62 protein-coding genes, 6 pseudogenes and 1 other annotated feature (2 of these 69 cut by a window edge) are annotated in these 56,575 nt (G+C 51.0%); of the genes and pseudogenes, 45 read left to right on the plus strand and 23 right to left on the minus strand.

Annotated elements, in window-relative coordinates:
- From C1P89_RS07615 to C1P89_RS07675, 14 genes and pseudogenes are all read left to right on the plus strand, one after another.
- The gene (locus C1P89_RS07615) for an IS3-like element IS600 family transposase (protein ID WP_087879964.1) occupies positions 1–406 on the plus strand (it extends 751 nt beyond the left edge of the window). Within the gene, positions 1–406 belong to an annotated coding region that runs on past the window's edge; the region does not span the whole gene.
- 42 nt (positions 407–448) lie between these two features.
- Positions 449–523, plus strand: a pseudogene (locus C1P89_RS07620) (DUF4761 family protein); the annotation flags it as partial.
- A gap of 10 nt (positions 524–533) precedes the next feature.
- Positions 534–821: a hypothetical protein gene (locus C1P89_RS07625; protein WP_000159130.1), complete on the plus strand. Its 288-nt coding sequence runs from the start codon at positions 534–536 to the stop codon at positions 819–821.
- Positions 822–832: 11 nt separating this feature from the next.
- Positions 833–1,075: a DUF4754 family protein gene (locus C1P89_RS07630; protein ID WP_000514277.1), complete on the plus strand. Its 243-nt coding sequence runs from the start codon at positions 833–835 to the stop codon at positions 1,073–1,075.
- Positions 1,072–1,185 (plus strand): hypothetical protein, encoded by a 114-nt coding sequence (locus C1P89_RS07635; protein WP_000021668.1) that lies wholly within the window; start codon positions 1,072–1,074, stop codon positions 1,183–1,185. Before C1P89_RS07630 ends, C1P89_RS07635 begins: the two co-directional genes overlap by 4 nt.
- A gap of 86 nt (positions 1,186–1,271) precedes the next feature.
- Entirely contained in the window at positions 1,272–1,475 is a 204-nt protein-coding gene (locus C1P89_RS07640) for a hypothetical protein (protein ID WP_000985159.1), read from the plus strand.
- Positions 1,472–1,717: a MarR family transcriptional regulator gene (locus tag C1P89_RS07645; protein ID WP_000153690.1), complete on the plus strand. Its 246-nt coding sequence runs from the start codon at positions 1,472–1,474 to the stop codon at positions 1,715–1,717. Before C1P89_RS07640 ends, C1P89_RS07645 begins: the two co-directional genes overlap by 4 nt.
- A 25-nt stretch (positions 1,718–1,742) precedes the next feature.
- Positions 1,743–1,862: pseudogene (locus tag C1P89_RS25880) on the plus strand (ash family protein); the annotation flags it as partial.
- Positions 1,859–2,224, plus strand: a complete 366-nt coding sequence (locus C1P89_RS07650; protein ID WP_000599382.1) for a hypothetical protein — start codon at positions 1,859–1,861, stop codon at positions 2,222–2,224. The pseudogene C1P89_RS25880 and the gene C1P89_RS07650, both read left to right, overlap by 4 nt.
- A 6-nt stretch (positions 2,225–2,230) precedes the next feature.
- The gene (locus C1P89_RS07655; RefSeq protein WP_000123418.1) at positions 2,231–5,053 is read left to right on the plus strand and encodes a replication endonuclease; all 2,823 of its coding nucleotides are present in this window, start codon (positions 2,231–2,233) and stop codon (positions 5,051–5,053) included.
- 76 nt (positions 5,054–5,129) lie between these two features.
- Positions 5,130–6,089 carry a plasmid segregation protein ParM gene (locus C1P89_RS07660; protein WP_000686484.1) on the plus strand — a complete coding sequence of 320 codons (960 nt, stop codon included), beginning with the start codon at positions 5,130–5,132 and terminating at the stop codon, positions 6,087–6,089.
- Between the two features lie 4 nt (positions 6,090–6,093).
- A complete protein-coding gene (locus C1P89_RS07665; RefSeq protein WP_000211278.1) occupies positions 6,094–6,405 on the plus strand; it encodes a plasmid partitioning/stability family protein in 312 nt (103 codons plus the stop codon).
- A gap of 60 nt (positions 6,406–6,465) precedes the next feature.
- On the plus strand, positions 6,466–6,990 hold the full coding sequence (locus C1P89_RS07670; RefSeq protein WP_000759756.1) for a hypothetical protein: 525 nt from the start codon (positions 6,466–6,468) through the stop codon (positions 6,988–6,990).
- Entirely contained in the window at positions 6,987–7,226 is a 240-nt protein-coding gene (locus tag C1P89_RS07675) for a DUF7446 family protein (RefSeq protein WP_000071295.1), read from the plus strand. Before C1P89_RS07670 ends, C1P89_RS07675 begins: the two co-directional genes overlap by 4 nt.
- Before the next feature lie 690 nt (positions 7,227–7,916).
- Here C1P89_RS07675 and C1P89_RS07685 read toward each other — a convergent pair.
- Together C1P89_RS07685 and C1P89_RS07690 are read right to left on the minus strand one after the other, a co-directional pair.
- Positions 7,917–8,963: a phage portal protein gene (locus tag C1P89_RS07685; protein ID WP_000087812.1), complete on the minus strand. Its 1,047-nt coding sequence runs from the start codon at positions 8,961–8,963 to the stop codon at positions 7,917–7,919.
- Positions 8,963–10,714, minus strand: a complete 1,752-nt coding sequence (locus C1P89_RS07690) for a terminase large subunit domain-containing protein (protein WP_000613763.1) — start codon at positions 10,712–10,714, stop codon at positions 8,963–8,965. The genes C1P89_RS07685 and C1P89_RS07690 overlap by 1 nt, the downstream gene beginning before the upstream one ends.
- A gap of 154 nt (positions 10,715–10,868) precedes the next feature.
- On the opposite strand from C1P89_RS07690, the gene C1P89_RS07695 reads away from it, so the two are divergent.
- The 16 genes and pseudogenes from C1P89_RS07695 (at position 10,869) to C1P89_RS07765 (ending at position 21,738) form a co-directional block, all read left to right on the plus strand.
- On the plus strand, positions 10,869–11,705 hold the full coding sequence (locus tag C1P89_RS07695; protein WP_001262659.1) for a GPO family capsid scaffolding protein: 837 nt from the start codon (positions 10,869–10,871) through the stop codon (positions 11,703–11,705).
- A gap of 23 nt (positions 11,706–11,728) precedes the next feature.
- Positions 11,729–12,781 (plus strand): phage major capsid protein, P2 family, encoded by a 1,053-nt coding sequence (locus C1P89_RS07700; protein WP_001055080.1) that lies wholly within the window; start codon positions 11,729–11,731, stop codon positions 12,779–12,781.
- Between the two features lie 45 nt (positions 12,782–12,826).
- Positions 12,827–13,627, plus strand: coding sequence for a phage terminase small subunit (gene gpM / locus C1P89_RS07705; RefSeq protein WP_000632369.1), 801 nt, complete (start codon positions 12,827–12,829; stop codon positions 13,625–13,627).
- A 101-nt stretch (positions 13,628–13,728) separates the two neighbouring features.
- Positions 13,729–14,223: a head completion/stabilization protein gene (locus C1P89_RS07710; RefSeq protein ID WP_000063076.1), complete on the plus strand. Its 495-nt coding sequence runs from the start codon at positions 13,729–13,731 to the stop codon at positions 14,221–14,223.
- A complete protein-coding gene (locus C1P89_RS07715; RefSeq protein ID WP_000865486.1) occupies positions 14,223–14,420 on the plus strand; it encodes a tail protein X in 198 nt (65 codons plus the stop codon). Before C1P89_RS07710 ends, C1P89_RS07715 begins: the two co-directional genes overlap by 1 nt.
- Entirely contained in the window at positions 14,414–14,716 is a 303-nt protein-coding gene (locus tag C1P89_RS07720; RefSeq protein ID WP_000256050.1) for a hypothetical protein, read from the plus strand. The genes C1P89_RS07715 and C1P89_RS07720 overlap by 7 nt, the downstream gene beginning before the upstream one ends.
- Entirely contained in the window at positions 14,697–15,245 is a 549-nt protein-coding gene (locus C1P89_RS07725) for a lysozyme (protein ID WP_000593843.1), read from the plus strand. Before C1P89_RS07720 ends, C1P89_RS07725 begins: the two co-directional genes overlap by 20 nt.
- 264 nt (positions 15,246–15,509) lie before the next feature.
- Positions 15,510–15,677: pseudogene (locus C1P89_RS26440) on the plus strand (Rz1-like lysis system protein LysC); the annotation flags it as partial.
- Positions 15,678–15,786: 109 nt separating this feature from the next.
- Positions 15,787–16,245: pseudogene (locus tag C1P89_RS25885) on the plus strand (phage tail protein); the annotation flags it as partial.
- Positions 16,246–16,881: a phage virion morphogenesis protein gene (locus C1P89_RS25890; RefSeq protein WP_000356353.1), complete on the plus strand. Its 636-nt coding sequence runs from the start codon at positions 16,246–16,248 to the stop codon at positions 16,879–16,881. It abuts the pseudogene before it with no gap.
- A complete protein-coding gene (locus C1P89_RS07740; RefSeq protein WP_001271902.1) occupies positions 16,878–17,459 on the plus strand; it encodes a phage baseplate assembly protein V in 582 nt (193 codons plus the stop codon). Before C1P89_RS25890 ends, C1P89_RS07740 begins: the two co-directional genes overlap by 4 nt.
- Positions 17,456–17,806 (plus strand): GPW/gp25 family protein, encoded by a 351-nt coding sequence (locus C1P89_RS07745; RefSeq protein ID WP_000213442.1) that lies wholly within the window; start codon positions 17,456–17,458, stop codon positions 17,804–17,806. The genes C1P89_RS07740 and C1P89_RS07745 overlap by 4 nt, the downstream gene beginning before the upstream one ends.
- A gap of 3 nt (positions 17,807–17,809) precedes the next feature.
- Complete coding sequence (locus C1P89_RS07750) at positions 17,810–18,706, plus strand: baseplate assembly protein (RefSeq protein WP_001111947.1); 897 nt, start codon at positions 17,810–17,812, stop codon at positions 18,704–18,706.
- A complete protein-coding gene (locus C1P89_RS07755) occupies positions 18,699–19,229 on the plus strand; it encodes a phage tail protein I (RefSeq protein WP_000071707.1) in 531 nt (176 codons plus the stop codon). The genes C1P89_RS07750 and C1P89_RS07755 overlap by 8 nt, the downstream gene beginning before the upstream one ends.
- 2 nt (positions 19,230–19,231) lie before the next feature.
- Positions 19,232–21,202 (plus strand): phage tail protein, encoded by a 1,971-nt coding sequence (locus C1P89_RS07760; protein ID WP_134799513.1) that lies wholly within the window; start codon positions 19,232–19,234, stop codon positions 21,200–21,202.
- A 2-nt stretch (positions 21,203–21,204) separates the two neighbouring features.
- Positions 21,205–21,738 carry a tail fiber assembly protein gene (locus tag C1P89_RS07765; RefSeq protein WP_000972127.1) on the plus strand — a complete coding sequence of 178 codons (534 nt, stop codon included), beginning with the start codon at positions 21,205–21,207 and terminating at the stop codon, positions 21,736–21,738.
- Positions 21,739–21,766: 28 nt separating this feature from the next.
- Here the strand turns inward: C1P89_RS07765 and C1P89_RS07770 are convergent, their stop codons facing one another.
- Both C1P89_RS07770 and C1P89_RS07775 read right to left on the minus strand, forming a co-directional pair.
- The gene (locus tag C1P89_RS07770; RefSeq protein ID WP_005136499.1) at positions 21,767–22,294 is read right to left on the minus strand and encodes a tail fiber assembly protein; all 528 of its coding nucleotides are present in this window, start codon (positions 22,292–22,294) and stop codon (positions 21,767–21,769) included.
- Between the two features lies 1 nt (position 22,295).
- Entirely contained in the window at positions 22,296–23,282 is a 987-nt protein-coding gene (locus C1P89_RS07775; protein ID WP_001171283.1) for a phage tail fiber protein, read from the minus strand.
- Between the two features lie 104 nt (positions 23,283–23,386).
- Between C1P89_RS07775 and C1P89_RS07780 the strand changes: the two genes are divergently transcribed.
- Positions 23,387–23,974, plus strand: a complete 588-nt coding sequence (locus C1P89_RS07780) for a recombinase family protein (RefSeq protein ID WP_000905057.1) — start codon at positions 23,387–23,389, stop codon at positions 23,972–23,974.
- 35 nt (positions 23,975–24,009) lie between these two features.
- Here the strand turns inward: C1P89_RS07780 and C1P89_RS07785 are convergent, their stop codons facing one another.
- The 6 genes from C1P89_RS07785 to C1P89_RS07815 are packed head-to-tail and all read right to left on the minus strand — an operon-like array spanning position 24,010 to position 29,585.
- The gene (locus C1P89_RS07785; RefSeq protein WP_000979959.1) at positions 24,010–24,498 is read right to left on the minus strand and encodes a phage tail protein; all 489 of its coding nucleotides are present in this window, start codon (positions 24,496–24,498) and stop codon (positions 24,010–24,012) included.
- Positions 24,499–24,510: 12 nt separating this feature from the next.
- Positions 24,511–27,318 carry a phage tail tape measure protein gene (locus C1P89_RS07790; protein WP_005136501.1) on the minus strand — a complete coding sequence of 936 codons (2,808 nt, stop codon included), beginning with the start codon at positions 27,316–27,318 and terminating at the stop codon, positions 24,511–24,513.
- A complete protein-coding gene (locus C1P89_RS07795; protein WP_000333494.1) occupies positions 27,305–27,460 on the minus strand; it encodes a GpE family phage tail protein in 156 nt (51 codons plus the stop codon). Before C1P89_RS07795 ends, C1P89_RS07790 begins: the two co-directional genes overlap by 14 nt.
- 8 nt (positions 27,461–27,468) lie before the next feature.
- Positions 27,469–27,834, minus strand: coding sequence for a tail protein (locus tag C1P89_RS07805; RefSeq protein WP_000665306.1), 366 nt, complete (start codon positions 27,832–27,834; stop codon positions 27,469–27,471).
- Between the two features lie 54 nt (positions 27,835–27,888).
- Positions 27,889–28,401 carry a phage major tail tube protein gene (locus C1P89_RS07810; protein WP_000290452.1) on the minus strand — a complete coding sequence of 171 codons (513 nt, stop codon included), beginning with the start codon at positions 28,399–28,401 and terminating at the stop codon, positions 27,889–27,891.
- Positions 28,401–29,585 (minus strand): phage tail sheath subtilisin-like domain-containing protein, encoded by a 1,185-nt coding sequence (locus C1P89_RS07815; protein WP_000005357.1) that lies wholly within the window; start codon positions 29,583–29,585, stop codon positions 28,401–28,403. The genes C1P89_RS07810 and C1P89_RS07815 overlap by 1 nt, the downstream gene beginning before the upstream one ends.
- Positions 29,586–29,742: 157 nt before the next feature.
- Here C1P89_RS07815 and C1P89_RS07820 point away from each other — a divergent pair, with 157 nt between their 5' ends.
- The 5 genes from C1P89_RS07820 to C1P89_RS07840 all read left to right on the plus strand — a co-directional run bounded on the left by C1P89_RS07820 (position 29,743) and on the right by C1P89_RS07840 (position 34,751).
- Entirely contained in the window at positions 29,743–30,852 is a 1,110-nt protein-coding gene (locus C1P89_RS07820) for a phage late control D family protein (RefSeq protein ID WP_000132794.1), read from the plus strand.
- Between the two features lie 240 nt (positions 30,853–31,092).
- Positions 31,093–32,321 (plus strand): IS3-like element IS2 family transposase gene (locus C1P89_RS07825; protein WP_088895425.1). Its coding sequence is split into 2 segments (ribosomal slippage): positions 31,093–31,408 and positions 31,408–32,321, totalling 1,230 coding nucleotides; the frame shifts between segments, so codons are not numbered across the junction.
- Between the two features lie 92 nt (positions 32,322–32,413).
- Complete coding sequence (locus C1P89_RS07830; RefSeq protein WP_001035744.1) at positions 32,414–33,916, plus strand: PIN domain-containing protein; 1,503 nt, start codon at positions 32,414–32,416, stop codon at positions 33,914–33,916.
- Between the two features lie 243 nt (positions 33,917–34,159).
- Positions 34,160–34,420: an Ogr/Delta-like zinc finger protein gene (locus tag C1P89_RS07835; RefSeq protein ID WP_000488103.1), complete on the plus strand. Its 261-nt coding sequence runs from the start codon at positions 34,160–34,162 to the stop codon at positions 34,418–34,420.
- A 190-nt stretch (positions 34,421–34,610) separates the two neighbouring features.
- Positions 34,611–34,751, plus strand: coding sequence for a Hok/Gef family protein (locus tag C1P89_RS07840; RefSeq protein ID WP_000078923.1), 141 nt, complete (start codon positions 34,611–34,613; stop codon positions 34,749–34,751).
- A gap of 306 nt (positions 34,752–35,057) precedes the next feature.
- Here the strand turns inward: C1P89_RS07840 and ihfA are convergent, their stop codons facing one another.
- From ihfA to thrS, 8 genes are all read right to left on the minus strand, one after another.
- On the minus strand, positions 35,058–35,357 hold the full coding sequence (ihfA, locus tag C1P89_RS07845; protein WP_001229265.1) for an integration host factor subunit alpha: 300 nt from the start codon (positions 35,355–35,357) through the stop codon (positions 35,058–35,060).
- A gap of 4 nt (positions 35,358–35,361) precedes the next feature.
- On the minus strand, positions 35,362–37,749 hold the full coding sequence (gene pheT, locus C1P89_RS07850) for a phenylalanine--tRNA ligase subunit beta (protein ID WP_000672359.1): 2,388 nt from the start codon (positions 37,747–37,749) through the stop codon (positions 35,362–35,364).
- Positions 37,750–37,763: 14 nt separating this feature from the next.
- Positions 37,764–38,747 carry a phenylalanine--tRNA ligase subunit alpha gene (pheS, locus tag C1P89_RS07855; RefSeq protein WP_000018582.1) on the minus strand — a complete coding sequence of 328 codons (984 nt, stop codon included), beginning with the start codon at positions 38,745–38,747 and terminating at the stop codon, positions 37,764–37,766.
- Between the two features lie 208 nt (positions 38,748–38,955).
- Positions 38,956–39,080: a sequence feature (Phe leader region), on the minus strand.
- Positions 39,030–39,074 (minus strand): pheST operon leader peptide PheM, encoded by a 45-nt coding sequence (pheM, locus tag C1P89_RS07860; RefSeq protein WP_001386830.1) that lies wholly within the window; start codon positions 39,072–39,074, stop codon positions 39,030–39,032. (Overlaps the previous feature by 45 nt.)
- Positions 39,081–39,196: 116 nt before the next feature.
- Positions 39,197–39,553, minus strand: coding sequence for a 50S ribosomal protein L20 (gene rplT / locus C1P89_RS07865; RefSeq protein ID WP_000124850.1), 357 nt, complete (start codon positions 39,551–39,553; stop codon positions 39,197–39,199).
- 52 nt (positions 39,554–39,605) lie between these two features.
- On the minus strand, positions 39,606–39,803 hold the full coding sequence (rpmI, locus tag C1P89_RS07870) for a 50S ribosomal protein L35 (RefSeq protein ID WP_001124225.1): 198 nt from the start codon (positions 39,801–39,803) through the stop codon (positions 39,606–39,608).
- 96 nt (positions 39,804–39,899) lie between these two features.
- Positions 39,900–40,442: a translation initiation factor IF-3 gene (gene infC / locus C1P89_RS07875; RefSeq protein ID WP_001700733.1), complete on the minus strand. Its 543-nt coding sequence runs from the start codon at positions 40,440–40,442 to the stop codon at positions 39,900–39,902.
- Between the two features lie 3 nt (positions 40,443–40,445).
- Positions 40,446–42,374 (minus strand): threonine--tRNA ligase, encoded by a 1,929-nt coding sequence (gene thrS, locus C1P89_RS07880; RefSeq protein WP_001144202.1) that lies wholly within the window; start codon positions 42,372–42,374, stop codon positions 40,446–40,448.
- Between the two features lie 524 nt (positions 42,375–42,898).
- Between thrS and espL1 the strand changes: the two are divergent.
- Positions 42,899–44,797 (plus strand): annotated as a pseudogene (gene espL1, locus C1P89_RS07885) (type III secretion system effector EspL1).
- Positions 44,798–44,968: 171 nt separating this feature from the next.
- Positions 44,969–45,076 carry a small membrane protein YniD gene (gene yniD / locus C1P89_RS07890; RefSeq protein ID WP_001142445.1) on the plus strand — a complete coding sequence of 36 codons (108 nt, stop codon included), beginning with the start codon at positions 44,969–44,971 and terminating at the stop codon, positions 45,074–45,076.
- Positions 45,077–45,128: 52 nt separating this feature from the next.
- Here the strand turns inward: yniD and C1P89_RS07895 are convergent, their stop codons facing one another.
- The gene (locus C1P89_RS07895) at positions 45,129–45,887 is read right to left on the minus strand and encodes a DUF481 domain-containing protein (protein ID WP_000771396.1); all 759 of its coding nucleotides are present in this window, start codon (positions 45,885–45,887) and stop codon (positions 45,129–45,131) included.
- A gap of 286 nt (positions 45,888–46,173) precedes the next feature.
- Between C1P89_RS07895 and pfkB the strand changes: the two genes are divergently transcribed.
- The 3 genes from pfkB (at position 46,174) to C1P89_RS07910 (ending at position 48,460) form a co-directional block, all read left to right on the plus strand.
- Positions 46,174–47,103, plus strand: coding sequence for a 6-phosphofructokinase II (pfkB, locus tag C1P89_RS07900; protein ID WP_000251738.1), 930 nt, complete (start codon positions 46,174–46,176; stop codon positions 47,101–47,103).
- Positions 47,104–47,203: 100 nt separating this feature from the next.
- A complete protein-coding gene (gene ghoS, locus C1P89_RS07905) occupies positions 47,204–47,494 on the plus strand; it encodes a type V toxin-antitoxin system endoribonuclease antitoxin GhoS (protein ID WP_000146159.1) in 291 nt (96 codons plus the stop codon).
- A 105-nt stretch (positions 47,495–47,599) separates the two neighbouring features.
- Positions 47,600–48,460, plus strand: a complete 861-nt coding sequence (locus C1P89_RS07910; protein WP_000267651.1) for a fructosamine kinase family protein — start codon at positions 47,600–47,602, stop codon at positions 48,458–48,460.
- Positions 48,461–48,500: 40 nt separating this feature from the next.
- Here C1P89_RS07910 and C1P89_RS07915 read toward each other — a convergent pair whose 3' ends face one another.
- Complete coding sequence (locus C1P89_RS07915) at positions 48,501–49,037, minus strand: YniB family protein (RefSeq protein WP_000222172.1); 537 nt, start codon at positions 49,035–49,037, stop codon at positions 48,501–48,503.
- A gap of 146 nt (positions 49,038–49,183) precedes the next feature.
- Here C1P89_RS07915 and hxpB point away from each other — a divergent pair, with 146 nt between their 5' ends.
- The 3 genes from hxpB (at position 49,184) to tcyP (ending at position 52,129) form a co-directional block, all read left to right on the plus strand.
- Positions 49,184–49,852: a hexitol phosphatase HxpB gene (hxpB, locus tag C1P89_RS07920; protein ID WP_000106834.1), complete on the plus strand. Its 669-nt coding sequence runs from the start codon at positions 49,184–49,186 to the stop codon at positions 49,850–49,852.
- A 162-nt stretch (positions 49,853–50,014) separates the two neighbouring features.
- Complete coding sequence (locus tag C1P89_RS07925) at positions 50,015–50,605, plus strand: metal-dependent hydrolase (RefSeq protein ID WP_001297653.1); 591 nt, start codon at positions 50,015–50,017, stop codon at positions 50,603–50,605.
- A 132-nt stretch (positions 50,606–50,737) separates the two neighbouring features.
- The gene (gene tcyP, locus C1P89_RS07930; RefSeq protein ID WP_001010697.1) at positions 50,738–52,129 is read left to right on the plus strand and encodes a cystine/sulfocysteine:cation symporter; all 1,392 of its coding nucleotides are present in this window, start codon (positions 50,738–50,740) and stop codon (positions 52,127–52,129) included.
- A 3-nt stretch (positions 52,130–52,132) separates the two neighbouring features.
- Here tcyP and C1P89_RS07935 read toward each other — a convergent pair.
- Together C1P89_RS07935 and cedA are read right to left on the minus strand one after the other, a co-directional pair.
- Positions 52,133–52,937 (minus strand): annotated as a pseudogene (locus tag C1P89_RS07935) (protein YdjO).
- A gap of 288 nt (positions 52,938–53,225) precedes the next feature.
- Positions 53,226–53,489: a cell division activator CedA gene (cedA, locus tag C1P89_RS07940; RefSeq protein ID WP_001241561.1), complete on the minus strand. Its 264-nt coding sequence runs from the start codon at positions 53,487–53,489 to the stop codon at positions 53,226–53,228.
- Between the two features lie 182 nt (positions 53,490–53,671).
- On the opposite strand from cedA, the gene katE reads away from it, so the two are divergent.
- The gene (gene katE / locus C1P89_RS07945; RefSeq protein WP_000077820.1) at positions 53,672–55,933 is read left to right on the plus strand and encodes a catalase HPII; all 2,262 of its coding nucleotides are present in this window, start codon (positions 53,672–53,674) and stop codon (positions 55,931–55,933) included.
- Positions 55,934–56,190: 257 nt separating this feature from the next.
- Here katE and chbG read toward each other — a convergent pair whose 3' ends face one another.
- Positions 56,191–56,575 carry the 3' portion of a chitin disaccharide deacetylase gene (chbG, locus tag C1P89_RS07950; RefSeq protein ID WP_000440481.1) on the minus strand. It continues 374 nt past the right edge of the window, so 385 of the gene's 759 nt are visible here — the last part of the coding sequence; the start codon falls outside the window, past its right edge; it ends in the stop codon at positions 56,191–56,193.

Genomic DNA, 56,575 nt, shown 5'->3' on the forward strand with positions numbered 1-56,575 from the left:
CGAAATTGTCGGCTACGCCATGGGAGAGCGCATGACAAAAGAGCTGACAGGTAAAGCCCTGTTTATGGCGCTCAGGAGCCAGCGCCCACCTGCCGGGCTAATCCACCACTCTGATCGAGGTTCACAGTACTGCGCATACGATTACCGGGTCATACAGGAGCAGTCTGGTCTGAAAACATCAATGTCGCGTAAAGGTAACTGTTACGACAACGCTCCGATGGAAAGCTTCTGGGGAACGCTGAAAAATGAGAGCCTGAGCCACTATCGTTTTAATAACCGGGATGAAGCCATCTCAGTAATACGGGAATACATTGAGATTTTCTACAATCGTCAGCGTCGTCACTCTCGTCTGGGGAATATCTCCCCGGCAGCCTTCAGGGAAAAATATCATCAGATGGCTGCTTAAAAAAAGAACAAATGGTAGTGTCCGCTATTGCCAGTACACCTCACATTATACGAAGCACTTCGCACGGTTGATCGTCTGCTTCGCGGGCAAAGTTTTATTAAACAGGCTGATTTATAACAGGTGCTTTATGACCAAAGACAATGCACAAGGTGTATTTATCCGTTTTATTGATTTTCGCGGTGAACTGTTATTACGTGCATCCGCTATTGACGGAGTGACTCCGGCGGGTAAAAACGGAGCCGACGAAGCCACTTACGTTTATCTGAACGGCACGCGACTGCTTGTGGAACTTCCGTACCAGACCGTACGAGAAATCATCAGCGAAGATGAAAAGGCACGCCAGGTTAATGGCGATGAACCCTATATCGAAATTATTTGTATGGATTCAGAAGCTGAAATACAGAAAGCAGATTAAAGGGCGTTGTGATGGGCAAAGAATATAAAACTCTCATTAACAAAGCACTTGAGCGTTTTTATTTTCGCTTAAGTGCATCAGGCGCTCATGCTGAACGTGCGGCCCGTGACTCATTGACCAGAGCAATCCGAAGTCTGTATGACGTGGCTTTTTACGCTGATGATCTGGATGCACTTAACGAACTTTCCGAGCTGATCTGTGCCGCAGAATGCGGGGAACATATTGAACCGTATAAGCTGGGAAATATCGCATGAGTATATTTATTTCATGGCTTGTTCTGATTATTTCGGTGGTCTGCGCCATTGGGATTATGCGAATTATTAATTCAGTAAAAAAGATTGAACGCTTTTTCACTGAAGAATAACCGCGCAAATAAGACCCCAGGTTAAATAAGAAAATGTGAAAACAATCCGCATTCGCGGAGGTATTCGCACACGCCAAGGAGGCGTAATGGCAATTAAGCATTTTCCTGTCGTTCGTTTCACCTCCAGAGGACGTGAATACGAAGTTGACGAACGCCTGATTACCACAATCGACAAACACCGTTCAGAAAAGGATGCACATCATATCTATCTCACTGACGGCACTTACTTCTGCGCCACCAACGTGGTGCAGGTGAATCTTATCAGACAGGTACAGGAGTCACGCAGATGACCATTCTGGACTACATCGCTGCCAATCCGGGTTGTAGCAGTGGAGAAATCGCCGCAGCACTGAATACACCAACCACAACCATTAATGCGGAGCTACGCCGTCTCTGGCGCAGCGGTTTAGTCACAAGAAAAGAGCGCAAAACAGGCGGTCGCTTTTCTTATCAGGTAAACCTGATGCCGTTTGGGTGTAGCAACCCACTAACCCAGATGTTCAACCAGCTACTGAGGGAAATCAGAGCATGAGCACCTCCAACTGCCGGAAACCACGTCGGGCTTCAGCAGCTCATCCGGCAGCAAAACAAACTCCATTAATTCCTGTTCCGGGCCTTTCCTGCACCTTGCGGCGGGAGGCCTTCGCACATCTGTAACAAGAGGATTGCCGCAATGATTCTCGCCAACGACTTTCTTGAATACCTGCTCAACACAGAGCGTGATCTTGCCGCTCGCGTGCGTGATCGTTATGACATGTACCTGAAATCCCTGCCTGTACCGCAGCTCGCTGACGGAAAGATTGTTATTGATGGTCGCTACATGATTGACAGCCACGAGGGAAATTACAGGCTTTACCGCATTGAAGGTGGCACCCCGTCCGTTATTGGCATTTACCAGCGCCCATCCTCTGCAATCGTCGATGTGATTGCCGACAGCATCCGCATCACACATCGCCATGCCGACACAGAAGACACCGTGCTGGAAATTCAGCGGCTGGCTACAGTCTGCCGCGACACCCTGAATGGCATGACGAAGTAAATCACTATGACGGCAGAGTACATCAGGGACTGGCAACAACCGCGCCACGCAGTGGGGCGTGAAGGAACGGGGATCCCCGCTCCTGAATCCGCGCTTTCCTCCTGGCTGGATGCCCACCGGGCAGAGAACGAGCGCCGCCAGGAAATGGCTGATGCGGCGTTCTCCGCCACGCCACTGGGCAACCTGATTAATAAAAGCCTGGACGCACAGGAAAAACAGGACAAAACCATCACACTGGCAGGAGACGCCAGAAAACAGGCACGCGGCGCGGTGGATGAAGCCATGGCCTCGCTGCGCCTGCTGCCGTCCTATCTGCGCGATCCGCTTATTCGCCACCTCTCCTTCCTGCGCAAAAAACAGGAAGCCGATCGCCGGAAAGGCAAAAAGAGCTGGCAGGCGGAACGCTATGCACGCGGAACCCTGCGCAAAATATTCGAACGTCTGGATCGCACTGACGGACACTGGCTGACACCGGGTTATCGCTCCCTTGCCGGACGTGAACGCCTGGACGATTTGCTTTACCTGCCGCAACTCAACAAACACCAGATACAGACGCTGGCCACCATGACGGCGGCGATGTTCAGCAGCACCTTCGAAAAACTCTGCGATGGTTTTGGCGCGACTGATGGCGAGCTGACCATGGATGTAACGCTGAAGGCGTATCAGATGCTGGCCCGCATGGCGTTACACTTACACGCCATGCCTCCGCATTATGACGCACTGACAACAGACAAAGACCGGAGGCACGAACCGGACACAGAACTGCTGCCGGGCGCAATCCTTCGCCTGACCTGTGCGGAATGGTGGAAACGCAAACTGTGGCTGTTACGTTGCGAGTGGAGAGAAGAACAACTTCGCGCCGCCTGTCTGGTTTCCAGAAAAACATCGCCCTATCTGAGCCAGGACGCGTTAAGCGAGTTTCGCGCACAGCGCGAGAAAACACGCGATTTCCTGAAAAGTTTCATGCTGGAAAATGAAGACGGGTTCACGATTGATCTCGAGACGGTGTATTACGCGGGAGTAAGTAACCCGGTTCACCGTAAGGCAGAAATGATGGCCACCATGAAGGGGCTGGAACTTCTGGCCGAAGCCCGTGGCGACAAAGCGGTGTTTCTGACTGTCACCTGCCCGTCAAAATACCACGCCACAACGGAGAACGGTCATCCGAATCCCAAATGGAACGGGGCCACAATGCGCGACTCCAGCGATTACCTGGTTAACACGTTTTTTGCGACGGTCCGCAAAAAACTGAACCGCGACGGCCTGCGCTGGTATGGCATCCGCACGGCGGAGCCTCACCATGACGGCACCGTGCACTGGCATATGATGGTCTTTGCTCATCCGGAAGAAATCGACACCATTGTGTCCCACACCCGCGATATTGCCATTCAGGAAGATCGTCACGAGCTGGGCGATGACATAACTCCGCGCTTTAAGGCGGAGTATGTAGACGGCTCAAAAGGCACGCCAACCAGCTACATCGCCACCTACATCGGGAAAAACCTGGACAGCCGCGCCGTGGATGGCATCGACCCGAAAACGGGCAAGCCACGCGTTGACCACGAAACCGGAAAATCAATGGCCGAGAGCGTGGAACGCGCCATCGGCTGGGCGCGCCTTCACCGGGTCCGCCAGTTCCAGTTCTTTGGCATCCCCTCCCGCCAGGTATGGCGTGAACTGCGCCGCCTTGCCAGCCAGATGGCACGCAACCCGGAAGGCCCGCAACGGCTGAAGGATGACGCAATGGATGCGGTTCTTGCCGCCGCTGATGCCGGATGTTTTGCCACCTACATAGAGAAACAGGGCGGCGTACTTGTTCCACGCAAAGACTACCTGATTCGCACCGCCTACGACCTCGCCGATGAGCTGAACGATTACGGCGAACAGAGCGTACAGATTTACGGGATCTGGTCACCACTCATCGGGGAATCCTCCCGTGTGTGCACGCATCCGGATAACTGGAAGCTGGTAAGACGCAAACCGGAAGCGGAAGACAGCGCCCGCGAAAATGGTTTTGACCTTCAGGGCGGCCCTGCCGCCCCTTGGACTCGTGGCAATAACTGTCCCCGTGTACAGGAAACGGACAACAACGGGACAGAACAGCCGGAAGAACGGCCAGCACCGTGGCCGCAGCTCCCTGACGGCGTTGATGTGGATGAATGGATGCGCTCACTGAAACGGCACGAACGCCGGGCGCTGATGCGTTCGCTTCGTGACAAACAGGCAAAAAACAGCAGTGATGAAATGCAGAGCTGGACACAGAGCCGCAAACAGCAGCGGCCTTTGCCTGATAACCACGAATTACTCGCTAAAGAATGGCGGGAGTCTGCTGAATCTCTCGGCCTGCATATCGGTGAACAACAGATGCAGCACCTGTTACGGGGCGGCAGTCTGTACGTTGACGACAGCATCATTGCACCGCAGGGATTTGAAATTGTACGCAAACCGGATACCCGCCCGGACAGCCGAATCACGCAGCTCTGGCAGCGCCTGAGCCGTAATCATGGCGTAAGCAGCACGGAGATCCGCCATAACCCGGTCGCCAGCTATCTGACACAGCTGGGGGCATCAGACCCTGAAGCCGCCGCACGCCTGGCATCCACACTTCAGCAGGACCAGAACACCATGAAAACACCCGTTACCGTGCTTTCTGACATGCTGCGCGCCATCCGCGACGCAGAGCACGCACAGAGAATCAGTGAAACCACTGAACGCGCCCGCCGCAAAGCAGACCTGCTGCGGGGTGGCCTGACCAGTGGAAACAAAAAACAGACAGAAACGGGACTCACGAATCCCGTAAATGAGCAAAAAACGCGCAGCGATATATGAAGCGCGCACAAAACAGGCAAAAACGGGATTTCAGAATCCCGTAAACGATTAATTAATCAACATAAGGAAAAGCGACATGAAAATTTGTATCGACGACGGCTCCACCAACATCAAGCTGGCATGGACTGAGAACGGCGAACGCCGCAACGCCATCAGCCCGAACAGCTTCAAGTCGGAATGGTCTGCGCCGTTCGGTGGCATGCAGCCCGCGAACTACATGCTTGATGGCGTGCGCTATGGTTTTGATCCGGTCAGCGATCGCTTTGTCCAGACAACCGACACGCAATACCAGTACAGCGATGTAAATGTCATTGCCATTCATCACGCGCTGGTCAAATCAGGCATCACGCCACAGGAGGTGGATGTGGTTGTCACCCTGCCACTGAGCGAGTATTTCGACACAAACGCACAGCCGGACATGGCCAACATCAACCGCAAAAAAGCGAACGTTATGCGCCCGGTGGAGTACCAGAACGGCGAAGCATTCACTATCCGTAACGTGCGGGTTATGCCTGAATCCATTCCGGCTGGCTTTAAGGCACTGGCTGACATGAGTCCGTTTGAATCCCTGCTGATTGTGGATTTGGGCGGAACCACGCTGGATGTGGCAAAGGTTCAGGGGCAACTGGCAGGTATCAGCCAGGTGTTTTGCGATCCACACGTAGGCGTTTCTCTGATGGCCGATGCCGTACTGTCGGTGATGGCCACTAACGGTATGCGCACCAGTCACCACATCGCCAATACCATTATCGAACATCGCCATGATGAAGCCTGGCTGCGCCAGCACATCCACAATGACGCGCATTACGCCAGCCTGATGGCGGTTATTCGTGAAAAGGAAGAAACACTGAAACAACGCGTGATCCGCGCGCTGGCGGGTTTTTCGGGTTACGGGCGGGTGATGGTTGTCGGTGGAGGGGCGGAGATTGTGGCACCCGCTATCCGCGAAGCCTGCGGAGTTAATGCGACTTTCATCGCGGACGGGGTGCCACAGTTTGCTCTGGTTAATGGGCTGTACGCAATGGACAAGGAGTAAACCAATGACGACACCAACCAGACGGATAAGTTTCTATCTGAAGCCTGCGGCCGTCAAGAACGAAAGCGAAGCATGCGCCTGGCTGGGCAGCCTTACACCAGAAGCCCGCAAAAGCGGCCAACGCGTGGCTTTTCTGGCCGGGCTGGCACTTCTGAAAATGAATCCAGCAGAGGCTTACCGACTGGCTGCATGGGCTGACGATGAGGCGTTATCGGTGACACAAACCAGGACAGAACGCCCCGTGCCACAGCCAGTACCAACCGCACAGATAACCAGTCAGATAGCAGGGAATATCCGGGCATTATTTCCTGAATGACGAATTTGACGGCTTTTAATTTTATCGGGGTGCACTGTCGCCCCGCACGAGGAAAACACGATGAAAAAATACGAATACATGCTAATGAAAGAAGCACTGCGGGCTGGTCTGGCTCCCTGTCCTGTATCCGTAGAAGCTGTTGTTGGGAACACGATTTTCCGAACGCTGCGAAATCGCGTATCCGTGAAGATGGTTCACCAACCACCCAAATCTACCAGCATGATCTATCTGCCGCTGCCCGAGGCTATCAAACTTATGCGTTCGCTGAAATTTGCGATTTGGATGCAGACACAAATCAACAAAGCGGTGCAAAACACCTTCGTTAAGAGACTAATACCGGAGCTTGCTGCCAGATGTGCAAAATGTACCAGACCCGCACTTCAATTTGATCTGTCATTGATTCAACAAGCTACGGAGGCAGAACTGTACCGCCTGTCACCTATCCGTGATGCTCACACGGAAGCATCAGAAATGTTCCGGCTCATGTTTCAATTTAATTTTGCCGTTCGACGCACACGCGTTCAGGTCAATCGCATGATGCAGGAGCAGGAAGAGTTAACACAGTACAAAGGGGGCAGCCAGTGAGTAATTCAGCACGACTACAGCTTGGTTTTTCACCGCTATCAAAAACCATCGTATTGGCAAAAATGCGTGACTTAGGAGACGGAACAAAACGCCGCGTAGGAAATGATCGCGGTCGCGATGTAACCAACGAGGCCGCTCAACTCGTTTGGCATCTAGTCATGGCAGAAGGCGGTGAAATTAATTGGGAGCTGGATGATGGTTCTCGTATGATTTTGAGGGCCGAGAAGAGTAAATAGCTCAAGGGGGATTAATGCTAAATGATGATGAAGAAGAGCTGCTTATGCAGGAATGGTCGCTCGGTGATTATGATAATGGTGAAAATGGGTGCCCGCATTGTGGCCGTTATCGTTTATGTATCTGCCAGAATGGAAAACACAGATGTGAAAAGTGCAATTGGTCTCCGGAACTTAATGACTACGTGCCGATCGAGTGGTAGAGGTAAGTCACACTAGGTGTTTTTTAGTTGATTTTATAAATGCACAATAGTGCACAAATTTGCACAATTTTTTTGAACGACTTTTTGCCCTTCCGGCCCGCGTGGCGGCTGGATCCGTCAAGGATCCGTGCATGCACAAAAAAACGCGTTTTTTCTGCGCGCAGGTGACGGGGAACAGCCCGCGTTTCAGGGGGTAAATAGCATTCCCTGAACGATGTCGCAGAGATACAACAGAATGGCTGTATTTCTCACGCTGAGCGTGAAAAAGACGTGAGGGCTTTTGATTTGATGGGGTGAAAGGTAAGGCCGTCAAAATCGCACTGAGACGGCGAGAATATGCAGTCAACGAGGTGGGATTGCGTAAGAGTCTGACTGTCGATGATGGCAATCAGCAGGAAAGCGTCGTGAAATTATCTGACTGATACAGGAGCTGGAGAGTCGGGGCATAAATTTTTTATGCCCCGGCGAAGCAGCAGACAAGCGAAGCGCGTCAGGATGTGGGCTGGGTGTCTAACAGTGCGTAAGGGTTAAAGCGGATCACCTCTTCGCCAAGCCAGTCATTGATGTGCTTCATGGCCTCCATGACGGGCATCAGCTCGTTAATTGCGTAAACCCGCGCGGCCTTCTCCACATCACCAAACGCACTTTTTTCGCCCGGCATCGCCCCCATCAGTTGCGGCGGAACGCGGTGCGCAGCCAGCACATCATCACGGGATGCCGCCTTAACATTCATGAACTCATCCTTTGCGGTGATCTGCTGGAACGGCAAAATTTGCACCCCCTCTTTGCCCCCGTTGGGCGCATGAATGAGCACGTTTTTAAACGCACCACCACCACGTGCCCCCTGTAGCGTTTCTTTCAGGGAGTCCATGCTTTCGCGGTTTACCTGCGCTGCACCGATGTAGATGATGCACCCGGCGTGGGATCCGTTGTCGTAGTACAGTTTTCTGAACATGTCCGCCGAATGAGAAAGGCTGGCCGAGAGTAATGCGCCAAGATATTCCGGCATGCCGTAGATTTCCTGGTTAATATCCGGATTCATCAGGTGGCACACTTTGCCAGGACGAAACTGAAACGCATCCTTGCCATCCTGCACATACCACCATGATTCAAGATCGCTTCCGCGTCGCATGTATTTCGCCAGGGCGTGCCGTAATTTAAGCGGTTCGCCGAGCATATTGCTCCGAAGCTCAAGGAATGCGTTACCGAACACAAACCAGTCCAGCGCCAGCGCCGAGAAATCCTGCCGGGAAAGCAGCGGGTGCGGAATATAGCAGCCGAGCAATACATTGCGCTTAAAGTAAAGCGCAGACTGATGCCAGGACGTTTGCCGGGCAGCTCTTGCCAGACCGTACCAGTCCACCGGGGTTTCATACCACCGCCCGTTATCAGCACAGTACATATTGTCCAGCAGGTCATGCCCGGTCAGGCGGTAAGGACCATCAAATGTGAATGCACTGAGCGACGATTCTTTCCTGAGCGCATCAGCGAGATCAATGCGTGAACTCATGCGCACTTTTTTATTTTTTCTGCTCATCAGAACTCCATAACCGTGAAACGCTCGTTTTCTCCTTCGCCGCCAATCGGTTCGTTAATGACAGCAAGCATGGTTGCCCACGCAAGGTCGCCGTGGCTGATCCCCCTCGCGCGGTCCGTTTCGTAAGTGATAAAACCGCCCGGTGTTTTCACCTTACGCACGGCGTTAAAGGCCGCAACCAGCTCGCGTTCGGCGCGATCGTATTCCCACCGCCCGGCACGCATTATTTGCAGCATTTTCAGTACCAGCGACCGTTTTGATGACAGCGTGAAGGTGTAAGGGATGGCGGCGGGAAAAAACCGTTTCACTATCTGATAGACGGCATCCCCGTGCCCGCCCGTCGCATCAATGCCGATGTGTTCCACGTTGTAGCGATACGTGAACTCTTCAATAACTCTGGCCTGCTCTTCAAATTCCAGCCCCTGAACGCGTCGCGTCTCCACCGTTCTGAAACGACCACCAGGAACAGCCGGAGGAACCACCACGGACACAGCGCCGCTGTCGCCGTTACCACTGCTGCCGTTTGCGTCATACCCAATCCATACCGGACGATTCCCCATCGGGCGGGGGGCAAAGGGTTTCCAGTCTTTCCAGTCGTCGTATCCGTCAACACCGCAGCCAATCAGGATATTCAGGTTAAATGCCGATTCCCCTTCGCGGACAAACTCACACATATAGAGATTGCGGAACTCGTCTTCGGTGTTTTCATCACGAATTTCATCAATATCGGTGTGTTTCCAGCCGTGATTAACCACATCTTCCAGCGTGACAATTTGCCGCCACGTCCGGTCAGGGCAGATAAGCCCGTTATGCAGCGTTTTCCAGTCCACAGAAAAACGCTGGCGTTTATGCGCGGCCTTTTTCTCGTTCCAGCGGTCGCCGTTCCAGTAGGCGTATGCCTCGTGCGTTTCGGTGGATGGCGTGGAGAAGCAGGTGCGCCGCAGTCCGCTGAGGGTTGCCATAGCGCCAGCCACCTTGCGCAGTTCAGCAAAGCGACTGACCCAGAAAAATTCATCAAAATAAAAATTGCCCGTGTAAGATTGCGCCGTCGCAGCAGAAGTGCCGAGAAAATGCATCTCTGCGCCGTTGGAGAGGATGATTTTATCGCCCCCTTTCAGCTCCACATCGACTTCAGCCGCGGCCTTCTGAATAATGCTTTTAAACTGGAACGCCTGACGACGCGACGCAGACAAAAAAATCTGGTTACGCTGGTAAGGTTGTGCCACATCGTCACGCAGCGCCATCAGCAGTGCTTCCTGTGCAAAATACCAGGTCGCCCCAATCTGTCGGGATTTCAGGATCATCCTGTTACGTATCCCGGCTTCCCTGCAAAGCGTCAGGGAGTCAAACCAGCCCCGCTGATGCCACTCCAGCCTGCTGATGATTTTTTCCCGCAGTGCGGCAATCTGTTCCGGCGTGAAATGATTTTTGAGTTTTTTCGCCCGGCCTTTCTTTCCTGTGGCCGTCGCATCCGGCTGGCCATCATGCAGTTTTTTAAGCTGCCGGGTCAGCAGGTCTATTTCCTTAAAGTCACCACCTGTTTTATTCTGTTTTTCAGTAAGCTGGATGAGGCGCGCATCGATGGACTGCGTGACACGCTGCACGGGTGGCGTTTCATCCCACTGGTCGCGTTTTTTCCACGCATAAATCGTGTTCGGGTTTATTCCCATCAGACGTGATATTTCTGCGGGCGGATAACCCTGCCAGTAAAGTTGCCGCGCACGCTGGCGCACAAAAGCGTCCTGAATCATTGCTCCCCCTGAGTAATTACAGGAAGATTACCCGCGCGCGAAACCGTTCTCCTTAACCCCCTGTTCTGGCCGTTTTCTTACAACAAAAGCCCTTTGTATCAGCCTGTTACGCTTTGCCATCATGACTGAAGAACCAGTCAGAGGGGCAAAAACTATGGCTAATGAAAAAAAGACATCCCGCAAAAAGTTTCGCGTGGCTGTCTCCGGATCAACTGTTGATGGCCGTGAAATCAGTCCGGTGCATCTGCGTGAAGCCGCCGAGAACTTCAACCCGGATGTTTACGCTGCCCGCGTGAACGTTGAGCACTATCTCTCGCCATGCCCGTCAAGCGAATTTTCCGCAATGGGCGATGTCACCGCACTGAGTACGGAAGACATTACGGAAGGTCCGCTGGCCGGACGTACTGCGCTGTATGCAGAAATCGAACCGACCGAGCGCATGAAGCAGCTTGTCGCGGACGGCAAGAAAATCTATTCCAGTATCGAACTGCACCCGCAGTTCTCCGTTAACGGGCGCGCCTATCTGGTCGGGCTGGCGATGACCGACACCCCGGCAAGCCTGGGCACTGAGCGCCTGAAATTCACGGCACAGCAACGTCAGGCGGTGATGACGTTCAACAGTATCCAGGGTGAAGCACCGCTTATCTCCGAAGCCATCGAGTCTGAAATCATCGAAATGGCAGAACAACGCCAGGAAGAAGGCACCCAGTGGTTTAACCGCGTAATGGGGATTATTGGTCGTGGCCGCAAAGCGGATGACGCCAGTTTCTCCCGTATTCAGGAAGCGGTGGAAAGCGTCGCAACGTCACAGGCCGACATTATCGACCGTTTTAATGCGCTGGAAACACGCCATCAGCAGGACAGCCAGAAAATCACTTTACTGACCACGGAGCTGACAGCACTGAAGGAAAAACTGCGCACGCAGGACGGCGATCCGCAGAACCGGTTCACCGCAACGGGCGCAGCCTCCGACCAGCTGGCTGACTTCTGATAAGACAAAGGAGCAAATTTTTTATGAATCTGGTGATGTCAGATATTACCCGCAACAAGCTGGGTTGCTATATGGCGCAGCAGGCGTCGCTTAACAATATCCCGGTTTCTGCACTGGTATCGCGATTTACCGTGGAACCTGCGGTGCAGCAACGTTTTGAAAACGCCTCAAAGGATAGCACCGAACTTACAAAAAAAATTAACGTGATCGGCGTGACCGACCAGAAAGGCGAAAAAATCCTCCTGGACACCACAGGACCGATTGCACGCACAAATACCAGTTATGACGGAACAAAACGCCGTAACCCGAATAACGTGGTTGATCTGAAAAACCGCAAATACCAGTGCGAACAGGTGAACTACGACACGTTTATTTCGTATCCGCAGCTTGATGCCTGGTCGGCACACAGCGATTTTCAGTCCCGCATCAGCGCACAGATTGCCCGACAGGTGGCACTTGACCGCATCATGATCGGTTTCAACGGCACATCTCACGCGGATGAGTCCAACTTCAGCACCAACAAGCTGCTTCAGGACGTTAACGTGGGGTGGCTGGAGCACATCAGAACCAATGCCAGCGAGCGCGTAATGAATGACGTGACGCTGACTTCCCGCAACATGGACAACACCGTGGCGCACGCGGGTAAATACGCGAACCCTGATGCACTGGTACAGGACGCGCGCTCATCTCTGCTGGATGAATGGCACAAGGAAGCTGACGACCTCGTGGTGATTATGGGGCGCAACCTGTTTAACTCGCTGCGTCTGCCAGTGCTGAACAGCATCAGCGGCCAGAATCCCAATGCGGAATTACTTGCCGGGCAGCTCATCCTGTCATCGCGCACCATTGGCGGGCTGGGTGTGTTCCTTGCACCGTTCTTCCCGGATGCAACGATGCTGATCACCTCATTCAACAACCTGTCGATTTACTGGCAGAAAGGTTCAATGCGTCGTCTGATGAAAGACGAACCGGAATACAACCGCATCGCCACCTACCAGTCCATCAATGACGCTTATGTCGTTGAAGACTATGGCAAGTGCGCGATGGTCACTGGCCTGAAGTTCGCCGACAGCTAATCAACTCACGGCGGGCATCATGCCCGCCTGTAACGGAGAGAAAAAATGATTACTCCTGCACAGCAACACTGGCAGAACGTGATGGCACAGCGCGCAGGCCGGGCGAATGAAGGTGTGGACCACGCCGCGCGTACCGCGCATGAAGAGGTGCTGTATCGTCTGCGTCTGGCACAGGCCCGGCTTAAGGGCGTACAGGCCAGAAGCGCGAAAGCCGACATCAAAAAAGCGTTGTTGCCGGACTTTTCCGGCTGGATTGAGGGAACGCTGGAGGCTGACGGCGGGCAACAGGACGAAGTGATTGCCACGCTGATGGTGTGGGCGATTGACTGCGGCGATCTTCCGCTTGCGCTGCGTATTGGTGCGTATGCGGTCCGTCACAACCTCATCATGCCGGATAACTTTGGCCGTACTGCTGCCACAGTGCTGACCGAAGAAATCTGCAATCCGGTACTGACGCAGGCCGGGACGGATGCCGACGCGGATTTGTCCGTCTTTATCGAACCACTGGACACACTTTGGGAAATTGTCGCCAACCAGGATATGCCGGACGAAGTGCGCGCCAAATTATGCAAGGCGTGCGCCTTTGCCCGCCGTGGCCTGAGCGATGCGGACAGCATGGCCTCATCACTGAAGCTGCTGCGCGAAGCGATGCATCTGAACCAGAACGCAGGTGTGAAACGCGAGATTGCAACCCTTTCCCGCGCCCTGAAAAAAGCCGATTCCGCAGCCGCACCAGAAGACGCCAGCGCACAGCAGGCGCAGGACGAAAGCAGCGAAAGTAAAAAGACAACGCGGAAGCCTGCAACACGAAAAACCACCGCGACGCAGAAGGCGAAGCGCGGTTAACGACTGACCCCGTCAGCGGGCGGCGTGCGCGGTGTTCCGGTTTGGCTCCGTGACCGTTTACACCGCGCACCCACCGCCCGATTTTTTCAGGAGTGAACCCCATGAGTATGGTTGCCAGAACTGAACCCGGACCCGCAGAGGACGACATCACCGACACCGAAGATGGCGATACCCGTATTTCAGCGGGTGCATTCTGGCCGGATATTGTGCTGCGCGAGCTGCGTCTGGCGGTACGACTGCCGGGCCGCGTGACCACCTCCCGCCTGCTGCATACCGCCACCGGGGCCGTGGCACACGTTACCCGCGAGCTGGAAGCATGGCAGCAGGAACAGCAGGCGGCTGGCCATCAGACGCTGGCCGATGTTCCGGCACCTGTAATTAACGGAGAAAGCGTCAATCTCTGGCACTGGCGCAATGCTGTTTATACCGCCACACGCGCCCTGATTCTGGAGCGTTACCGCGATGCGGACACAACGGACAAGGGCGACCGCCGGGCGGACGCACTGGATATACAGACATCGGATTTGTGGCGCGATGTGAGCTGGGCCATCTCTGACATTCTGTGCCGCCCGCGAATCTTTGCGGAGTTGTGCTGATGAAAGTGAAGACACTGGAAGGCGACACCGTGGATTCGCTCTGTTTCCGGTACTACGGCACGACGCAGGGCGTCACCGAAAAGGTGCTGGATGCCAACCCCGGACTCTGCCGACAGGTATTTCTGGAAGCCGGACAGGAGGTGGAAATGCCGGAGCCGGAGAAGAAAAAACAACGAGAGATGATACAGCTATGGTAACAGGTTTTTTTCAGCGGGTGAGTGACTGGATCACCTTCTGGGCATCAGTCACAGCCACCACAATAGGCGTGATGACCATCAGTGAAAAAATCGCCCTTGCCGGGTTGTTACTCGGTTCTCTGTCTGCATTACATGCCTGGCGACATCGCCGCCTGATGGAAACCGCCATGCAGCGTCGCAATGAACTCATCGCCAGTATCCTGGCGCAGTCAGACGCACGGCCACTTCACGACAGTGAGCGTCAGGCTCTGAACATTCTGCGGGATAACGATACACATGATAAAGCTGCCCGTTAAACGTTACGCCGTAGCCGCCATTGTGGCGCTGGGGTTCTCCATTGCCCCTCACAAACTCCGGACCAGCCCGGAAGCGCAAATCCGCATTGCCACATGGGAGGACTGTCGCGCAACGCCTTACCGGGATATTGCCGGGGTAATGACCGTGGGGTGCGGCTCGACCGGGCATGTGGAAAATCGTCTGTACACCGAAACGGAAGTCGCCGGGCGCTGGGTTAATGATATGCAACATGCAGAAAACTGCATAAATCAGAACTTCAGCGGCAACGCCATGCCACAGTCCGCGTTTGAGGCAATGACAGATGCCGCCTTTAATCTTGGATGCAGAAATCTTATGTGGTTCAGGGATAAGAACCGTAACTACCACCGCACCACTATCTGGAAACATGCACAGGCGCACAACTGGCCTGACATGTGCAACAGACTGACTGACTTCGTGAACAGCGGCGGCGAACGCTCACAGGGACTGGTTAACCGTCGTACTGATTTTCGTGCATGGTGCTTACGTGACACCGGAGGCCAGTCATGAAAGTGCGTTACATCCTGATGATGGCACTGACCGTCCTCACGCTGCTGACCATAACACTCTGGCAGACATTCAGACTGGGGCAGGAAGACGGACACAACCGTTATACACAGGCGCAACTGGACGATTACAGCCGGACCCTGAAAGAGGCCGGCACCATCATCAGCACCGCATCCGGTGTACTGCGTGACGTCATGACAGCGCGCCAGAACCGACAACAGGAAGGGGAAATCCGACGTGAACAGCTACGCAACGATATCACGACAGATGCATGTGCCCGCGCTGTTCCTGACGCTCGCTTTACTGAGCGGTTGCACCAGCACGCAGAACGCGTCCGCGCCGCCGCCGTCGTTCCGTTTCATCCCGGAAGGGCTGACCGCCCCCGTACTTCCCCCGCCGTTTCCGGTGACGCCATCATGGGGAAACATCGGGATATGGAGCGACAGCCTCATGGACGCACTGGAAACCTGTAACGCCGATAAGCGGGCCATTGAATTACTGGAACAGCGCAGGCTGCAACGACTGAACAACGAGGACAACAACCATGCTGAAAACTGATTCCCTGCGTGAAGCCATGACCCGTTCATGCCGGTGGTGTCATGCCAACCCGGAAAAATTCACCATTTTCGTGGAGAGCGGCAACATTGAAACGACCGGAGAAACCCCATCGTTTGTTTACCGCTATCAGATAGTGATGTTTGTCATGGATTACGCCGGAGAGCTGGACGACCTCACGCTGCCGCTGCTGGCGTGGTTATCCGAAAATCAGCCACAGTTGTTGCTCAATCCGGAGCGTAATCAGGACATCAAATTTTCCGCCGTTATCAATGACGATGACAGCGCCGATCTCCTGTTTACGCTCCCCCTGCGGGAACGCGTTCGCATCACGCGCAGCAGTCAGGGCACACCGCAGGCAGAACACCTGCCGGAGCCAAAACCCCGCCTGCCCTCTTCCGAAGGCGACTGGTCGCATGTATTCCAGGATGTGACGTGGGGGAAAGCGATGGATAAGGCATTCACCCGCGTGGATGAAACCTTTGAGGCTATCCGCGACAGCCTGAATCAGCAGGCCATTAATAACATCGCCAGAAAGCTGGCACAGGATTTACGCCGCGCCCAGCAGGCGCGTATCCGGTCACAGAAAGCGCCGGACGGGACCGCATGGACACCACGCAGACGCCGCGTAACCCGGATACAGGAGCGCATTCGCTTTATCTGGAATAACGAAGCACGCACGCTGAAAAACTGGCATCACGACACGGGGAAATACGGGCGAACCATCACCGGGTGGGATGAGGATAAAAACAATATCCGCACGTTTTACCGGGATGACATCGACCGTTTTCTGGAAATACGCACCCGGCGCATCAACCAGGACAGCACCAGGCGCGTCTCCATGTTCGTAAAACTGCGCACCGCCCGCTACCTGAAAGCCCGTGCAGATGCTTCCGGTGTGACGGTGGGTTACAGCGGCGTGGCCGCACGTATTGCACGCGTTCATCAGTTCGGTGAGCGCGATCAGGTTGCGCCGGGCATTTTCACCGATTACCCGGTACGTGAGCTGCTGGGTATCAGCCAGGCAGATGAGCGCCTGATTTATAACACGGTGCTGGGCCGGATTGCGGAGGCTGTACGATGAGCGCAGAACTCATGCGACTGCTGAGCAATATCATCCGCACCGGGATCATCTCTGAAGTTGATGAGGAATCCTGGTGCGTGCGCGTTCGCAGCGGCGAACTGGAAACAGGCTGGCTGCGCTGGAACACCACGCGCGCGGGAGACTTCAACGTGTGGTTTCCGCCATCACCAGGCGAACAGGTGGCAATTGCCTGCATCGGCGGCAACCCGGAAACCGCCATGATAATCGGCAGCCTGTGGAGTGATGCCATTCCGGCACCCGGCAAAAGCCTGAAAGAAATCGTGGTCAGCGCGCCGGACGGCGCGGTGTTCCGCTACGACGCGGACGCAGGCGCACTGAGCGCAAGCGGCATGAAAACGGCCACTTTGCAGGCATCCATCAGCGTGACACTGAACACGCCTGTCGTGGAATGCACAGACCTTCTGAGAACAGCGACGCTTGACGTCACAAAAGGGGGAACGATGAGCGGCAATATCACGCACAGCGGCGGCGATTTCACCTCAAACGGCATCACAGTGCATACGCATAAGCACGGTGGCGTTAAAGGTGGCAGCGATTCGACAGGAGGCCCGCAGTGACAACCCGCTACACAGGAATGAACCCGGACGGGACGGGAAACCTGAACGATATGGCGCACCTGAAACAGTCAGTCAGGGACATCCTGACCACCCCGCTGGCAAGCCGGGTTATGCGACGGGAATATGGCAGCCTTGTGCCTGATTTGATTGACGAACCCATGAATAACACCACGCGTCTGCAATGCATGAGTGCTACCGTGATTGCACTGACACGATGGGAACCACGCATTGCCCTGAACGCCATCGACGTTGTCTGGAAGGCAGGAGGCCACGCCGGGGTGACGCTGTCGGGCACTGTCATGCAGACCATGCAGAATGTTGAATTAACCATCACGCTGAGGGAGTAAATCATGCCTGCCGTTGACCTTTCCCAGTTACCGGAACCCGCCATCATCGCGGAGCCTGACTTTGAGGCAATTCTGGCTGACACAAAGGCCATGATGATTGCAGCTTATCCCGCCGAACAGCGTGAAGTCGTCTCCGCCGCACTGGAACTGGAATCGGAACCCCTGAACGTTATCGCTCAAACCATGTCGTTTCGTGAAATGCTGTTACGCCAGCGGGTCAATGAGGCCGCACGCGCCTGCATGTTGAGCCACAGCGCCGGAACAGACCTGGACAACCTCGCGGGCAATATGAACACAAAGCGCCTGGTTATCACTCCGGCAACGGATACCACCGACGTGGTGATGGAGAACGACACCTCGCTGAGACTGCGGGCGCAGCGGGCGTATGACGGCCTGAGTGTTGCAGGCCCGTCAGGCGCATACGAGTATTTTGCCCGCAGCGCCAGCGGTCTGGTGCGCGATGCGCGGGCCATCAGTCCGTCTCCGGCAAATGTGACGGTTTCCATCCTGTCCACTGAGGGCGACGGCACAGCAACGGAGGCGTTGCTTAATACCGTTCGCGCCGTTCTGAATGCAGAGGATACCCGCCCGGTGGCCGACCGCCTGACCGTACAGAGTGCCAGAATCGTGACATGGCGGCTGAATGCAAAACTGTACTTTTACCCCGGTCCGGAATCCGAACCTATTCTGGCTGCGGCTGAATCGTCGTTCAGGAAGTGGCTGGCTGAGCAGGGGCTTATCGGTCAGGACGTGGCGTTGTCCGCCATTGCTGCCGCACTGCATGTGCACGGTGTGCAACGCGTGGAGATAATCGAACCCACACAGAATATGGCCATCAGCGACATACAGGCGGCGCGCTGTGAGTCATTCACCATCAGCGAAGGTGGGCGTAATGAGTAATTCACTGTTACCACCATCAGCCAGCAATTTCATGCGTTGTGCCGAAGCCGTCGGAACACGCATTACAGACATTCCGGCAGACCTCAACACGCTGTGGTCGCCGGACACCTGCCCGGTGCATCTGCTGCCTTATCTCGCCTGGGCGTTTTCCGTTGACCGCTGGGATCGCAACTGGCCGGAAGAGACAAAGCGACAGGTGATTCGTGATGCATGGCTGATACACCGACACAAAGGAACCATCAGCGCCCTGCGACGGGCCATTGAGCCGCTGGGATACCTCATTCGCGTGTCTGAGTGGTGGGAGTTCAACGGCGAACCCGGAACATTCAAGATTGATGTTGGCACGCTGGACAGTGGCGTGACGGAGGAAATGTATCTGGAAATGGAGCGGTTGATTGCTGATGCCCGCCCGGTCAGCCGCCACATGACAGGGCTGAATATCATTCAGGAGATTCAGGGAGATATTTTCGCGGCAGCAGCAACTTACGACGGTGAAGTCATTACCATTTATCCGGACGATTAAGCATGAGTACCACAACACGAAAATTTAAAACCATTATCACCGATACGGGTGCAAAAAAATTAGCGCAGGCAACCGCGCCAGATGGGAAACCTGTCCGCCTGACACATATGGCCGTGGGTGACGGCGGCGGTACTTTACCCACGCCAGACAGTAAGCAGACCCGTCTTGTGCATGAGGTGTGGCGACATACCGTTAATCGCGTCACCCTGGACGCAACACATCAGAACCACATTATTGCGGAGCTGGTTATTCCTCCTGAAACGGGCGGATTCTGGATCCGGGAAATTGGTGTGTTTGATGAGCACGGCGATTTGATCGCGGTAGGCAATACTGCCGAAAGTTACAAGCCAACCGTTGCCGAAGGATCCGGACGTGCACAAACATTTCGCACCATTCTGACCGTATCCAGCACTGCCACTGTGGCGCTTACCGTGGATAACACCATGGTGATGGCCACAGTGAATTACGTGGATGACAAACTGAAAGAGCATGAACAGTCACGACGTCACCCGGACGCCTCGCTGACCGCAAAAGGCCTTGTCCAGCTCAGCAACACCACCAACAGCACGTCTGAAACGCTGGCAGCGACACCAAAAGCCGTTAAGGCAGTAATGGATGAAACGAACAAGAAAGCCCCATTAAACAGCCCGGCACTGACCGGAACGCCAACAACACCAACTGCGCGACAGGGAACGAATAATACCCAAATCGCAAGCACGGCTTTCGTTATGGCTGCGATTGCCGCACTTGTAGACTCTTCGCCTGATGCACTGAACACACTGAACGAGCTGGCGGCGGCGCTGGGCAACGACCCGAATTTTGCGACCACCATGACTAACGCGCTTGCGGGTAAGCAACCGAAAGATGCCACTCTGACGGCGCTGGCGGGGCTTGCTACTGCGGCAGACAGGTTTCCGTATTTTACGGGGAATGATGTCGCCAGCCTGGCAACCCTGACAAAAGTCGGGCGGGATATTCTTGCGAAATCGACCGTTGCCGCCGTTATCGAATACCTCGGTTTACAGGAAACGGTAAATCAGGCTTCTGGCGCATTACAGAAAAACCAGAACGGCGCAGATATTCCGGGGAAAGATACCTTCACCAAAAATATTGGTGCCTGCCGCGCATATAGCTCATGGCTGAATATTGGTGGCGATAGTCAGGTCTGGACAACCGCGCAATTTATTTCGTGGCTGGAGAGTCAGGGAGCATTTAACCATCCTTACTGGATGTGCAAAGGCTCATGGGCTTATGCAAATAATAAGGTCATTACAGATACAGGTTGCGGAAATATTTGTCTTGCAGGTGCTGTGGTGGAAGTTATTGGCACTCGCGGCGCAATGACCATACGCGTTACCACGCCGAGCACGTCCAGCGGTGGCGGAATTACTAACGCTCAATTCACTTATATTAATCATGGTGATGCTTACGCTCCTGGCTGGCGACGAGACTACAACACGAAAAATCAACAACCTGCATTTGCTTTAGGGCAAACAGGAAGCACTGTCGGAAATGATAAAGCTGTTGGCTGGAACTGGAATAGCGGGGTCTATAACGCAAACATTGGTGGCGCATCGACATTAATCCTCCACTTCAATATGAATACGGGGAGCTGCCCTGCTGTACAGTTCCGCGTGAATTACAGGAACGGCGGTATTTTTTATCGTTCAGCGCGTGATGGTTATGGCTTTGAAGCTGACTGGTCAGAGTTTTACACCACAACCCGCAAACCCTCTGCGGGAGATGTTGGTGCATATACGCAGGCAGAATGTAACTCAAGGTTTATTACAGGTATTCGCCTTGGTGGTCTGTTATCTGTTCAGACATGGAATGGTCCCGGATGGTCTGACAGGTCAGGTTATGTTGTTACCGGTTCCGTTAACTCAAACAGAGATGAACTAATTGATACAACTCAGGCAAGGCCAATTCAGTATTGCATTAATGGGACGTGGTATAACGCGGGGAGTATTTAACGATGATGCACTTAAAAAACATTTCTGCTGGTAATCCTGAAACAAAAGAGCAATACCAGCTAACGAAACAATTTAACATCAAATGGCTTTATACAGAGGATGGGAAAAACTGGTATGAGGAACAAAAGAACTTTCAGCCTGATACGTTGAAAATGGTCTATGACCACAACGGCGTTATTATTTGTATTGAAAAGGATGTTTCAGCAATTAATCCGGAAGGCGCAAGCGTCGTTGAGGTTCCTGATATTACAGCAAATCGCCGGGCTGATATTTCAGGTAAATGGATGTTCAAAGATGGCGTAGTGATAAAGCGAACTTATACCGGGGAAGAGCAGAGGCAACAAGCGGAAAATGAAAAGCAAAGCCTGCTACAGCTCGTCAGGGATAAAACCCAGCTATGGGACTCACAGCTACGGCTGGGCATTATTTCCGACGAGAATAAACAAAAATTAACCGAGTGGATGCTCTATGCGCAGAAGGTCGAATCCACAGACACCTCCAGCCTGCCAGTAACGTTTCCCGAACAACCAGAATGAAACAAGGCCCGATATCGGGCCTTAATTTTTACTCAGGCTTTTGTGGCCATTCTGGCTTTGCCGTATCCACACGGCTGACCAGAACACTGTAGCGTTCCCATGCTTCCAGTCGTGTGCGTTCCTCGTCCGTCGCCATATTCAGCCTGACAGCGCGTTCCAGCGGCTGGATGACTGATTCAGCTTCGGAAAGCAATGCGGCCTTTTGTGATTCGGCCTGTTGTTGCTGTTCGTCAGCCGTATAAATCCGTTTAACCACAGCTCCGTCCTTAAACATCCACTTACCGGAATCATCAGCACGACGATTAGCTGTAATATCAGGAACCTCAACGACGCTATAACCTTCAGGGTTAAGCGTGGAGGCATCTTTGGTGATGGCGACAATAATATTATTTGCATCGTAAACAATCTTTATTGTGTCTGGCTGAAAGTTCTTCACTTCCTCATACCAGTTTTTTCCGTCCTCAGAGTAAAGCCAGATGACTCCGTGCTTCTTTGTTAACTCATACTGCTCCACTGTTTTAGCATTACCTGCTTTTATGTTCTTTAAGTGCATCATATTAAATACTCGCCACATTATACCAAGTGCCATTTATATACTTTTGCACTGGCCTGTAATGAACGCCTGCAATATTATCGGCAGAGTTTTTTCCGGTATCCTGTACGTTAATCCCCGTCAGTACATAGCCTGACGGGCACTGAAAATTCCATGTTTGCCAGTTGTTCACTCCATAATATTGCTGTGAACCAAGTCGAACATCTTTCACATATCTGGAATCAAAATTGCCATAGTTGCCGGGAATAACTTGCGAGCCGCAAAGCCAGTTCCCGTTATTATCCATGTACGCCTGACCATCGGTGCCATTGGCTGTCCTTGAGTTATTAATCATGTAGATGCCAAATTGCTTATTTCCCAGACCGCCAATCATAAATTTGCGGTCGGCATGGTCCTGACGGAGCAAAGCCTGAGCACCATCAGTGGATACCGCATTACGTCCCAAAATAACATTCTGGTCACGCATATGAATCCACATGCCGGTACTACTGTTAATTGCAAAACGGTTTGCAAATATATCCCCTGTAACATCAAGACCATGCCCCATGCTTATCCGGCCAGTTCTGAGATTAAGCGTAAAGGGGCGTAGTGGCCCTATATTACCATTTTCCCCTTCATTCTCTCGTGTAGGGATGATATGCAGGCATTCTTCAGAACGACGAAAAATGGCACCAAAAGATGAATTAAATATCCTCAGTGCATTGACTGTCGATATTTTCACTTCACTGCTGAAAAGGGCTTCAACAAGAACAGACAAAGCATTCCATTTAAGATTCATCAGGTCTTTAGGCCGGGTGCCAATGATGCGGTGTCTCCATTTGAAATATTCATTGCCGTTGTTGCCTGTTTCAAACCACATGTAGGAATCGGTGTCTGCATCCGAATTATTTTTAAACCCAATCTTTGCCCAGTCAGTATTTCGAATCCAGGCAAGGATTGAGTCGTTTTCAAAAGTAAGTCCACCGGACAACGTATCGCCATTTTTTTGCACGGCGTTACCAGCCTTGTTTACCGTTTCCTGTAAACCGAGGTTTTAGATAATGGCCGTTTCCGGCCTGCATGGCATGATTTGCGCTTTTGGACGGGAGATTCAGCGTGCTGATTGGCTATGTAAGGGTATCAACAAATGACCAGAATACAGACCTGCAACGAAACGCTCTTGTTTGTGCAGGATGTGAACAAATATTTGAAGATAAATTAAGCGGGACAAAGACAGACCGACCGGGATTAAAACGCGCTTTAAAGCGCCTTCAAAAAGGTGACACGCTGGTTGTCTGGAAACTGGATCGCCTCGGGCGAAGCATGAAACATCTGATTTCTCTCGTCGGGGAACTACGGGAGCGAGGAATTAATTTTCGCAGTCTGACCGACAGCATAGATACATCTTCTCCAATGGGGCGTTTTTTCTTCCACGTGATGGGTGCCCTGGCTGAAATGGAACGTGAATTAATTGTTGAACGTACACTGGCCGGACTGGCGGCAGCACGCGCACGGGGGCGCACAGGCGGACGTCGACCGAAGCTGACAAAAGAACAGCATGAGCAAATAGCAAGGCTGATCAAAAACGGGCACGACAGAAAACAACTGGCAATAATTTACGGCATTGGTATATCGACGATTTATCGTTACCACCCCGCAGGAGAATCAATCGGAACAATAGAGAAGAGTCAGGAAACAAAATAACCGCTAATCTGACCATTAGCGGTTTTTGTGTTAAATCAGAACAACCCTTTAACTGAACTGGCCGCGCTGTTAAGGGATGATGTTACCTTATCTTTGAAGCCGGACAGCATATCGCTGAACGATGAGGATTGCAGGCGCTCCCGCAAATCCTCATCACAGCGTTCAAGAGTCAGTGAAAATTCTATCTTTTTCGCCTTACCGTAGCGATCAAACTCGGAGCGGGTCGTATTCGTTTCGGTCAGGACATACATGCCGTAAATCTGCCCGACGCCATCAATCAGAGGCCAGGGTCGTCCTGTATACGCCTGCGTGGTCAGCAGCGACAGCGACACTTCGCCACCTGTAATTTCAGGATAAAGCACACCAGAAAGAACGATGCGCTCATCACCTGCACCGATATACTGCCAGCTTGCCGAACGGTTAACGCGTTCATTTTTCACATGCCGCCAGCTTTTGTTTTGCTGTAACTGCTGATGCGGCAATGTACGCAGCTCAAAAACAAACATGCCGTAGATCATCATCATGGCCATGACTCCTCAATCTTTATCGTAAAAACTGCCACGCCCGGCACGGGCGCGCCGTTCCATTTCTGCCCTGACCATTTCACCGACCAGTTTCGCCAGTTCGCGGGGATTCTGCGTAACAACGTTATGCAGATGAACATGAATTTCACCACCAAATCCGGAGGCAACAGGCTCCCGGTTACGGGAAGTTACAGGAACTGATGCCACTGGAGAGCGTATGGCCTCCGCCACCGGGCGGGAGCTGGCCGCAACAACAGGGACCAGCGCCGGAGGCAGCGGAGCCGGGACCACGGGTGTGATATTAATTGCGGGGGCAGGCTTACTGACCTGCGCAATCTTCCGCTCCTGCCACTCCCCACGAACAGCAAGTGCGCGGGGCAGGTTCTTAAAGACAATATCGCCGGGGCCAATGCGTTTTTTCGTCTCATCAACCAGCTTACCTGTGTTATCAGCAATTTTGCTGAGTCTGCGTAGCGTCCCGGTATTGCTGTCTGTGAGCGGTTTGTTGTCTTTGGGTTTATCACCTCCGGTGCCATTGCCATTTTCCACAGGCTTCGGCGGATTGATTTTCGCCAGGTCCCCCTGAAGCAAGGCAACCTTGTCCTGAAGAATGGCCGCACGCTGTGCGTCTTCGATTTTCTTGCGCGCCCTTTCCGCTTCATCCGGAAGGACGCCAAGTTTTTCAAGTATCCACGCCAGCGTATCCAGTAGCATTTTTGCAGGTGTCAGAACAAGTTGTAACGCACCGCCAAGAACGTTACCGAATATCTCGCCAGCACTGGCACATTTATCCAGCGTTTCCTTGCTGGACTCCATCGGTGACAGCAGCGATTTAAACCAGTTAAAGACCTGAATAATCCCATCGCGCACGACATCAAAAACAGGGCCAAACCGTTCAAAGGTTTCGCGCAACGGGGTCAGCCTTTCCATAATCCCGCTGAACACCCCGGCAAAAAATGCCCTGATGGGATCCCAGTATTTCCAGATAAGAACGGCAGCTCCGGCAAGCGCAGCCACGATAAGACTAACCGGACTGAACAGCGCCCCGATAGCGCCACCAAGTAAAGAAACGGAACCCGTCACCATTCCCCATAATGCAGGCAGAACCCTGACAACATTCATTGATTCGGTCAGGAGAGAAAAACCGAGACGCAACGTAGCCAGCTTCCCGTGAAGCACCCCAATAACCAGAGACAACGAACCAACCGTTGCTGTTGTCGCCAGCAGTGCGCCTCCCGCTATCAGTAACTGGCGCGTCAGTGCCGGGTGGGCCTGCGCCAGCGCCGTCACCTTTGAGACAACCCGCGTGAGCCACTGCGTGACAGAACGCAGCGGACCGTCAACCAGATCACTGATGCGAATACGCAGACCTTCCCATGCACTGCCGAGTGATTTCAGGTTGCCATCAAGGTTATTGGCCATAACCTTTGCCGTGCGTTCTGCCTCACCGCGCGCGCCTTCAAGTTCTTTTCTCAGTTTGGCTAAGAAGCCGTCACCTGCCGCATCAACGAGGCCCATAAATGATGTGAAAGCCTCTTCTCCGGCAATGTCCTTAAAGAACGATACCCGGTCAACCTCCCCGTATTTGCGGGTGGCTTTATAGAGATCGGCCAGCACATTCTCCATCGGGCGCATTTTGCCTTTGGCGTCAGCAACTGACACCCCCAGCTCTTTCAGTGCTTCTGCCGCTGCCTTTGGCGGTGATGACAGATTGGCCAGGCTTTTACGCAACGCTGTACCTGCATCACTCCCCCTGATACCCATCTTCGCCAGCACGCCCGCCATCGCTGCGGCCTGCTCCAGCGATATTCCCAGCTTACCCGCCACCGGACCTGCATATTTCATGGTTTCGCCCAGTGCGCGAAGGTCAGTGTTGGTACGGGTAAACGCTGCGGTAAGTGTGTCACCGACCCGGTCCATCTGGTCAGCAGAGAGGCCGAACTGCGTCAGGATATTGGAACCAATATCCGCCGTCTCGCCGAGGTCCATACCGCCAGCCGTTGCCATGCTCAGCACGCCGGGAAGCGCAGCCTGAATGGCCTGCGGTGTGAAACCAGCCATTGCAAGAAATGCCTGTCCACTGGCGGCATCGCCTGCGGTGAACTGCGTTTCAGAGCCAAGTTTTAACGCCTGCTCACGCAGCGCCTTAAACTGCGGGCTGTTTTTATCGATTCGCGTCAGTGCCTGAACACGGGACATCTCTTTCCCGAACCCGATAGCGGGCTGCAAAAAACGCCCGGCAGCATAGCCGCCCGCTGCCGCCGCACCTGTTGCCAGCGCACCACCTGTTTTCAGTTTTCCCGCTGTTTCCTGCGCGCGTGAATACCGCTCACGCGCCTGCGTTACACGCGCAAGCGCCCGCCGTTCGCGTTCAAGCTGGTTGTTGTATTGTCCGGTGCGTCTGATGGCCTGCTGGATGGTGTTATCGCTGCCTGTCAGGGAAATGCCGTGGCGTTTCAGCTCTCCGCCAAGTTCCCGCATTTTCTGAATTTCCCGTGTGCGCGATTCATTCAGGCGTTCAAGCCGGGTGCTTAACTGCTGCATCAGCTTTTGTTGTTTTTCGCTGAGCACTGTACCCGTGCGTTGTAACTGATTAAGGGCGTTAAGCTGGCGTCGTGCTTTCACGATGCCCGCATCCGCTTTACTGACAGCGTCACGGGCGCGCTCAAATGAACGCGCCTGACGCTCGAGATTTTTGATCGCCCCCTGCGTTCGCTGGATGGAGTCACCAAACTGCCCCATCAGGCGGCGGGCGTTTTCGGCAGGCCGGGTCAGCCTGTCAACGGCGCTGAAAGCGACCCGGATATCAAGAGTCTTCATTGTCTGCATTCCCGCTGCGAAGTGCCGCCCGCTCACGCCAGCTAACCACTTCGCCGGGCGTCATCATGAAGATTTCGGCGGGCGACCAGTTAAAAATGGCGGCAATATCCGCCACAAAGTCTTCTATGTGCTCAAAGCACACAACCGTGATCAGGCTTCCGTCGCCTGTTCGTTCTTCTCGCCAGAGTCCGCACCGCTCAAAAAATTTACGGCAACCACACATAACTGAATAAAGTCACGGGATGCCATTTTTTTGATCGTCACTTCATCCAGTCGCGGTGATGTCACGCGTGACAGCAGCGTAAACATGGATTCCGCTTTCAAATTCAGCACATCAGACAGCGACAAATCTCGCAGAGATCCAGCCTGCTCAATAGCCCCGGTGATCTCCACATACGTGATTTTTTCGCCGCCTCGCTCAATTGGTTGGGTAAGTTTTACGCCACGCTCACTGGTTTCTTTCACAGTGTCAGCAACGACCGTGTTTTCGGTATCGATGTTTTTCGTCTCTTTCATCAGGAAACTCCTTTCAGTCAGAGGCGACGCACTGCGCCGCCTGCATATTACTTATCAGCCAAGCCCGAGCGCGGAACGGATGCGATCGGGCACAATGTCCCTGCCGTCCTTCCGGTAAATGAAGTTCAGCAGGTCAATCTCCCACAACGGGCGATCGTTAACACTCAGCTTGTAGTAGGTGTTTTTAATGGCGTAAGTGTGTGATGTGGCTTCGCCCTGTTTGGCTTCCCCCATATCAATTTCCGTCACACGTCCGCGCATTTCGACTTCATACAGGTCGCTTTCAGCGTCGGTGTAGTATTCACCCGCAAAACGCAGCAGCGTACCGTCAATCGTGCCGCCATACTTAAGGAACAGCTCACGAACTGCGCCCCCCATGACAAAGCTCGCATCAAGCGCGGAGTCATCCAGGCCGAGATCAATACTTACCGCTCCCATCATGCCACCACCCCGGTAGCTGTCGGTTTTGCGCGTCAGCTTAGGCAGAGTGACGGACGTCACCTTACCCACTTCGTTTTCACCATCCACAAACAGCGTAAAAAAGCGAAGATGTTTTGGTACAGCCATCAGGCACCTCCCAGCACCGCAAATGCGGGACCAAAGAATTCATCAGTAAACGACTGGTAAAGCTCCATGTCTTCCAGCGGGGGAACAGGCGTATATTTGTAGCGAATACGCACGCGCCCCTGACGTAAATTCGTGGTGCCGTTATCCACCACGTCATACCAGCACGACGCCCCAATCAGTTTCCCGGCAGTAACCAGTGAATCCAGTTTTGCCCTGATGGCACCGATAACATCCTTCACGTTCGCAGGCGTCAGTGGACTGTCGATGGTTTCAAACTGCGCTTCCGCAATTGAATCAGCCAGCACCTGTGCGGTTCGGGTATACACCTCAAAGATGTAGGCGTTCGTTTCCGGTGTGCGGTTGCCCCAGAAGCGGAACCCGTTGCGACGAATAATGGTCGTGATTTCTTTGTTGTTGAGGCTGTTGGCATCACTGTCTTCGGCCTGCAACGACCAGAACACATGCCTGGACATCCCCAGCACATTTTTAACCGGAACGTTGGACAGCGATTTGTGCCAGCCCTGCTCATGGTCAATGTACGCACGAAGGCCGCACGCATAGGCAGGCGCGGGGAACGTTTCGTTTTTGCCACTTTTCGGGTTGTAGGCGATGAAGTCCGGCCATAAGAGCATCACCTCACGTTCGTTGAATTTCTGGCGGTAGGTAATTGCCTCAGCCATCGTGTTACAGTCATGACATGAGGCATACACAAACGCGCGCAGTTTACCCGCAATCACGCACAGGGATTTTGTCACCGCCTCCGTGTCCAGCTCCGGCGCGGCCAGAATACGCGGACGGTATCCGATGCTTTCATCCTGCTCTGCAACAAGCAGCGCATACATCCCCGTATAGCTGCCGTCAGATTCAGAACCACCGATAACCAGTTGATCCTGCGTTTTTCCGTCTTCTTCTTTGTGTTCAGCCACGCGAACGACGATCACCTTTGTGCTCACCTGGTCTGCGATGGCCTTAAGCGCACGATAAAGCGTCCCCGTTGTTCCGCATTTTCCCAGCACGTCATTGACGCGGGGCAGCAGTGTGGGCTTGTTCAGCGGGAACAGCTCCGCGTCCGCATCATCCGCCGTTGCCACGATACCGATAACGCTGGAATCAACATCGTTAATCGCTGTTACCAGGTCGGTATTTTCCGTAACACGGGCACCATGAAAACGAGTTTCACTCATAGCTTCAACCCCTTGTATCCGTTAAATGATTCGGCAACAATCATCACCCACCACGCGCGTAATCTCACCCCTGCGCCATTCTCCCGCCACGGCGACAACAAAAAGCAGTAACCCCCTCCGCACGCACATGCGACCATGCCACACAGGGAGGGAGCAGATGACCGACACCACCATGCAATTGCTCAGTCAGGGCACAGACCCCGTGAAAATGCCGGATTTTGATATTCTCGCGGAGGGTAAAACGCTGTCAGGCGTGGCAGAGCGCCTGATGAGCCTGTCACTGACCGACAACCGGGGATTTGAGGCGGACCAGCTCACCATCACGCTGGATGATGCGGATGGTCAGTTGCAGCTACCGCCACGGGGCGCGCGCCTGACGGTTCTCATTGGCTGGAAGGGAGAACCGCTGACAGAAAAAGGCACTTACATTGTTGATGAAATCGCTCACGAAGGACCGCCGGACAGGCTGACTGTTTCAGCCAGAAGCGCAGATTTTCGGGCTGAATTTAACGTTAAACGTGAGGTGTCCTGGCATGATGTGACCGTTGAGCGTGTGGTATCCGCCATCGCTCATCGGTATGGTCTGAAACCGCAAATCAGCGAAATGCTGATGGATATCGAAATCGACCACGCCGACCAGACCGAAGAAAGCGACATGTCCTTCCTTACGCGCATGGCGGAAATGCTGGGCGCAATCACCACGGTAAAAAGCGGTAATCTGTTATTCATCATGCCCGGTGGTGGCGTGAACGCACAGGGCCAGCCGTTGCCCTCGTTCGCCATCACACGCAGCAGCGGCGATCGCCATCAGTTCCGCATTGCTGACCGCGAAGCGTATACGGGGGTACGCGCTTACTGGCTTGATCTTAATTACGGGAAAAAGAAAAAAGTCAGCGTGAAACGCCGCAAACCGTCAAAACCAAAAAAGGAGAAAAGCAGCAGCCGGGAAGGCGACTATATGGAAGGTGCGGAAGGCAACGTGTTTGTGTTACGCAAAACTTATCAGAACGAGCAGGCAGCAAGACGTGCAGCGGCGGCAAAGTGGCAGCAGCTACAACGCGGAGCCGCATCATTCTCCATCACACTGGCGCATGGACGTGCAGAACTCTACCCCGAAATGCATGGCACGGTAACAGGATTTAAAAGCGAGATTGATAATCAGGACTGGATTATTGCAAAAGCCGAGCACACCATTGATAACAGCGGCTTTACCACGCAGCTTGAGCTTGAGGCAAAAATCCCGGAATGGATAGCAGAAACAGAGTGAGCAACTTAAATGTATTAACTCAGAACGGATCAACACACTCACAACATAGAGTCAATATAGCTGCTCGCTTTGTTCCAGCAAGGATGCCTATTTCTAAGGAAAAACAGAGCAGAAACATATGGTGTTTTCCTACCTGACATCAGGGGTGGTAGACTGGCCCCCTGAATCTCCAGACAACCAGTATCACTTAAATAAGTGATAGTCTTAATACTAGTTTTTAGACTAGTCATTGGAGTACAGATGATTGATGTCTTAGGGCCGGAGAAACGCAGACGGCGTACCACACAGGAAAAGATCGCAATTGTTCAGCAGAGCTTTGAACCGGGGATGACGGTCTCCCTCGTTGCCCGGCAACATGGTGTAGCAGCCAGCCAGTTATTTCTCTGGCGTAAGCAATACCAGGAAGGAAGTCTTACTGCTGTGGCCGCCGGAGAACAGGTTGTTCCTGCCTCTGAACTTGCTGCCGCCATGAAGCAGATTAAAGAACTCCAGCGCCTGCTCGGCAAGAAAACGATGGAAAATGAACTCCTCAAAGAAGCCGTTGAATATGGACGGGCAAAAAAGTGGATAGCGCACGCGCCCTTATTGCCCGGGGATGGGGAGTAAGCTTAGTCAGCCGTTGTCTCCGGGTGTCGCGTGCGCAGTTGCACGTCATTCTCAGACGAACCGATGACTGGATGGATGGCCGCCGCAGTCGTCACACTGATGATACGGATGTGCTTCTCCGTATACACCATGTTATCGGAGAGCTGCCCACGTATGGTTATCGTCGGGTATGGGCGTTGCTTCGCAGACAGGCAGAACTTGATGGTATGCCTGCGATCAATGCCAAACGTGTTTACCGGATCATGCGCCAGAATGCGCTGTTGCTTGAGCGAAAACCTGCTGTACCGCCATCGAAACGGGCACATACAGGCAGAGTGGCCGTGAAAGAAAGCAATCAGCGATGGTGCTCTGACGGGTTCGAGTTCTGCTGTGATAACGGAGAGAGACTGCGTGTCACGTTCGCGCTGGACTGCTGTGATCGTGAGGCACTGCACTGGGCGGTGACTACCGGCGGCTTCAACAGTGAAACAGTACAGGACGTCATGCTGGGAGCGGTGGAACGCCGCTTCGGCAACGATCTTCCGTCGTCTCCAGTGGAGTGGCTGACGGATAATGGTTCATGCTACCGGGCTAATGAAACACGCCAGTTCGCCCGGATGTTGGGACTTGAACCGAAGAACACGGCGGTGCGGAGTCCGGAGAGTAACGGAATAGCAGAGAGCTTCGTGAAAACGATAAAGCGTGACTACATCAGTATCATGCCCAAACCAGACGGGTTAACGGCAGCAAAGAACCTTGCAGAGGCGTTCGAGCATTATAACGAATGGCATCCGCATAGTGCGCTGGGTTATCGCTCGCCACGGGAATATCTGCGGCAGCGGGCTTGTAATGGGTTAAGTGATAACAGATGTCTGGAAATATAGGGGCAAATCCAGGTGGTAAGAATCATGCTTTGATAACCAATTGATAACTATTATTATATTAATCTAACACCATTGACATAGTTGAGGTTTGAATGAACAAAAAGCTGTATTTATTCCCAGACTCAAACATTTTTCTACAATGCAAGGACTTGACGCAGGTAAATTTTTCCGAGATTACTGCTTGTGATGAAGTATGTATCATTATTACAAGGCCCATTCAGCAAGAGATTGACCGCCAGAAAGGGCAAGGTAATTCCCGCCTATCCAAAAAAGCAAGGAAGGCTGCTAGCCTATTTAATCAAGTAGTTGATTCAACTGACATGACTCTTGTTATTCGTGAACGCTCGCCGCGAGTTTTTCTTACCATGGATCTAAGCCTGAAACCATGTGAACAGTTATCTGAACAATTGGATTATCAGGAGGCCGACGATCGTTTTGTTGGTATTGCGGCAGGGTATTGCGCTGACGATCCAGATTCGGAGGTGGCAATCATTACCAATGATAGCGGTCCACGTTTTTCAGCAATAAAACATAATATAATCTGCTATAAAGTGCCTTCTTCATGGTTGCTTCCTGCTGAGCCAGATGAAAAGGATAAACAAATTAAATTGCTGGAAGCTAAGCTGAAGCAATTCACTCAGTCTATGCCCGATTTCAGCATTAAAGTAGCCGATGACGAGCAATTAAATATTGTACTTCCTTATTATACAGCTTTATCTGAATATGAAGTTGATAATTTGCTTTGTCAACTAACGGATGCATTCCCATTGGTTACAAACTTTGACAATGAACAAACTACCCCACAATCACTAGAAAAAATCATCAAGTCATTTAGTCAACAGGAGTATTTCCCTGTATCAGCAGATGATATTTCTCTTTATAAAGAAAAACATTATCCACTTTGGAAAAAGCAGTGTGAAGAAATACTGAAAAACTGTCATACTCATATTAATCCGAAGGCAATAAATTACCCGCTGTCGTTTTTATTACAAAACACAGGTTATACTATCGCTGAACGTGCTGTGGTAACATTTACAGCAAAAGGAGATTTTCGTCTGTGTGGATTTAATTGGGAGATAATGGAAGAGCTGACTGAAAGCAAAAGGATTGACCTACCTTCAGCCCCTACCGCCCCCAAAGGAAAATGGCGTAGTGTATGTGGCGTAACAGAAAGAATGCCTTACGCTGGGGGAGCTTTGGAAACACCGCTATCCAGTATAATTTCAAAAGAAATTGGTCCTTTGTTATCTCTTACTCCAACAGAAAGGGATAAAAACGATTTTTATTATAAAGAAAAGAGAAATGAGCCAGTTCAAGTTGTATCGCTGGAATGCGAAGAGTGGCGTCATCAAGTCAAAGAAGAAATATTCCCGTTGTTCGTATATACAGCCAACAAACCAAAGAAAGTGAATGGTGCAATTGAGGTGAGAGTTGATGCAAATAACCTTACCAATCCGGTCATTAAAACATTTAAATTAAAAATAACTATAGAAGAACATAGTGCATTTTCAACCATAACAGAAATGGTGCAGACATACATTCAAGAGCAGAAGAAAAGACAGAAAAGTTCTATTAGCGCACAAATCAAAACATGAGGGTGTACTCAAATAATACAATGCTATAGTAAATCTATAAGTGCATAACTATTTCCTGATCTTTTCCCAAAATAGATGACAGGATAAAAAACATTCCAATCTTTTACAGGCTTTGGATAAATCGTATCAAAGCCTATTTCTTCAAGAGTTAAATCACCGCTTTTCGCTCGAAACGGACTGGCTGTTGGAGTATGAGCCAGAACAACTTAGAATAGCCCCTGCACTACGTTAAGGGAGGTCGCTATGTTCCGTTGTCCGCTTTGTGGCGCATCTGCCCGTATCCGCACCAGTCGTCCGGAAAATGATTCAAACACCGTGCGGCAAAAGTATTACCAGTGTAACAATCTGGAATGCGGCGTATGCTTCTCAACACTGGAAGCTTTCCATAAATTCACATCAAAACACGCCTCCGGCGTTCACTCTTCAGAAGATATCCCGTGGCATGATCTGCCAGCTTCACACAGGGGAAACAATCAGATGAGCTTGCCTTTACCTCAGAATTAACAGGCAGAATTGCCGGAGTAACAAAAAAGCGATAGATTACGCGCGGGTGCCTTTCGGCTGATGGTCGGAGGGAATACCCGAAGGCCAGATGTGGAAAGGCCCCGGAAAACATCTCTGTTTAACCGAGGCCCTAACCGCATTACCTTGACAAGTGAAAGGTTAGCGCCTCTCCGGAAAAGGAGCAAGTGCTATGTCGCAAAAATCGCTTACGACCATCACGTTCTGCGTGACGGCAATCCTCATCATCTGGATGTTGCACGGTTCGCTGTGTGAAATACGGATGAGCTTCTGGGGAGCGGAGTTTGCGGCGTTCTTACAGTGTAAGCAGTAAGGAAACCGCGACGGGGGAGCAATCCCCCGTCAATCGGTTGCCAGGGTAAGGCCGGATAAGGCACCCTATCTCACAGATATGAACAACAAACCCGCAGCGTAAAAACTGCGGGTTTTCTTTTTGGTGCCCTCACCGACTTGAAACAGTGATAAGACTATAAGACAAAGCCCGCAATGTAGCGGGCTTACTCCCCTCACCCTCCACTGAATGTGGACACACAGTGGAACGAAGCGGCATAAGATATTATAAATCAATCAGTTATTGAAAGAAAAAAGGCCGCAGAGCGGCCTTTTTAGTTAGATCAGATTACTCGTCTTTGGGCGAAGCGTTTTCGACCCGGCTTTTTAACTTCTGCCCGGGTCTGAAGGTCACCACGCGCCGTGCTGTAATGGGAATATCCTCGCCCGTTTTCGGGTTACGTCCCGGGCGTTGATTCTTATCACGCAGATCGAAGTTACCAAAACCAGAGAGTTTCACCTGTTCGCCGTTTTCCAGAGCGCGACGGATCTCTTCGAAAAACAGTTCAACCAGTTCTTTGGCATCCCGCTTGCTAAGCCCAAGCTTATCAAACAGATATTCTGACATTTCAGCTTTTGTAAGCGCCATAGGTTCAATCCCTCAATGATGCCTGGAATCGCTCTTTTAATGCCTCTACACATTTGGCGACGGTAGCGGCAATCTCCTCTTCTTCGAGTGTACGGCTGGTATCTTGCAGGATCAGGCTTATGGCGAGGCTCTTATACCCCTCCGCAACACCCTTACCGCGGTACACGTCAAATAAGTTTACGCCAACTACCTGATTTACGCCAACTTTCTTACATTCGGATAAAATATCCGCTGCGGGAACGTTTTCTGCGACCACCACCGCGATGTCACGACGGTTCGCCGGGAAGCGAGAAATCTCGCGCGCCTGAGGCACCACGCGGTCTGCGAGCTTGTTCCACTCCAGTTCGAACACCAGAGTGCGACCGTTAAGATCCAGTTTACGTTCCAGTTCAGGATGAACAACTCCAACAAAACCAATACGTTCCCCTTTCAGATAAATCGCTGCGGATTGCCCCGGATGCAGTGCCGGATTCGCTTCTGCACGGAACTCAACCTCATTCAGTTTACCGGTCAGGTCGAGAACGGATTCAAGATCGCCTTTCAAATCATAGAAATCAACGGTCTCTTTTGCCAGGTTCCAGTGCTCTTCGTAACGGTTACCGCAAATCACACCGGCTAACATCAGATCCTGACGAATGCCCAACGGTGCCTGAGTATCTGGTACGAAACGCAGACCGCTTTCGAAAATGCGCACACGGTTCTGCTGACGGTTCTGGTTGTACACCACGGTTGCCAGCAGGCCGGTCCACAGAGAAAGACGCATTGCTGACATTTCAACAGAGATCGGGCTTGGCAGCAGTAAGGCTTCAACGCCTGGATGGATCATCTGCTGCACTTTCGGATCAACGAAGCTGTAGGTGATCACTTCCTGATAGCCTTTGTCGTTGAGCAGCGTTTTCACGCGCTTGAGCGACAGGTCAGCTTCACGGTGAGTACCCATAATCAGGCTTGCCTGTACCGGCTCATCCGGGATGTTGTTGTAGCCGTAAACACGCGCGACTTCTTCAACCAGATCTTCTTCAATCTCCATATCGAAACGCCAGCTCGGCGCAACTGCCTGCCACTCGTCTTTGCCTTCGGTCACTTCGCAGCCGAGACGACGCAGAATGTCAGTTACCTGTTCATCAGCAATATGATGGCCGATCAGGCGATCCAGTTTGCTACGACGTAAAGTGATGGTTGCACGCTTCGGCAGCGTTGCTTCGTTGGTGATATCAATTACCGGACCAGCCTCACCACCGCAGATGTCGATCAGCAGACGGGTCGCACGTTCCATCGCTTTGTGCTGCAGTGCCGGATCAACGCCACGCTCATAACGGTGAGACGCATCAGTATGCAGGCCATGACGACGAGCACGACCGGTGATAGACAGCGGGCTGAAGAAAGCGCATTCCAGCAAGACGTTTTGCGTTTCGTCATTCACGCCAGAGTGTTCGCCACCAAAGATGCCGCCCATCGCCAGCGCCTTGTTGTGGTCGGCGATGACCAGAGTGTCAGCATTCAGCTTCGCTTCAGTGCCATCAAGCAGCACCAGCGTTTCGCCCTCTTTTGCCATCCGCACCACAATGCCGCCTTCAATGCGATCTTTATCGAAAGCGTGCATCGGCTGGCCCAGTTCGAGCAGTACATAGTTGGTGACGTCAACAACTGCATCGATAGAACGGATCCCGCAACGACGCAGTTTTTCTTTCATCCACAGCGGAGTTGGCGCTTTAACGTTAATGCCTTTTACCACACGGCCAAGATAGCGCGGGCAGGCTTCAGGCGCTTCGACTGTAATCGGCAACGTGTCGTCGATGGTCGCACCAACCGGAACGATTTCCGGTTCAACCAGCGGCAGCTGATTCAGCACGGCAACGTCACGCGCAACACCAATGATACCTAAGCAGTCGGCACGGTTTGGCGTTACGCTGATTTCGATGGTGTTGTCATCGAGTTTCAGGTATTCGCGGATGTCAGTGCCAATCGGCGCATCTGCAGGCAGTTCGATAATGCCGCTGTGATCGTCAGAAATTCCCAGTTCAGAGAAGGAGCACAGCATCCCTTCAGACGGTTCGCCACGCAGTTTCGCCGCTTTAATTTTGAAATCACCCGGCAGAACAGCACCAATGGTAGCTACCGCCACACGCAGGCCCTGACGGCAGTTTGGCGCACCACAGACGATGTCCAGCAGGCGATCGCCGCCGACATTCACTTTTGTCACACGCAGTTTGTCAGCGTTCGGATGCTGCGCACACTCAACCACTTCACCAACGACCACGCCGTGGAAGCTACCGGCAACCGGTTCTACACCGTCAACTTCCAGGCCCGCCATAGTGATTTGATTCGCCAGCGCATCGCTATCAATCGCCGGGTTCACCCATTCGCGTAACCACAGTTCACTGAATTTCATAATCTATTCCTGCCTTATTTAAACTGTTTGAGGAAACGCAGATCGTTTTCGAAGAATGAACGCAGGTCGGTGACGCCGTAACGCAACATAGTCAGACGCTCCATCCCCATCCCGAAGGCGAAACCAGAGTAAACTTCCGGGTCGATGCCAACGTTACGCAGCACGTTCGGATGCACCATCCCGCAACCCAGCACTTCCAGCCATTTACCGTTTTTACCCATGACGTCAACTTCTGCAGAAGGCTCGGTGAACGGGAAGTAGGAAGGACGGAAGCGAATCTGCAAATCTTCCTCAAAGAAGTTACGCAGGAAATCGTGCAGAGTGCCTTTCAGGTTGGTAAAGCTGATGTTGGTATCAACAATCAGACCTTCCATCTGATGGAACATCGGCGTGTGAGTCTGGTCGTAGTCGTTACGATAAACGCGGCCAGGCGCGATGATACGAATCGGTGGCTGCTGGGCTTTCATGGTGCGGATCTGTACGCCAGAGGTCTGGGTACGCAGCAGGCGGGTAGTGTCAAACCAGAAAGTGTCGTGGTCAGCGCGCGCCGGGTGGTGACCAGGAATGTTCAGAGCATCGAAGTTATGATAATCGTCTTCGATTTCCGGCCCGGTTGCCACGGTAAAGCCAAGCTCACCGAAGAAACTTTCGATACGGTCGATGGTACGGGTAACCGGATGCAGACCGCCGTTTTCAATGCGACGACCTAGCAGGGAGACATCAATCGTTTCCGCCGCCAGACGCGCATTCAGCGCTGCGCTTTCCAGTTCCGCTTTACGCGCATTCAGCGCCTGCTGAACCTGCTCTTTCGCTTCGTTGATAACCGCACCAGCTGCCGGACGCTCTTCTGGCGGCAGCTCACGCAGGGTCGTCATCTGAAGGGTTAAGTGCCCTTTTTTACCCAAATATTCGACGCGCACATTATCTAACGCGGCAACATCTGACGCCTGGCTAATGGCCGCCTTCGCACTGGCAACCAGTTCTGCGAGATGTGACATGGTTTTCCTCATTGTGTCAGTGGTGACACTGGTTCGTTGGACTTAGAGCCTATCCCATCAGGCTATTTTACTTGCCATTTTGGTCCCGGGCAGTGCTCGAAATTCTCACGTACTTAAATACGCTCCGGTTTCTCCGCGCTGGCCGTGTCCAGACTGGCTGCGACAATTACGCCTGATAGACTGGCTTTTTATTTTTCAAAACGCGCATACAAAAAAAGCCTCCACTGGGAGGCTTTCAGGCGCTGTTTTCCGTTTCTCTTCTCACGCGCTAGCCTCCTGGATTCAGGTGCTAAAGTAAAAAAAGAAGCGGAAAATAGCAGCATTCATTGCTTGCGTTACCTTTTGGTACTCTTCAAAAGACCTTTATTGAAAAGGCTACGGCGATAAAAGTCAATGTTTTGATGGCGTTGAAACGAAAAGAGGGAGACTAGCTCCCTCTTTCAACTGGCTTATGCCAGAGCTGCTTTCGCTTTTTCAACCAGAGCGGTGAACGCTACTTTGTCGAATACTGCGATATCAGCCAGGATCTTACGGTCGATTTCAACAGAGGCTTTTTTCAGGCCATTGATGAATTTGCTGTAAGAAATACCGTTCTGACGTGCTGCTGCGTTGATACGCGCAATCCACAGTTGACGGAACTGACGCTTACGTTGACGACGGTCACGGTAAGCATACTGACCAGCTTTGATAACAGCCTGGAAGGCAACGCGGTATACGCGAGAACGCGCACCGTAGTAGCCTTTAGCTTGTTTCAAAATTTTCTTGTGACGTGCGCGTGCAATAACACCACGTTTTACGCGAGCCATATGTGCTCTCCTGTATCTATATTCTAATTAAAAAGTTAAAAACGTTAACGGCTTATGCGTACGGCAGGCACGCGATTACCAGGCCCAGATCGCCTTTGGAAACCATGGCTTTCGGACGCAGGTGACGTTTACGTTTGGTCGCTTTTTTGGTCAGAATGTGACGCAGGTTAGCGTGCTTGTGCTTAAAACCACCTTTACCGGTTTTTTTGAAGCGCTTAGCAGCACCGCGTACGGTCTTAATTTTTGGCATTTTAATAACTTCCACTTCGCATTGTTAATAAACGAAACAAAGGCGAACAAAGCCTGTGAAGCCCGAAGGCTCCACAGACAGTGCTACTTGAAGGCCTTACTGTTTCTTCTTAGGAGCGAGCACCATGATCATCTGGCGGCCTTCGATCTTCGTTGGGAAGGATTCGACCACTGCCAGTTCTTGCAAATCGTCTTTCACGCGATTAAGCACTTCCATACCGATTTGCTGGTGCGCCATCTCACGACCGCGGAAACGCAGCGTGATTTTGGCTTTATCACCCTCTTCGAGAAAGCGAATCAGGCTGCGGAGTTTTACCTGATAGTCGCCTTCATCTGTACCAGGACGGAATTTAATTTCCTTAACCTGGATAACTTTTTGCTTTTTCTTCTGTTCCTTAGAAGACTTGCTCTTTTCATAGAGGAATTTGCCGTAATCCATTATACGACAAACCGGCGGCTCGGCGTTAGGGCTGATCTCGACTAAGTCTACTCCGGCTTCTTCTGCTTTCTCCAGAGCTTCTCTCAGACTCACAATACCAAGCTGCTCGCCTTCCAGACCTGTTAAGCGAACTTCCTGGGCGCGAATTTCGCCATTGATACGGTTAGGGCGCGCCGTTTGAACTCGTTTTCCGCCTTTAATACCTTATTCCTCCAATTGTTTAAGACTGCGGCTGCGAATCTCTTGTTGCAGCTTCTCGATCACTTCATTTACGTCCATGCTTCCCAGGTCTTTACCACGGCGGGTGCGAACGGCAACTTTGCCTGATTCCACCTCTTTATCACCACAGACCAGCATATATGGGACGCGACGCAAAGTGTGCTCGCGGATTTTAAAGCCAATCTTCTCATTTCTCAAGTCTGCTTTAACACGAATGCCCGCATTTGATAGTTTTTGCGTCAATTCGTTAACGTATTCAGACTGTGAATCGGTAATATTCATGATAACAACCTGAACTGGCGCAAGCCAGGTCGGGAAGAAACCAGCGAATTCTTCGGTCAGGATACCGATGAAACGTTCCATCGACCCCAGAATTGCGCGGTGAATCATTACCGGTACCTTACGCTCGTTGTCTTCGCCCACATAGGAGGCGCTCAAACGAGACGGCAAGGAGAAGTCCAGCTGTACTGTACCGCACTGCCATGCACGATCGAGGCAGTCATACAGGGTAAATTCAATTTTCGGACCGTAGAAAGCGCCTTCACCCAGTTGATATTCAAACGGGATGTTGTTTTCTTCCAGCGCAACCGCCAGGTCCGCCTCAGCACGATCCCACATTTCGTCGCTGCCAATACGTTTTTCAGGACGAGTGGAGAGTTTGACGACGATCTTCTCGAAGCCAAAAGTGCTGTACATATCATAGACTAAACGGATACATCCGTTAACTTCATCGCGAATTTGTTCTTCAGTACAGAAGATATGCGCGTCATCCTGGGTAAATCCACGCACGCGCATCAGGCCATGCAGCGAACCTGACGGCTCGTTACGGTGGCAGCTACCAAACTCGGCCATACGCAGCGGCAGATCGCGATAAGACTTCAGCCCCTGGTTGAAAATTTGTACGTGACCCGGGCAGTTCATCGGCTTAATGCAGTATTCACGGTTCTCAGAAGATGTGGTGAACATTGCATCTTTGTAGTTGTCCCAGTGACCGGTTTTTTCCCACAGGACACGGTCCATCATGAACGGACCTTTAACTTCCTGATACTGGTACTCTTTCAGTTTAGAACGAACAAACACTTCCAGTTCACGGAAGATGGTCCAGCCGTCGTTGTGCCAGAATACCATACCCGGCGCTTCTTCCTGCATATGGTACAGGTCGAGCTGTTTACCGATTTTACGGTGGTCGCGTTTCGCGGCTTCTTCCAGGCGCTGCAGGTAAGCGTTAAGTGCTTTTTTGTCTGCCCACGCCGTACCGTAAATACGTTGCAACATTTTGTTGTTGCTGTCGCCACGCCAGTAAGCCCCTGCCGTTTTCATTAGTTTGAAATGATGGCAGAAACGCATGTTCGGTACGTGCGGACCGCGGCACATATCGACATATTCTTCATGGAAGTACAGACCTGGCTTGTCATCATGGGCGATGTTTTCGTCAAGAATGGAGACTTTGTAGCTCTCCCCACGGTTGGCGAAAGTTTCACGCGCTTCGTGCCAGCTGACTTTCTTCTTAATGACGTCGTAGTTTTTCTCAGCAAGCTCATGCATCCGCTTCTCGAGTGCTTCGACATCTTCCTGGGTTAACGTGCGGTCAAGATCAACGTCGTAATAAAAACCGTTGTCAATAACCGGGCCGATTGCCATTTTGGTATGCGGCCAAAGTTGTTTAATCGCATGCCCTAACAGGTGCGCACAGGAGTGACGAATGATCTCCAGACCTTCTTCGTCTTTGGCGGTAATGATCGACAGTTGTGCGTCGTTTTCAATCAGATCGCAAGCATCAACCAGTTCGCCATTAACGCGCCCTGCGATACAGGCTTTCGCCAGACCTGGACCAATGTCCAGCGCAACATCCATGGGGCTTACAGCGTGGTCGTAATGGCGTTGGCTGCCATCAGGAAGAGTTATAACAGGCATTTTATATCCTTAATTTGCAGTGGTGACCCACACGAAAGATCACATACAAAGAAAAATTTGTTTATTAACAGTTCATTGCGAAACCATCTAGCCAACAAATGCTAAATTGGTTCGCAATCAGGTACACAAATGAAAGACATTAACCTCTCACCTTCCACCCGGTTGAACGATGTTAACACTAAAAAAAGGGAGATTGTACCTTTCCGTTTCACATTGATTCGATTCGCAATTCGTTTGTAGTGAGTACACCAGCAAAACGCTTAAAGAACCACTGATAACATCACGGTGCGTCTGAAAGGTTTACTGCGAGCGGATTTACAGCAGCATAAACTGAATCCAGCAAAGTTCGTTGCGTGATTTGGCGGTAGTATTTTAAACGCTCATGAGATTAATGACGAAGTGGTCATATCACAATGATAAAAGTGACACAATTCTTATAGCAATTTTTCGTGCACATTTCGTTCTGGCGATAATAATTAATCATCATCCTCAAAACCTCCAGACATATATAAGGCGAATAGATTATGAGTCAAAACGATATCATTATCAGAACCCATTATAAGTCTCCTCATAGATTGCACATCGATAGCGACATACCAACGCCTTCATCAGAGCCTATTAATCAATTTGCGCGCCAACTCATCACCCTACTTGATACCTCTGACTTAAGTTCGATGCTGTCATACTGTGTTACTCAGGAATTTACCGCAAACTGTCGAAAAATTTCACAAAATTGTTATTCCACTGCCCTTTTTATCATTAACTTTGCCACTTCACCCATCCATGCAGAAAATATACTCATTACATTACACTATAAAAAAGAAATCATTCCCTTATTTCTGGAAACCACGCCTATTAAGGCTAACCATTTGCGAAGCATACTGGATTATATTGAACAGGAACAGTTAACTGCCGAAGATCGTAACCATTGTATGAAACTGTCTAAAAAAATCCATAGAGAAAAAACTATACAACCAACAGTAAATCTCAATGGTAGTGCATTTTTTTCGCAATCTCCTTCTGACGCTATTTTTTGTCGCCATCTGTCATTGCAATACGCCCTTGATTCATTGAGAAATGGAAAAGGCAAAGTCAACCTGATTAAACACTACTCCTCCGTTGAATCCATACAGCAGCATGTCCCCTTAGTCCGGGACGCGGAGTTCAGAGCATTACTTCGCCATCCTCCTGCAGGGAGTCGCGTTATCGCGAGTAAGGATTTTGGCTTCGCTTTAGATATTTTCTTTTGTCGAATGATGGCAAACAATGTCAGTCATATGTCCGCGATTTTATATATAGACAATCATACTTTGTCAGTAAGGCTACGAATAAAGCAGTCAGTGTATGGACAATTAAATTATGTTGTGTCTGTTTACGACCCGAACGATACCAACGTTGCCGTCAGAGGCACCCACAGGGCAGCACGGGGCTTTCTCTCGCTTGATAAGTTCATCAGTTCAGCTCCCGATGCTCAGACCTGGGCTGATAGGTATGTTCGCAACTGTGCAATTGCTATTCTTCCTCTATTACCTGAGGGAGTTCCAGTTGCTATTTTAGCGGGTATCACGACACGAATGCCATTTGCCCCTATACATCCATCGGCAATGTTGTTAATAATGGCCACAGGCCAGACTCAATAGCTTATTACACTATTCAAACAGTTGCCCATACTCCCTGAAAAAGAAATCATTGAAATAATAACTGCGCAGAATAGCGTTGGTACACCTGCTTTATTTCTGGCTATGATGAACGGACAAACTGACAACGTAAAAATATTTATGCAAGAAATTCAGTCACTGGTATACAATCATATCATTCATGAAGATAATCTGGTTAAATTACTGCAAACTAAAAGTGCTAACGAAACACCTGGACTCTATATCTCCATGTTGTATGGATTCGATGAAATAATCGATATCTTTCTGAATGCATTAACCACTCCAATAGCACAAGAACTTTTAAACAAAAAAATGGTGATGAGTATTTTAGCCATGAAAATACATGATGGTGAGCCAGGATTATACGCCGCAATGGAAAATAATCACCCTTTGTGTGTCACACGGTTCCTCTCTAAAATTAATGGCATCGCCTTTAAATACAAGTTGAGCAAAGCTAACATCATGGATTTATTAAAAGGAGCTACAGCACAGGGAACCCCTGCATTATACATCGCCATGAGCAAGGGTAATGAAGACGTCGTGTTATCTTATATATCGACGCTGGGTGCTTTTGCAAAAAAACATTCTTTTAGTCAACATCAGTTATTTACACTATTGGCCGCTAAAAATCATGACAACATGTCAGCTGTTCATATAGCCATTCATCATAAGCATTATAAAACTGTAGAAACATATTATGCTGCTATAAATGTCATCAGCCAAAGCCTGAGTTTTAGTGCTGATGAAATAAAGACGTATTTATAACCAGCTATTTACGATATATATCGATACATAATTTTATTTTTTTCATAAAACGCAGAAACAGTGACCATGTGCACAACGCCACCCGACGGCTGTAATAACAAAAAATCCCTTGATGCCTATCCCTTTTGTTACACTCCGTTATCACGCACAAGAGATATGCAGGACACTGGTATGCCGACTAAACGCTTTGATAAAAAACACTGGAAGATGGTGGTGGTGCTACTGGCAATCTGTGGCGCTATGTTGTTGCTACGTTGGGCAGCAATGATTTGGGGCTGAGCAGTGACAAACGAAGACAGCCAGACCGCATAACACGGTCCGGCAGATAATTTTACATGCTGTAGCCCAGCGATAAGGTTGTCCGACGATCGGTATGTTCCGGTGCAGACTCTGGAGGTTCAGAGTTCCATGTGACGTTGTAAGCCACCTTCAGTCCAAAATGTTCATTAATAGCAACATTTAATGCGCTTTCGGAGTTCAGCGTTGTATCTTCCGCGCCAAAGACCGAAACACCCTGCGTAAATTTAGCGTTGTCAGTCAACTGCCATGCATAAGCCCCGGAGGCATAGCCCAGCGGCTGGGTTTCACTGGCATTGTCGGTATATTTGTCGTAACGCACACCTGGGCCGAATTCAAAGCGGAAACTGTGTACCGGGCCATTCAAAAACTGGCGACCATAACCCGCGGTCAACACATCGCGCTCTCGATAGCCGTTATAACGGTCTGTCAGCCAGCTTGCCTGACCAAATAAATAGTCATAATCAGTTAAATTAAAACGGCTACGCCCGCCCGCCGCATATTTTTCTGAAGAACGCTCATCATTAGAAGAAGTATTACTGGCGTTCCCCCACAGCGACCAGGCAGTGGTTTGTCCATACCAGGTCATGGTGGTGTCAGCCGTAAGTGAGGAGCTTTTCGTATTGCCTGATTGTGCAAGATATCCTGCGTTCAGATTACCTTCGAAAGGTTTTTTAGCGCTGGCAGGATCGTCCATGACAGTAAAAACGGAATCATCGGCAGCTGCATTCAGTGACGCAAACATGCCCCCCGCCAACATAACGATGGCAGGAACTGTCTTCAAAAGCTTCATTTATCAAGAGTCCGTACAACAAAAAAAGAGACCATCGCGGTCCCGGAAACTTTCTTAAGGATCAAAGATTAGCGTCCCTGGAAAGGTAACGAATTATAAAAAGGCGCGAATAACTTAGCAATGTATTCTTATTTCATTTTTTGAATAAGCATGTGGCGAAAACAGATTTTTATTTATATATATTTATCTGCAAAATTTTAAATAAAGCTCCAATAAATCATATTGTTAATTTCTTCACTTTCCGCTGATTCGGTGCCAGACTGAAATCAGCCTATAGGAGGAAATGATGGTACGTATCTATACGTTGACACTTGCGCCCTCTCTCGATAGCGCAACAATTACCCCGCAAATTTATCCCGAAGGAAAACTGCGCTGTACCGCACCGGTGTTCGAACCCGGGGGCGGCGGCATCAACGTCGCCCGCGCCATTGCCCATCTTGGAGGCAGTGCCACAGCGATCTTCCCGGCGGGTGGCGCGACCGGCGAACACCTGGTTTCACTGTTGGCGGATGAAAATGTCCCCGTCGCTACTGTAGAAGCCAAAGACTGGACCCGGCAGAATTTACATGTACATGTGGAAGCAAGCGGTGAGCAGTATCGTTTTGTTATGCCAGGCGCGGCATTAAATGAAGATGAGTTTCGCCAGCTTGAAGAGCAAGTTCTGGAAATTGAATCCGGGGCCATCCTGGTCATAAGCGGAAGCCTGCCGCCAGGTGTGAAGCTGGAAAAATTAACCCAACTGATTTCCGCTTCGCAAAAACAAGGGATCCGCTGCATCGTCGACAGTTCTGGCGAAGCGTTAAGTGCAGCACTGGCAATTGGTAACATCGAGTTGGTTAAGCCTAACCAAAAAGAACTCAGTGCGCTGGTGAATCGCGAACTCACCCAGCCGGACGATGTCCGCAAAGCCGCGCAGGAAATCGTTAATAGCGGCAAGGCCAAACGGGTTGTCGTTTCCCTTGGTCCACAAGGAGCGCTGGGTGTTGATAGTGAAAACTGCATTCAGGTGGTGCCACCACCGGTGAAAAGCCAGAGTACCGTTGGCGCTGGTGACAGCATGGTCGGCGCGATGACACTGAAACTGGCAGAAAATGCCTCTCTTGAAGAGATGGTCCGTTTTGGCGTAGCTGCGGGGAGTGCAGCCACACTCAATCAGGGAACACGTCTGTGCTCCCATGACGATACGCAAAAAATTTACGCTTACCTTTCCCGCTAACAAAAACATTCCCCCAGCATTGGGGGAATCACCACCAACCTGTCGGCAACGCGTTTCTCCGACTTTGCTCAAAAGTCATGTGATAACAAAGGGGTGAACTATGGCCAGTGGCGATCTTGTCCGTTATGTCATAACCGTCATGTTGCATGAGGATACATTGACTGAAATTAACGAGTTGAATAATTACCTGACTCGCGACGGTTTTTTGCTCACCATGACGGATGATGAGGGAAATATCCATGAGCTGGGGACTAACACTTTTGGACTTATCAGTACCCAAAGTGAAGAAGAAATTAGAGAACTGGTTTCGGGGCTTACCCAAAGTGCAACCGGCAAAGATCCTGAAATCACCATCACGACTTGGGAGGAATGGAATAGCAACAGAAAATAAATGGTTTTTGGGCAATAATCAGTCTGTGGTGTGCGTTAGCTCGTGTTTTTACACCGCATTCTTGCGCTAACCTTATGATCTGGCAGACAACATGGGAGAGACATCATGTGGCAGGCAATCAGTCGTCTTTTGAGCGAGCAGTTAGGTGAAGGCGAAATCGAACTGCGTAATGAACTGCCTGGCGGAGAAGTCCATGCCGCATGGCATTTGCGCTATGCAGGACATGACTTTTTCGTCAAATGTGATGAAAGGGAACTGCTTCCCGGTTTTACCGCCGAAGCCGACCAACTGGAGTTACTGTCGCGTAGTAAAACCGTCACCGTGCCTAAGGTTTGGGCAGTAGGCGCTGACCGTGACTACAGTTTTCTGGTGATGGATTATCTCCCACCTCGTCCGCTGGATGCGCATAGCGCATTTATTCTTGGTCAGCAAATTGCGCGTTTACATCAATGGAGTGACCAACCACAATTTGGCCTCGATTTTGATAACTCGCTCTCCACAACTCCACAGCCCAACACCTGGCAACGTCGCTGGTCAACGTTTTTTGCTGAACAACGGATTGGCTGGCAGTTGGAACTGGCAGCAGAGAAAGGGATCGCTTTCGGCAATATCGACGCCATCGTCGAGCATATTCAGCAGCGTCTGGCCTCGCATCAACTGCAGCCTTCTCTGTTGCACGGCGATTTATGGTCCGGCAACTGTGCGCTGGGTCCGGATGGCCCGTACATTTTCGACCCTGCCTGCTACTGGGGTGACCGAGAGTGCGACCTGGCGATGTTACCGCTGCATACTGAACAGCCGCCACAAATCTATGACGGCTATCAGTCAGTATCCCCGCTACCTGCCGATTTCCTTGAACGTCAACCGGTTTACCAACTCTACACGCTGTTAAATCGTGCAAGATTATTTGGCGGTCAGCATTTGGTTATTGCTCAGCAGTCATTGGATAGATTATTAGCAGCATGATATGGGTTGAGGATAATGGCCGCTCCGTGCGGCCTTTTGATTAAATAAACCCAAGCAGAGAAAAGAACACATAACCTGCAGCAATACAAATAACCGGCAGGATATATAGTGAGAAAAACTGCAGGAAAATAGTATGGTGCGGAACAACAATACGGGACTCAATTTGTTCACGCGTTAGCCCCTCTTCCCCTTTGGCTTTTTCCAGAATGAGTTGATCTTCAACACCTTCCCGCAAGAAGCGCGCCTGGCGACTCATCCGGGCACCGGAATCCTGCAACGCCAGTCCGACAAAAATCAGGATGAAAATCACCCAGAACATAACGTTCACGCCACCATTAAAATTAGGGGTCGGGGAGTTATACCAGAACAGATTCAAAAAAGGCGTATTCGCCTGCATCATATCGATCATGACATGAGTAAAGTCGAGCATGACCGCATTAATGCCTTCCTGGTTTTCCTGCCGGGTATTCATAAATTTCAGCAAAGAAATCAATGTGGAGATCAATGCAGGTATAAAAATCACCCAACCCAAAATCCTTTTCAAAACAGCAATGCGTCCAGCTTGTTGATACGTCATGAGTTCTCCTTGATTAAGACGCGTCGTTTCACTTAGTTTACCTGTAGATATCTGTTTTCGCCCATTCTTTAAAGGCGATATGATAGGCGCTTAATCATAAGCACGGCTTAATACCTTACACATAATGCTCTAAAGGAGAGGTTGTAATGTCAACCCCGCGTCAGATTCTTGCTGCAATTTTTGATATGGATGGATTACTTATCGACTCAGAACCTTTATGGGATCGAGCCGAACTGGATGTGATGGCAAGCCTGGGGGTGGATATCTCCCGTCGTAACGAGCTGCCGGACACCTTAGGTTTACGCATCGATATGGTGGTCGATCTTTGGTACGCCCGGCAACCGTGGAATGGGCCAAGCCGTCAGGAAGTAGTAGAACGGGTTATTGCCCGTGCCATTTCACTGGTTGAAGAGACACGTCCATTATTACCAGGCGTGCGCGAAGCTGTTGCGTTATGCAAAGAACAAGGTTTATTGGTGGGACTGGCCTCCGCGTCACCACTACATATGCTGGAAAAAGTGTTGACCATGTTTGACTTACGCGACAGTTTCGATGCCCTCGCCTCGGCTGAAAAACTGCCTTACAGCAAGCCGCATCCGCAAGTATATCTCGACTGCGCAGCAAAACTGGGCGTTGACCCACTGACCTGCGTGGCGCTGGAAGACTCGGTAAATGGCATGATCGCTTCTAAAGCAGCCCGCATGCGTTCCATCGTCGTTCCTGCGCCAGAAGCGCAAAATGATCCACGTTTTGTATTAGCAAACGTCAAACTCTCATCGCTGACAGAACTCACCGCAAAAGACCTTCTCGGTTAATGACCAGGGGCAGTGATCACGCTGCCCCTGGTTCTTTATCTGAATTTGCATTCAACTGACGGATTAATCGTCAATTTAAGAGAAAGAGTTACACCGTCACCACTTCCGTGCACTGTATAAAAATCCTATACTGTACGTATCGACAGTTTAGTGAGTTTTATCATGACGGCGGAAGGTCACCTTCTCTTTTCTATTGCTTGTGCGGTATTTGCCAAAAATGCCGAGCTGACGCCCGTGCTGGCACAGGGTGACTGGTGGCATATTGTCCCTTCCGCAATCCTGACGTGTTTGTTACCGGACATCGATCACCCAAAGTCGTTTCTTGGGCAGCGATTAAAATGGATATCAAAACCGATCGCCCGCGCTTTTGGGCATCGTGGTTTTACCCACAGTCTGCTGGCGGTATTTGCGCTGCTGGCAACCTTTTACCTTAAGGTTCCGGAAGGCTGGTTCATTCCGGCTGATGCGCTACAAGGAATGGTGCTGGGTTATTTGAGCCACATACTTGCCGATATGCTGACACCCGCCGGTGTTCCCCTGCTCTGGCCATGCCGCTGGCGTTTCCGCTTGCCTATCCTGGTTCCCCAAAAGGGCAACCAACTGGAACGTTTTATCTGCATGGCATTATTTGTCTGGTCGGTATGGATGCCCCATTCATTACCCGAGAACAGCGCTGTTCGTTGGTCATCGCAAATGATCAATACCTTGCAGATCCAGTTTCATCGGCTTATTAAGCATCAGGTTGAATACTAAAAAGGCAAAAATCACCTTTCTGGAATAAGCAATTCCATTTGAATATAAGAGCCAGCTCACAGTTCTGTTAATCTTGCGCCAACACTATGACTGCTACGCAGTGATAGAAATAATAAGATCAGGAGAACGGGGATGAACTTTCCATTAATTGCGAACATCGTGGTGTTCGTTGTACTGCTGTTTGCGCTGGCTCAGACCCGCCATAAACAGTGGAGTCTGGCGAAAAAAGTGCTGGTGGGTCTGGTGATGGGTGTGGTTTTTGGCCTTGCCCTGCATACCATTTATGGTTCTGACAGCCAGGTACTTAAAGATTCTGTACAGTGGTTTAACATCGTTGGTAACGGCTATGTTCAACTGCTGCAAATGATCGTTATGCCGTTAGTCTTCGCCTCTATTCTGAGCGCGGTTGCCCGTCTGCATAACGCATCTCAGTTAGGCAAAATCAGTTTTCTGACCATCGGTACGCTTTTGTTTACCACGCTGATTGCGGCGCTGGTCGGTGTGCTGGTCACCAACCTGTTTGGTTTGACGGCTGAAGGTCTGGTTCAGGGTGGTGCAGAAACTGCACGTCTGAACGCCATTGAAAGTAACTATGTTGGTAAAGTCTCTGATCTGAGCGTTCCGCAGCTGGTCTTGTCCTTTATCCCGAAAAACCCGTTTGCCGATCTTACCGGAGCCAATCCGACGTCAATTATCAGCGTGGTAATTTTTGCCGCATTCCTCGGCGTAGCTGCATTGAAACTGCTGAAGGATGATGCGCCGAAAGGTGAACGCGTCTTAGCCGCTATCGATACCCTACAAAGCTGGGTGATGAAACTGGTTCGCCTTGTCATGCAGTTGACCCCTTACGGCGTTCTGGCTCTAATGACCAAAGTGGTTGCAGGTTCTAACTTGCAAGACATCATCAAACTGGGAAGTTTCGTTGTCGCGTCCTACCTCGGTCTGCTGATTATGTTTGCAGTGCATGGCATTCTGCTGGGCATTAATGGCGTGAGTCCGCTGAAGTACTTCCGTAAGGTATGGCCTGTGCTGACGTTTGCCTTTACCAGCCGTTCCAGTGCTGCGTCTATCCCACTGAATGTGGAAGCACAAACGCGTCGTCTGGGCGTTCCTGAATCCATCGCCAGTTTCGCCGCCTCTTTCGGTGCAACCATTGGTCAGAACGGCTGCGCCGGTTTGTATCCGGCAATGCTGGCGGTGATGGTTGCGCCTACGGTTGGCATTAACCCGCTGGACCCGATGTGGATTGCGACGCTGGTCGGTATTGTTACCGTTAGTTCCGCAGGCGTTGCCGGTGTCGGTGGTGGTGCAACTTTCGCCGCACTGATTGTGCTGCCTGCGATGGGCCTGCCAGTAACCCTGGTGGCGCTGTTAATCTCCGTTGAACCGCTTATCGACATGGGCCGTACGGCGCTAAACGTTAGTGGCTCGATGACAGCTGGCACGCTGACCAGCCAGTGGCTGAAGCAAACCGATAAAGCCATTCTGGATAGCGAAGACGACGCCGAACTGGCACACCGTTAATTCTTATGCTGGCAACGGTCCGTTTTGTATAGGGGCCGTTGCTTTACTTTTTAAATGTTCCATCGCGGCGATGCATACTGACTCATATTTAAACAGATCGTCAGCGAAAAAAATGTCCAACTTATCAATACATTCCTGGCTCAATGAATGTGCCTGTAGTGAGAAGCTTAAAACCTCATACCCGAGACGTTTTCTAAGTGAACTATCTGGAATACTCATAATATCTTCAAGCACACCACTTCCCATTCCCGGAAGATTTAGTGGATTAAAAAGAAGATTGATATTAAGCATTGATATTATCGAAGGAAACTTTAGGAGACTCTCATTTTTTTTGAATCGCAGCAAAAATGCTCCCGGCAGGATGTATATAATTTTTTTCATAGTATATAGTCCTTAAATAATGAATAACCAACCTATTTTTTATATTGATCAAATTCGTCATTTTTTCGGGTCGGAATTCACAGGTAAAATCCATCCCAACAAAATTCTCATTAATATCTCTTATCCGAAACTCACTGCCATAAAGATTATTAATTATCACTCTATATTTAACATTGTCCTGCAGATACGTATCAAAACTAAGTGCTGGAGCTCCTGGCTTTGAGGCATCATAGTTAATGTTAGACATATAGGCAATCATACGATTGAAGTTCGACTCTGCTATTTCATCGCAGTCACATTGACCCGTTGATATAAAGAAAGTGAGTGCCGCCATGGTAGACTCAAGCCTTTCTTTAAAAGAGTCGAAAGCCAGGCTTTTAATATTTAAATCACCATAATTACTCTGTATTAAGTTTGTAGAAAACATCTCCCGCCCCATATTGTTAACAAAATTATTATCTCATTTAAATCTAAGTCACTTACAATATAAGTTTAAGAGCGACGCCACAGGATGAACTATCAAAAATAGCTCATCATGATTAGCAAAACTTAACCATTTTAAAATAAATAAACAATTAAAGAAAAAAGATCACTTATTTATAGCAATAGCTCGTCAAAGGCAGCTTTTTGTTACAGGTGGTTTGAATGAATGTAGCAACGAAATGCAGAATTTCAGGTCATGTAACTCCCGGCAAAACCGGGAAGTATGTAATCCTTACTCAGTCACTTCCCCTTCCTGGCGGATCTGATTTGCCCAACGTTGGGCAGATTCAGGCACAGTAAACGCCGGTGAGCGCAGAAATGACTCTCCCATCAGTACAAACGCAACATATTTGCCACGCAGCATCCAGACATCACGAAACGAATCCATCTTTATCGCATGTTCTGGCGGCGCGGGTTCCGTGCGTGGGACATAGCTAATAATCTGGCGGTTTTGCTGGCGGAGCGGTTTCTTCATTACTGGCTTCACTAAACGCATATTAAAAATTAGAAAAACTGTAGTTTAGCCGATTTAGCCCCTGTACGTCCCGCTTTGCGTGTATTTCATAACACCGTTTCCAGAATAGTCTCCGAAGCGGGATCTGGCTGGTGGTCTATAGTTAGAGAGTTTTTTGACCAAAACAGCGGCCCTTTCAGTAATAAATTAAGGAGACGAGTTCAATGTCGCAACATAACGAAAAGAACCTACATCAGCACCAGTCACCACTACACGATTCCAGCGAAGCGAAACCGGGGATGGACTCACTGGCACCTGAGGACGGATCTCATCGTCCAGCGGCTGAACCAACACCGCCAGGTGCACAACCTACCGCCCCTGGGAGCCTGAAAGCCCCTGATACACGTAACGAAAAACTTAATTCTCTGGAAGACGTACGCAAAGGCAGTGAAAATTATGCGCTGACCACTAATCAGGGCGTGCGCATCGCCGATGATCAAAACTCACTGCGTGCCGGTAACCGTGGTCCAACGCTGCTGGAAGATTTTATTCTGCGCGAGAAAATCACCCACTTTGACCATGAGCGCATCCCGGAACGTATTGTTCATGCACGCGGATCAGCAGCTCACGGTTATTTCCAGCCATATAAAAGCTTAAGCGATATCACCAAAGCGGATTTCCTCTCAGATCCGAACAAAATCACCCCAGTATTTGTTAGGTTCTCTACCGTTCAGGGTGGCGCTGGCTCTGCAGATACCGTGCGTGATATCCGTGGTTTTGCCACCAAGTTCTATACTGAAGAGGGTATTTTTGACCTCGTTGGCAATAACACGCCAATCTTCTTTATCCAGGATGCGCATAAATTCCCCGATTTTGTTCATGCGGTAAAACCAGAACCGCACTGGGCAATTCCACAAGGGCAAAGTGCCCACGATACTTTCTGGGATTATGTTTCTCTGCAACCTGAAACTCTGCACAACGTGATGTGGGCGATGTCGGATCGCGGCATCCCCCGCAGTTACCGCACCATGGAAGGCTTCGGTATTCACACCTTCCGCCTGATTAATGCCGAAGGGAAGGCAACGTTTGTACGTTTCCACTGGAAACCACTGGCAGGTAAAGCCTCACTCGTTTGGGATGAAGCACAAAAACTCACCGGACGTGACCCGGACTTCCACCGCCGCGAGTTGTGGGAAGCCATTGAAGCAGGCGATTTTCCGGAATACGAACTGGGCTTCCAGTTGATTCCTGAAGAAGATGAATTCAAGTTCGACTTCGATCTTCTCGATCCAACCAAACTGATCCCGGAAGAACTGGTGCCCGTTCAGCGTGTCGGCAAAATGGTGCTCAATCGCAATCCGGATAACTTCTTTGCCGAAAACGAACAAGCAGCATTCCATCCAGGTCATATTGTTCCTGGTCTGGACTTCACCAACGATCCGCTGTTGCAGGGACGTTTGTTCTCCTATACCGATACACAAATCAGTCGTCTTGGTGGGCCGAATTTCCATGAGATTCCGATTAACCGTCCGACCTGCCCTTACCACAACTTCCAGCGTGATGGCATGCATCGTATGGGGATCGACACTAACCCGGCGAATTACGAACCGAACTCGATCAACGATAACTGGCCGCGCGAAACACCGCCGGGACCGAAACGCGGCGGTTTTGAATCATATCAGGAACGCGTGGAAGGAAATAAAGTTCGTGAGCGCAGTCCATCGTTTGGCGAATATTATTCCCATCCGCGTCTGTTCTGGCTAAGTCAGACGCCATTCGAGCAGCGCCATATTGTCGATGGTTTCAGTTTTGAGTTAAGCAAAGTCGTTCGTCCGTATATTCGTGAGCGCGTTGTTGACCAGCTGGCGCATATTGATCTCACTCTGGCCCAGGCGGTGGCGAAAAATCTCGGTATCGAACTGACTGACGACCAGCTGAATATCACCCCACCTCCGGACGTCAACGGTCTGAAAAAGGATCCATCCTTAAGTTTGTACGCCATTCCTGACGGTGATGTGAAAGGTCGCGTGGTAGCGATTTTACTTAATGATGAAGTGAGATCGGCAGACCTTCTGGCCATTCTCAAGGCCCTGAAGGCCAAAGGCGTTCATGCCAAACTGCTCTACTCCCGAATGGGTGAAGTGACTGCGGATGACGGTACGGTGTTGCCTATAGCCGCTACCTTTGCCGGTGCACCTTCGCTGACGGTCGATGCGGTCATTGTCCCTTGCGGCAATATCGCGGATATCGCTGACAACGGCGATGCCAACTACTACCTGATGGAAGCCTACAAACACCTTAAACCGATTGCGCTGGCGGGAGACGCGCGCAAGTTTAAAGCAACAATCAAGGTCGCTGACCAGGGTGAAGAAGGGATTGTGGAAGCTGACAGCGCTGACGGTAGTTTTATGGATGAACTGCTAACGCTGATGGCAGCACACCGCGTGTGGTCACGCATTCCTAAGATTGACAAAATTCCTGCCTGATGGGAGGCGGCGCAATTGCGCCGCCTCAAATGATTTACATAGTGCGCTTTGTTTATGCCGGATGCGGCGTGAACGCCTTATCCGGCCTACAAAACTGTGCAAATTCAATATATTGCAGGAAACACGTAGGCCTGATAAGCGAAGCGCATCAGGCAGTTTTGCGTTTGTCAGCAGTCTCAAGCGGCGCAGTTACGCCGCCTTTGTAGGAATTAATCGCCGGATGCAAGGTTCACGCCGCATCTGGCAAACATCCTCACTTACACATCCCGATAACTCCCCAACCGATAACCACGCTGAGCGATAGCACCTTTCAACGACGCTGATGTCAACACATCCAGCTCCGTTAAGCGTGGGAAACAGTAAGCACTCTGACGGATAGTATTATCGATAAACGCCGGATGACACATCACCTCCAGCGAACGATCACCCCGATGGCTTGCGTCATCCAGCACTTGCAGGAACAGTGCCTCGCTAATCTCTTCACCATAAAACGCGCTACTGAATCCCTGAGAACTGCGCAGATTAGCCGGTAAATCACCAGAGTTAGATAGCGGCTGACGGTCGATGCGCAACGCAATCCCCTCTTCAGCCGCAAACCTGGCAACAATCGGGAAAATCTGCGGGAACATATGCACATGATGA

Source organism: Shigella sonnei (genome assembly GCF_002950395.1).
Lineage (GTDB): Bacteria > Pseudomonadota > Gammaproteobacteria > Enterobacterales > Enterobacteriaceae > ECMA0423.

Bases quoted from the DNA above. Each gene is read 5' to 3' on its own strand.
- C1P89_RS07625 (WP_000159130.1), top strand. From the start codon at position 534: ATGACCAAAGACAATGCACAAGGTGTATTTATCCGTTTTATTGATTTT.
- C1P89_RS07630 (WP_000514277.1), top strand. From the start codon at position 833: ATGGGCAAAGAATATAAAACTCTCATTAACAAAGCACTTGAGCGTTTT.
- C1P89_RS07635 (WP_000021668.1), top strand. From the start codon at position 1,072: ATGAGTATATTTATTTCATGGCTTGTTCTGATTATTTCGGTGGTCTGC.
- C1P89_RS07640 (WP_000985159.1), top strand. From the start codon at position 1,272: ATGGCAATTAAGCATTTTCCTGTCGTTCGTTTCACCTCCAGAGGACGT.
- C1P89_RS07645 (WP_000153690.1), top strand. From the start codon at position 1,472: ATGACCATTCTGGACTACATCGCTGCCAATCCGGGTTGTAGCAGTGGA.
- C1P89_RS07650 (WP_000599382.1), top strand. From the start codon at position 1,859: ATGATTCTCGCCAACGACTTTCTTGAATACCTGCTCAACACAGAGCGT.
- C1P89_RS07655 (WP_000123418.1), top strand. From the start codon at position 2,231: ATGACGGCAGAGTACATCAGGGACTGGCAACAACCGCGCCACGCAGTG.
- C1P89_RS07660 (WP_000686484.1), top strand. From the start codon at position 5,130: ATGAAAATTTGTATCGACGACGGCTCCACCAACATCAAGCTGGCATGG.
- C1P89_RS07665 (WP_000211278.1), top strand. From the start codon at position 6,094: ATGACGACACCAACCAGACGGATAAGTTTCTATCTGAAGCCTGCGGCC.
- C1P89_RS07670 (WP_000759756.1), top strand. From the start codon at position 6,466: ATGAAAAAATACGAATACATGCTAATGAAAGAAGCACTGCGGGCTGGT.
- C1P89_RS07685 (WP_000087812.1), bottom strand. From the start codon at position 8,963: ATGAGCAGAAAAAATAAAAAAGTGCGCATGAGTTCACGCATTGATCTC.
- C1P89_RS07690 (WP_000613763.1), bottom strand. From the start codon at position 10,714: ATGATTCAGGACGCTTTTGTGCGCCAGCGTGCGCGGCAACTTTACTGG.
- C1P89_RS07695 (WP_001262659.1), top strand. From the start codon at position 10,869: ATGGCTAATGAAAAAAAGACATCCCGCAAAAAGTTTCGCGTGGCTGTC.
- C1P89_RS07700 (WP_001055080.1), top strand. From the start codon at position 11,729: ATGAATCTGGTGATGTCAGATATTACCCGCAACAAGCTGGGTTGCTAT.
- gpM (WP_000632369.1), top strand. From the start codon at position 12,827: ATGATTACTCCTGCACAGCAACACTGGCAGAACGTGATGGCACAGCGC.
- C1P89_RS07710 (WP_000063076.1), top strand. From the start codon at position 13,729: ATGAGTATGGTTGCCAGAACTGAACCCGGACCCGCAGAGGACGACATC.
- C1P89_RS07715 (WP_000865486.1), top strand. From the start codon at position 14,223: ATGAAAGTGAAGACACTGGAAGGCGACACCGTGGATTCGCTCTGTTTC.
- C1P89_RS07720 (WP_000256050.1), top strand. From the start codon at position 14,414: ATGGTAACAGGTTTTTTTCAGCGGGTGAGTGACTGGATCACCTTCTGG.
- C1P89_RS07725 (WP_000593843.1), top strand. From the start codon at position 14,697: ATGATAAAGCTGCCCGTTAAACGTTACGCCGTAGCCGCCATTGTGGCG.
- C1P89_RS25890 (WP_000356353.1), top strand. From the start codon at position 16,246: ATGGATAAGGCATTCACCCGCGTGGATGAAACCTTTGAGGCTATCCGC.
- C1P89_RS07740 (WP_001271902.1), top strand. From the start codon at position 16,878: ATGAGCGCAGAACTCATGCGACTGCTGAGCAATATCATCCGCACCGGG.
- C1P89_RS07750 (WP_001111947.1), top strand. From the start codon at position 17,810: ATGCCTGCCGTTGACCTTTCCCAGTTACCGGAACCCGCCATCATCGCG.
- C1P89_RS07755 (WP_000071707.1), top strand. From the start codon at position 18,699: ATGAGTAATTCACTGTTACCACCATCAGCCAGCAATTTCATGCGTTGT.
- C1P89_RS07760 (WP_134799513.1), top strand. From the start codon at position 19,232: ATGAGTACCACAACACGAAAATTTAAAACCATTATCACCGATACGGGT.
- C1P89_RS07765 (WP_000972127.1), top strand. From the start codon at position 21,205: ATGATGCACTTAAAAAACATTTCTGCTGGTAATCCTGAAACAAAAGAG.
- C1P89_RS07770 (WP_005136499.1), bottom strand. From the start codon at position 22,294: ATGATGCACTTAAAGAACATAAAAGCAGGTAATGCTAAAACAGTGGAG.
- C1P89_RS07785 (WP_000979959.1), bottom strand. From the start codon at position 24,498: ATGATGATGATCTACGGCATGTTTGTTTTTGAGCTGCGTACATTGCCG.
- C1P89_RS07790 (WP_005136501.1), bottom strand. From the start codon at position 27,318: ATGAAGACTCTTGATATCCGGGTCGCTTTCAGCGCCGTTGACAGGCTG.
- C1P89_RS07805 (WP_000665306.1), bottom strand. From the start codon at position 27,834: ATGAAAGAGACGAAAAACATCGATACCGAAAACACGGTCGTTGCTGAC.
- C1P89_RS07810 (WP_000290452.1), bottom strand. From the start codon at position 28,401: ATGGCTGTACCAAAACATCTTCGCTTTTTTACGCTGTTTGTGGATGGT.
- C1P89_RS07815 (WP_000005357.1), bottom strand. From the start codon at position 29,585: ATGAGTGAAACTCGTTTTCATGGTGCCCGTGTTACGGAAAATACCGAC.
- C1P89_RS07820 (WP_000132794.1), top strand. From the start codon at position 29,743: ATGACCGACACCACCATGCAATTGCTCAGTCAGGGCACAGACCCCGTG.
- C1P89_RS07830 (WP_001035744.1), top strand. From the start codon at position 32,414: ATGAACAAAAAGCTGTATTTATTCCCAGACTCAAACATTTTTCTACAA.
- C1P89_RS07835 (WP_000488103.1), top strand. From the start codon at position 34,160: ATGTTCCGTTGTCCGCTTTGTGGCGCATCTGCCCGTATCCGCACCAGT.
- C1P89_RS07840 (WP_000078923.1), top strand. From the start codon at position 34,611: ATGTCGCAAAAATCGCTTACGACCATCACGTTCTGCGTGACGGCAATC.
- ihfA (WP_001229265.1), bottom strand. From the start codon at position 35,357: ATGGCGCTTACAAAAGCTGAAATGTCAGAATATCTGTTTGATAAGCTT.
- pheT (WP_000672359.1), bottom strand. From the start codon at position 37,749: ATGAAATTCAGTGAACTGTGGTTACGCGAATGGGTGAACCCGGCGATT.
- pheS (WP_000018582.1), bottom strand. From the start codon at position 38,747: ATGTCACATCTCGCAGAACTGGTTGCCAGTGCGAAGGCGGCCATTAGC.
- rplT (WP_000124850.1), bottom strand. From the start codon at position 39,553: ATGGCTCGCGTAAAACGTGGTGTTATTGCACGCGCACGTCACAAGAAA.
- rpmI (WP_001124225.1), bottom strand. From the start codon at position 39,803: ATGCCAAAAATTAAGACCGTACGCGGTGCTGCTAAGCGCTTCAAAAAA.
- thrS (WP_001144202.1), bottom strand. From the start codon at position 42,374: ATGCCTGTTATAACTCTTCCTGATGGCAGCCAACGCCATTACGACCAC.
- yniD (WP_001142445.1), top strand. From the start codon at position 44,969: ATGCCGACTAAACGCTTTGATAAAAAACACTGGAAGATGGTGGTGGTG.
- C1P89_RS07895 (WP_000771396.1), bottom strand. From the start codon at position 45,887: ATGAAGCTTTTGAAGACAGTTCCTGCCATCGTTATGTTGGCGGGGGGC.
- pfkB (WP_000251738.1), top strand. From the start codon at position 46,174: ATGGTACGTATCTATACGTTGACACTTGCGCCCTCTCTCGATAGCGCA.
- ghoS (WP_000146159.1), top strand. From the start codon at position 47,204: ATGGCCAGTGGCGATCTTGTCCGTTATGTCATAACCGTCATGTTGCAT.
- C1P89_RS07910 (WP_000267651.1), top strand. From the start codon at position 47,600: ATGTGGCAGGCAATCAGTCGTCTTTTGAGCGAGCAGTTAGGTGAAGGC.
- C1P89_RS07915 (WP_000222172.1), bottom strand. From the start codon at position 49,037: ATGACGTATCAACAAGCTGGACGCATTGCTGTTTTGAAAAGGATTTTG.
- hxpB (WP_000106834.1), top strand. From the start codon at position 49,184: ATGTCAACCCCGCGTCAGATTCTTGCTGCAATTTTTGATATGGATGGA.
- C1P89_RS07925 (WP_001297653.1), top strand. From the start codon at position 50,015: ATGACGGCGGAAGGTCACCTTCTCTTTTCTATTGCTTGTGCGGTATTT.
- tcyP (WP_001010697.1), top strand. From the start codon at position 50,738: ATGAACTTTCCATTAATTGCGAACATCGTGGTGTTCGTTGTACTGCTG.
- cedA (WP_001241561.1), bottom strand. From the start codon at position 53,489: ATGCGTTTAGTGAAGCCAGTAATGAAGAAACCGCTCCGCCAGCAAAAC.
- katE (WP_000077820.1), top strand. From the start codon at position 53,672: ATGTCGCAACATAACGAAAAGAACCTACATCAGCACCAGTCACCACTA.